Here is a 56822-nt window from a genome sequence, read left to right on the forward strand (position 1 = left end):
CGCAGCGGGTTGATCTCGGAGACCGCGCCGACGAACGTGGTCTTGCCCACGCCGAAGCCGCCCGCCACCACGATCTTCGCGGAGGTGGTGGAGCGGGTCGCCCCGCCGGCAGAACCTCCGTTAGAGCTTGCGAAGTCCACTGAGCACCCTTTCGAGCAGCGTTACGTCCGGCGTGCCGCCGGCCTCTCCATTGCCCGGCTGGTGGATGGCCACCATGCCGGCTTCGGCCAGGTCGGCGACGAGGATCCGCGCGACGCCGAGCGGCATCGACAGCAGTGCGGAGACCTCCGCGACCGACTTGACCTCGCGGCACAGCGTGCAGATGCGCTGGTGCTCGGGCAGCAGGGTGGACAGGTGCATCGGATCGGCCGTGGTGCTGACCAGCGCCTCGATGGCGAGCTGGTAGCGCGGTCGGGTCCGTCCGCCGGTCATCGCGTACGGGCGTACGAGCGGCTGGTCGCCTTCCGAGTACGACGAGTCGCCGTACGCATCGGGGTAGGCGGGGGGCGGGGTCATTGATCCTCCGGGCTGGACAGCAGTGGTCAGCGTGCCGTCTGACGGGGCGGCCGGTGGGGGGACGGGATGACGGCCTGGCGGTGGTACTGGAATCCGGGGAAACCCCGGTCCCCCGGCCGGAAGTACCGTCCGGCCGGGAGATGGGACGTCAGATGAGCAGGCTTCCCTGGAGCTCCGAGCGCAGTTCCGGGGTGAGGACACTGCCGGCACGGTCCACGAGGAGGGCCATCTCGTAGCCCACGAGGCCGATGTCGCACTCGGGGTGCGCGAGCACCGCGAGCGAGGACCCGTCGGAGACGGACATGAGGAAGAGGAATCCGCGGTCCATCTCGACCACGGTCTGGTTGACGGCGCCACCCTCGAAGATGCGGGAGGCTCCGGCGGTCAGCGACGTCAGACCGGAGGCCACGGCCGCCAGCTGATCGGCGCGGTCGCGCGGGAAGCCCTCGGACATCGCCAGAAGGAGGCCGTCGGCGGAGACCACCACCGTGTGGGACACCCCGGGGGTGTTGTCCACGAAGTTGGTGATCAACCAGTTCAGGTTCTGTGCCGCCTGGCTCATCGAACTCAACTAACGCTCCTGCTGGTAAGTGGGGTCGATGTGGTAACTGCCGGTCGCCGGGCCGTTGTTTCCGGCCTGACGACCCTGCTGGATACCGCGTCGGAGGTTCGTCAGACGGCCGCGGACGTCGTCCGGTGCACGCGAGACCTGCGGACCGGCCTGCGCGTCGGTCTGCTGCTGCGCCGTGCCGGCCACGAGGTTCGCCCGCGGGACCCGGCGGGGCAGCCCCGAGGTGGTGATGCCGCCCGCGGCGGGCTGGCGCACGCGCTCGGCCTGCCGCATCAGCTCGTCGTTCGGCGAGGACCGCCAGCTGACGGTCGGCGTGCTGCCGGTCGCCTGGGCGGAATCGGCAGCGAGCTCCTGGCCGCGCTGGGGCAGCGGCTGCTGGGCCCGCTGGCGCTGGGCCGGGGCGGCCTGCTGCTGCGGCTGCTGGGGTGCGGCCGGGGCCTGCCCGGGAGCCTGGGGGCCCTCCTGGTGGAACCAGTTCGACTCCAGGGTGTCGAAGATCGGGCTGCGGGCGTCACCGGGGCCGGCGGCCGGCGGCAGGGCCTCCGGCTGGTGGGCCTGCGGCAGCTGCGGAGCCTCGGCACGCGGGGCGGGAGCGTAACCGCCGGGCTGCTGGGCCTGCGGCTGCGGGGCGTAGCCGCCGACACCGGGGCCGCCGGGCCGCGGGGCCTGGTAGTCCGGGCGGGCGAACTGGTCCGTGGTGGAGGCGTCCGCCGGGCCGCGCAGCTCCGGCCGCTCGAACTGGCCCGTGGCGGACGGGCCCAGGGGGGTCCGTACGTCGGGACGCTCGAACTGGCCGGTGGTGCCGGCGCCGCCACCCGCCTGCGGGCGGGGGGCGTTGAAGTCGGGGCGCGGGAACTCGGCCGTGGCCCCGGGGCCCGAGAGCTCGTCGTGGCCGCGCGGGACCTCCTGGCCACCGTGCCGGGCAGCCGGCTCAGCGCCCCAGCTGGTGGTCTGCGGAGCCCCGGCAGGGGAGCCGCCCGTACCCGGGAGCTCCGGACGCGCGGCGCCGCCGCGCGGCGGCAGCTGCGGCCGCGGGCCGCGCTGGGCCGGCGCGCCGGGTGCCTGGGCCGGGGAGCCCGGTCCCGCGGGGGCGGCGGACTGCGGCGACTGCGGCCGCTCGAAGCCGTTGCCCTGCGGGAAGCCGCCGGGGCCCTGGGCGGAAGGAGCCGAAGGTGCCGAAGGAGCCTGGGGAGCGGCCCCCGGACGCTGCTGCGGGCCGCCGGCCGGACCACGGCCCGGCAGCGGAGCACCGCCGCCGAAGGCACCCTGGGCCTGACCGGTCGGCGCGGCCGGAGCACCCTGCGGGCGCCCGCCCGGGCCTGCCTGCGGCCGGCCGCCCGGGCCGCCGCCCTGGAGGGCGGCACGCTGGCCGCCGCCGGCGACCTGGCCGCGCTGCGGGGCCGCGCCGACGGGCTGGCGTGCACCGCCGCCGGGACCGGAGCCCTGCGGGGCGGAACCGCCCTGACCGCCGGGACCGGCGGAACCGGGACCGCCCTGGCCCGGCATCGGACCCGGCTTCTTGCCGCCCTGGGCGACGTCCACCGGGAGCATGACGAGGGCCGTGGTGCCACCCGAGTCGGAGGGGCGCAGCTGGATGCGGATGCCGTGTCGCAGGGACAGGCGGCCGACCACGAACAGGCCCATGCGGCGGGAGACGGAGACGTCCACGGTCGGCGGCGAGGCGAGCCGCTCGTTGATCGCGGCGAGGTCCTCGGGGGACAGGCCGATACCGGTGTCGTGGATCTCGACGAGCACCCGGCCGTCGGGCAGTGCGTGACCGGTGACCTTGACCTTGGTCTGCGGGGAGGAGAACGAGGTGGCGTTCTCCAGCAGCTCGGCGAGCAGGTGCACGAGGTCGTTGACGACGCGGCCGGCGACGTCGGTGCCGGGCACCGACGACAGTTCGATGCGCTCGTACTGCTCCACCTCGGACGCGGCGGCACGGAGGACGTCGACGAGCGGGACGGGGCGGGTCCACCGGCGGCCCGGCTCCTCGCCCGCGAGGACGAGGAGGTTTTCGCCGTTACGGCGCATACGGGTCGCGAGGTGGTCGAGCTTGAAGAGCGAGGAGAGCTGGTCCGGGTCGGCCTCGCGCGACTCCAGCTCGGAGATGAGCGAGAGCTGGCGCTGGATGAGGCCCTGGGAACGGCGCGAGAGGTTGGTGAACATCGCGTTGACGTTGCCCCGCAGCAGGGCCTGCTCGGCGGCGAGGCGGACGGCCTCGCGGTGCACGTCGTCGAAGGCCGCGGCCACCTGGCCGATCTCGTCGCGGGTGTGCAGGCCGACCGACTCCACGGACGTGTCCACGTCCTGCGGGTCCGCCTCGGACAGCTGCTTGACGAGCTCGGGGAGGCGGTCCTGGGCGACCCGGGTCGCGGTGTCCTGGAGGCGGCGCAGCGAGCGGATCATCGAGCGGGCCATGACGAAGGCGCCGACGAGGGAGACACCGAGGACGAGGAGGATGAGCGCACCGTTGATGATGGCGTCGCGCTGCGACTCGTTCTTTAGCTCGCGGGCCTTCTGCTCCATGTCTTCGAGCAGCGTGAGCTCGATGACCTTCATGGCCTGGATCTTGGTGTCGTCCGCGTCGTACCAGTCCAGCCAGGAGCGGTACTGCTGCTCCTTGGCGAACTGGCCCTGGGTGGACAGGACGCGACGGGTGTAGTGGTCGGCCTTGCCGATCTCCGCATTGCTGTCGCCGAGCGACGCGAGGAGCTCCTCGGGCTTGCCCTGGTAGACGAGCTCGAAGGTCTTCTTCGCCTGGCTCTCTCCGCGCAGCGCGGAGAGGGCGTAGAGGCGGTCGTTCTCGGTCAGCGAGCCCTGCTTCTCGTTGCTGTCGGGCAGCGAGGCGGAGATGACGGCGCGCTGGATCGAGGCGTACTCCTTGGCGGAGGAGAAGGCCGCCAGGGCGCGGGTACGCTTGATCATCTCCGGGTTGGAGGTGGCCTGCGCCATGTCCTGGGAGAGCGACAGCAGCGAGACGATCAGCGCGTTGTACTCGGTGACGGTCTGCTGGGCGCCGTTCTGGTACGCCTTCTTGCGGATTTCCTCGATGCCGGTGAGCTGGCGGCCGATCTGCAGGATGTTGTTGCGGATCGACTTGAGGGTCTCGTCCTTGTCCTCCGCGCCGTCGACCTTGTCGGTCGCGGCGGCGAAGGCCTTGGCGGCGGCGTCGGTCTGGTCGCGGACGCCCTGGACGAGGCTGTTCGCCCTGCCGTCCTTGGCCACCGACATCGGACCCGCCGACTTGTCCCGCTCCTCCTGGAGCATGGCGGCCAGGTTGGTGGCCTGCCGGGTCATGGTCGTCAGCAGCTGCATGTGCTCCAGCTGTGCGATGTCGTTGAGCGAGTCGTTGATGCGGAAGCCACCGAGCGTGGTGGCGGCGACGACCGGCAGGGTCAGCAGCGACACCAGTCGCGTGCTGATGCGCCAGTTCTGCATGTGCAGGCGGGAACCGGGCCCGGGAGGGGCCTTGGGTATCGCCGTGTCCTGGCCGGCCGGCTCCTCGCTCGGCGCCTTGCCCTTGAGGCTGCGGCGGCCCTTCGCCCTCACGGTGGCGGAGGAGTCGGCGCCTGCGCCTTCGACAGCCGGCCCGCGGTTCTGGGCGTGCTGGGGCGAGGAGCCACGGTCGGTCCCGCCGCGCGGTTCCTGCTCCGACGCAGCTTCCCCTCGGCCCTGGTGGGCCTGGGGAGAACCCTTGCCATCCCTCTTGAATCGTCCCTGCACTAGCGTCGCAACCTCTGGACCAGGCGTCCCGCCGGGCGACCGGCGGAACGGTGTCGAGTCGTGGGGCGCTTGCGGCCCCATGGTGGTCGTCGGTGACCGGCGCGTCTCCCTCTCCTTGCCGCCGCGCGCGGCGCTGTCTCGCGCCACCTGCGCGCCGGCTGTTCCCGCGGCGGTCCCGCGAATTCCAGCACAGTGGCGGATCTCCAACAAGGTGCGCGTGTCGGCCCGGAGCGGCGGCCACGAAGGGTGACGCGACGAATACGAGGCGTGCGACCGCTTTCAGGGCGAATCGGACTTACATCATTCAAATGCGCGGGGTGTCAAGGTGTCCCAGTCGAGATGATCAGGAGCGGAATGGCGCATTCAGTGGCGTAATGTCTGTTTCGGCGGCGGAAATTGACTGCCACTTATGTCCGGATTGCCTGGTCCCTGGTGAGCAAACTCACATAGCCGTGGCCATTACTTCCCGGTTCAGGGAGGGATTCGGATGTTTAGCCTTGCCCTTTAAAGGGTTGGCAACCGCCATCCGCCCCGCGAGCCGAGGACCCCGTACTCCGATGAAGACGACGATGATGTTCCGCAACATAGCCAACCCCCGCCGCACCACCCTCGCGCACCTGAAGGACGCCGAGGAGCTGCAGGCGACCGCGGCCCCGGAGCACTCCGTCGAGCTCCCCACCCAGACGGCCAACCCGCGCCGCACCGTCCTCATGGACGCGCCCGTCGCCCCCGCCGCGCAGTAGTCCCCGGCAAAAGGAGCGCGAAGCGCCGCTGCCTGCCGCGTTAGCCTGGAGTCCGCAGACTCCAGCCAGCGGAAATACAGAGGGGCAGACGCAACACGTGCGCATCGCCAGGTTTTCCATCGACGGCAATGTCGCGTTCGGCGCGGTCGAGGGCAGCACGGCCCCGGGCGCCGAGGGTGAGCTCGTCCTCGACATCATCAAGGGCATCCCGTTCGCGGACTTCGAGCTCTCGGGCACGAAGGTCCCGCTGAGCAAGGTCCGGCTGCTGCCGCCCGTGCTCCCGAACAAGGTCGTGGCCATCGGCCGCAACTACGCGGAGCACGCGGCGGAGCTCGGGAACGCCATCTTCGACGATCAAGGCCGGCCGGACGCGCCGATCACCTTCTTCAAGCCCTCCACCTCGGTGGTCGGCCCGGGCGACCCCATCACGTACCCGTCCTTCTCCCAGGACCTCCACCACGAGGCGGAGCTCGCCGTGGTCATCGGCCGCATGTGCCGCGAGGTCCCCAGGGAGCGCGTCAAGGACGTCATCCTCGGCTACACCTGCGCGAACGACGTAACCGCACGCGACGTGCAGCAGCGCGAGAAGCAGTGGGCCCGCGCCAAGGGCTTCGACAGCTCCTGCCCCCTCGGCCCGTGGATCGAGACCGACCTGGACCCGACCGACCTGACCATCCAGTGCACGGTCAACGGCGAACAGCGCCAGCTCGGCCGCACCAGTGACATGGTCCGCTCCATCGAGGACCTGGTCGTCCACATCACCGAGGCCATGACGCTGCTCCCGGGCGACGTCATCCTCACGGGGACCCCGGCCGGAGTCGGCCCCCTCAACGTCGGCGACGAGGTCGCCGTCACCATCGAAGGCATCGGCACTCTCACCAACAAGGTGATCAAGCGTGGTTAACGGACCCGTCCGCGTACGTTTCTGTCCCTCCCCGACCGGCAACCCCCACGTGGGTCTGGTCCGCACCGCCCTGTTCAACTGGGCGTTCGCCCGCCACCACGGCGGTACGTTCGTCTTCCGCATCGAGGACACCGACGCGGCCCGTGACTCCGAGGAGTCGTACGACCAGCTCCTCGACTCGCTGCGCTGGCTCGGCTTCACCTGGGACGAGGGCCCCGAGGTGGGCGGACCGCACGCGCCCTACCGCCAGTCGCAGCGCATGGAGATCTACGCGGACGTCGCGAAGAAGCTCAAGGACGGCGGCTACGCGTACGACTGCTACTGCACCACCGAGGAGCTCGACGCCCGCCGCGCCGCCGCCCGCGCGGCCGGCAAGCCCTCCGGCTACGACGGCCACTGCCGCGAGCTGACCACCGTGCAGCTGGAGGCCTACCAGGGCGAGCACCGTTCCTCGATCGTCCGCTTCCGGATGCCCGACGAGCCGATCACCTTCACCGACCTGGTCCGCGGCGAGCTGACCTTCACGCCGGAGAACGTGCCGGACTTCGGCATCCTGCGGGCCAACGGCGCCCCGCTCTACACGCTCGTCAACCCGGTCGACGACGCGCTGATGGAGATCACCCACGTGCTGCGCGGCGAGGACCTGCTGTCCTCCACCCCGCGCCAGATCGCGCTCTACAAGGCGCTGATCGAGCTGGGCATCGCCAAGGGCGTCCCGGAGTTCGGCCACCTGCCGTACGTCATGGGCGAGGGCAACAAGAAGCTCTCCAAGCGCGACCCGGAGTCCTCGCTCAACCTGTACCGCGAGCGCGGCTTCCTCCCCGAGGGCCTGCTGAACTACCTCTCCCTCCTCGGCTGGTCCTTCTCCAAGGACCAGGACATCTTCTCGATCGAGGAGATGGTGGCGAAGTTCGACATCCCGGACGTGAACGCGAACCCGGCGCGCTTCGACATCAAGAAGGCCGAGGCGATCAACGCCGACCACATCCGGCTGCTGGACCCGAAGGCCTTCGCCGACGCCTGCACCCCGTGGCTCCAGGCCCCGCACGCCAACTGGGAGCCGGCGGACTTCGACCCCGAGGCCTGGGCGGCCATCGCGCCGTACGCCCAGACCCGCGTGACCGTCCTGTCGGACATCACCGCCAACGTCGACTTCCTGTTCCGCAAGGAGCCGGTCGAGGACCAGGCGTCGTGGGACAAGGCGATGAAGGGTGAGCCCGCGGCGCTGCTGACGAGCGTGCGCGCCCACCTGGAGACGGCCGACTGGAGCGACCCGGAGTCCCTCAAGCAGGCCGTCCTGACCGCCGGCGAGGCCCACGGCCTCAAGCTGGGCAAGGCCCAGGCCCCGGTCCGCGTGGCCGTCACCGGCCGCACGGTCGGCCTGCCGCTCTTCGAGTCCCTCCAGATCCTGGGCCGGGAGCGGTCCCTGGCCCGCATCGACGCGGCGCTGGCGAAGCTGTCCGCGTAGGGCGACGCGCATCCCGCAGGGGGCGGCGGACCGGGGAGCCGGTCCGCCGCCCCCTGCGGCGTTCCCGGGGCTCGGGGCACGGGCGGCCGCCCGCGCCCCGAGTGACGAACTTCTCCGTCGCGCCCGCGCAGGGCGGGTCCGCGGCGTAGCCTCGGCGGTATGCCGATCCGTGCCGTCCTGTGGGACATCGACGACACCCTCTTCGACTACACCGGTGCGGACACCGCCGGACTGGCGCGGCATCTCGCCGCGGAGGGGCTCGACGGGAAGTACGGGACCGCGGCGGAGGCGCTCGCGCTGTGGCGGCAGCTCACCGACCGCCACTGGGCGCGCTTCGCGGCCGGGGAGGTCAGCTTCCCCGGGCAGCGCCGAGACCGGGTGCGGGACTTCCTCGGTGCGCCCGGCATGGGCGATTCCGAGGCCGAGGGCTGGTTCGACCGCTACGTGGAGCACTACAAGGCCGCCTGGGCGCTGTTTCCGGACGTGGTGCCCGTACTCGACGCCCTGGCCGGCCGGTACCGGCACGGGGTGGTCTCGAACTCCTCCAGCGCCAACCAGGACCCCAAGCTGCGCCGGCTCGGGCTGCGCGAGCGCTTCGAGGTGTTGGTGTGCGCCGTCGAGATCGGGGTCAGCAAGCCCGAGGCTGCGGCCTTCCTCGCGGGCTGCGAGGCGCTCGGGCTGGCTCCGGGCGACGTGGCGTACGTGGGGGACCAGCCGGAGATCGACGCGCGCGGCGCCCGCGACGCGGGACTGACGGCGGTGTGGCTCGACCGGGACGGCACGCGCGGCCCGGGGCCCGAGGGCGTGCACCGGATCGCCGGGCTCGCCCAGCTCCCGGACCTGCTGGCCGCAGATACCCGTTTTGGAGCACGGTCAGGCATCCGGTAATGTTCTTTCTGCGCCGCCGGAGCGGGCCGAAAGGCCGGACGGAGGCGCCACTCAAAAGAAAGTTCCGCAAAGAGCTTGACTTTTGGTGGGGTATAGTGTAATTGGCAACACGAGGGTTTCTGGTTCCCTTATTCTAGGTTCGAGTCCTGGTACCCCAGCGCAGTGCAGTGGTAACGCAGTGCTTTGCCCCCGTTGTGTAGCGGCCTAGCACGCCGCCCTCTCAAGGCGGTAGCGCCGGTTCGAATCCGGTCGGGGGTACAGATCCTTCCCGCAAGGTCTCCATTGGGTAGCTCCCGGACGTCTTGATGCAGGATCGCTAGGGCCCCCGTTGTGTAGCGGCCTAGCACGCCGCCCTCTCAAGGCGGTAGCGCCGGTTCGAATCCGGTCGGGGGTACTGTTGGTCTGGTATAGACCACATTGGGCTATGGTGTAATTGGCAACACGAAGGTTTCTGGTTCCTTTGTTCTAGGTTCGAGTCCTGGTAGCCCAGCGCAGTAACAAGCAAGCCCCCGTTGTGTAGCGGCCTAGCACGCCGCCCTCTCAAGGCGGTAGCGCCGGTTCGAATCCGGTCGGGGGTACGCACGGAAGAGGCCCTCCGCGTTCATCGCGGAGGGCCTCTTCGCTGTGTCCGGCACCACCCGCGACAGACGTAAGTACGGGCCCGGCGGCGCGTGTTCGGACGTGTGCGGCGTCGTACGCGCCCCCGGGCCCGGGGGAGTGGGTGAAGGGTCGCGGGCTCAGGCGGCCCGGCGCAGGGCCTCGGTCAGGCGGGCCGCCGCGTCGATGACGGCCTGGGCGTGCATCCGGCCGGGGTGGCGGGTCAGGCGCTCGATCGGCCCTGAGACCGACACGGCGGCCACCACGCGGTTCGACGGCCCGCGCACCGGCGCCGAGACGGAGGCCACGCCGGGCTCCCGCTCGCCGATCGACTGCGCCCAGCCGCGGCGCCGTACGCCCGACAGGGCCGTCGCCGTGAAGCGCGCGCCCTGGAGGCCGCGGTGCAGCCGCTCGGGCTCCTCCCAGGCCATCAGGATCTGCGCGGCAGAGCCGGCCTTCATCGGGAGCGTGGAGCCCACCGGGACGGTGTCCCGCAGGCCCGACAGCCGCTCCGCCGCAGCCACGCACATGCGCATGTCGCCCTGACGCCGGTAGAGCTGCGCGCTCTCGCCGGTCACGTCACGGAGGTGGGTGAGTACCGGTCCCGCCGTGGCCAGCAGGCGGTCCTCGCCGGCCGCGGCGGCGAGCTCCGCCAGCCGCGGTCCGAGGATGAACCGGCCCTGCATGTCCCTCGCCACCATCCGGTGGTGTTCCAGTGCCACGGCCAGGCGATGTGCCGTGGGTCGTGCGAGCCCTGTCGCCGCGACCAGCCCGGCGAGGGTGGCCGGACCGGACTCCAGTGCGCTCAGTACCAGAGCTGCCTTGTCGAGAACGCCGACGCCGCTAGAGTTGTCCATGAAACGATATTCACGTCTCACACTGTGAAACGCAAGTTCAATTTTTCCAAGAACCAGCGAGTCTGTATGTGCGGGTCCACGAATCACTGGGTCCGAGCCGTCGTCCGGCACGTGGGGTACGGACGATCCGGCGCACCAGATCTCTATGAAGCGCCGGCCGACGAGGCCGGCCGGAGGGAAAGCGATGGGTAGGACACTCGCGGAGAAGGTCTGGGACGACCATGTCGTCCGGCGCGCCGAGGGCGAGCCCGACCTCCTCTTCATTGATCTGCACCTGCTGCACGAGGTGACCAGCCCCCAGGCCTTCGAGGGCCTGCGGCAGGCCGGCCGCAAGGTCCGGCGGCTCGACCTCACCATCGCGACCGAGGACCACAACACCCCCACCCTCGACATCGACAAGCCGATCGCCGACCCGGTCTCCCGGGCCCAGCTGGAGACGCTGCGCAAGAACTGCGCGGAGTTCGGTGTACGCCTGCACTCGCTCGGCGACGTCGAGCAGGGCGTCGTCCACGTGGTGGGACCGCAGCTGGGCCTGACCCAGCCCGGCACCACCGTGGTCTGCGGCGACTCGCACACCTCGACGCACGGCGCCTTCGGCGCGCTGGCCTTCGGCATCGGCACCAGCCAGGTCGAGCACGTGCTGGCCACCCAGACGCTGCCGCTGGCCCGCCCCAAGACGATGGCGATCACGGTCACCGGCGAGCTGGCCGAGGGCGTCACCGCGAAGGACCTGATCCTGGCGATCATCGCCAAGATCGGCACCGGCGGCGGCCAGGGCTACATCCTGGAGTACCGGGGCGAGGCCGTCGAGAAGCTGTCGATGGAAGCCCGCATGACCATCTGCAACATGTCGATCGAGGCCGGTGCCCGCGCCGGCATGATCGCCCCCGACCAGACCACCTTCGACTACCTGGAGGGCCGCGACCACGCCCCCCAGGGCGAGGAGTGGGACGCGGCGGTCGCGTACTGGAAGACCCTGCGCACCGACGAGGACGCGGTCTTCGACGCCGAGGTCGTCATCGACGGCTCCGCTCTGTCGCCGTTCGTCACCTGGGGCACCAACCCGGGCCAGGGCGCGCCGCTGTCGGCCAGCGTCCCCGACCCGGCTTCGTACGAGGACGCTTCGGAGCGCCTGGCCGCCGAAAAGGCCCTGGAGTACATGGGGTTGACCGCCGGGCAGCCGCTGCGGGACATCAAGGTGGACACCGTCTTCGTAGGTTCCTGCACCAACGGGCGCATCGAGGACCTGCGCGCCGTCGCGGGCATCATCGAGGGCCGCAAAGTCGCCGACGGCGTACGGATGCTGGTCGTCCCCGGCTCCGTCCGGGTCGCCCTGCAGGCCGTCGAGGAGGGCCTGGACAAGGTCTTCAAGGAGGCCGGGGCCGAATGGCGGCACGCGGGCTGTTCGATGTGCCTGGGCATGAACCCCGACCAACTGGCCCCCGGTGAGCGCTCCGCGTCCACCTCCAACCGCAACTTCGAGGGCCGCCAGGGCAAGGGCGGGCGCACCCACCTGGTCTCCCCGCAGGTGGCCGCCGCGACCGCGGTACTGGGCCACCTGGCCTCGCCCGCCGACCTGTCCGACGCCATCGCCCCCGCCGGAGTCTGAATCATGGAAGCCTTCACCACGCACACCGGCCGGGCCGTCCCGCTGCGCCGCAGCAACGTCGACACCGACCAGATCATCCCGGCCCACTGGCTGAAGAAGATCACCCGTGACGGGTTCGAGGACGGGCTCTTCGAGGCCTGGCGCAAGGACCCCGAGTTCGTCACGAACCGCCCGGAGCGCGCCGGGGCGACCGTGCTCATCGCCGGCCCGGACTTCGGTACCGGATCCTCGCGCGAGCACGCCGTCTGGGCCCTGCAGAACTTCGGGTTCAAGACGGTCATCTCCTCCCGGTTCGCCGACATCTTCCGCGGCAACTCGCTGAAGAACGGTCTGCTGACGGTGGTCCTGCCGCAGGAGACCGTCGACCGGCTGTGGGAGCTGACCGAGGCCGACCCGACGGCCGAGGTGACGGTCGACCTCGTGGCCCGCCAGGTCCGCGCGGCAGGCATCGAGGCGGAGTTCGAACTCGACGACAACGCCCGCTGGCGTCTGCTGGAGGGCCTGGACGACATCTCGCTCACCCTTCAGAACGAAGCGGACATCGCCGCGTACGAAAGTGCCCGGCCCACCTACAAGCCGCGTACGATTCGGGCCTGATTCCGGCCTGATCAGCGCTTATTCACCTTTGGGTGATCACATCGCCCCCGCTGTGCCCTCCGCCTTCCGGCGGGGGGCACAGCTGTGTGTTGAGGCCCCGTGAGGCGACAACTCGCCCCAGATGGCACAATCTGTGCATGGAACGCGACAGTCAACTTGAGCTCTACGAACTCGTCGCGGACCGGTTGAAAGAAGCACATGCAAGGGTGCGCGCACTGCAAGTCCCGGAGGGCGTAAGGATGGCGCTGTCCCGGAAGCTGTTGGTCGCCACTGCCACGGCGAAGCATGATCTCGCCGACGCGGCAAGGCGCCTGGACAGGTTGATGAAGGACCTCGACGAGGGTCGATTCCCTGAAGGCGACTGATGCGAAGGAACTCCGTAACGGACTGCACCGTTGCGGCACTAGGGTGATTAGCCCGTTTCGTGTTTGATTTGCGGTATATATCCGCCTAACGTGCGAAATAAGCTTGAACACATTCGTTCTGGCGAAGTCTCCGAAGGGGAAGACGTGAACAAGGCGCAGCTCGTAGAAGCGATTGCCGACAAGCTGGGCGGCCGCCAGCAGGCCGCGGACGCTGTCGACGCGGTACTGGACGCCATGGTCCGCGCCGTGGTCGCGGGCGACCGGGTCTCGGTCACGGGCTTCGGCTCGTTCGAGAAGGTCGACCGCCCGGCCCGCTACGCCCGCAACCCGCAGACGGGTGAGCGCGTCCGGGTCAAGAAGACCTCGGTTCCCCGCTTCCGCGCGGGCCAGGGCTTCAAGGACCTGGTCGCCGGCACCAAGAAGCTGCCCAAGGGCGGCGAGGTGTCCGTGAAGAAGGCCCCCAAGGGCAGCCTGAGCGGCGGCGCTTCCGTGACGGTCAAGAAGGCCGCGGCCAAGAAGGCCACCACCGCCAAGAAGGCGGCGGCGAAAACCACGGCCGCCAAGAAGACCACCGCGAAGAAGACCACCCCCACCGCGAAGAAGACGGCGGCCAAGACGACCACCGCGAAGACCACCGCGGCCAAGAAGAGCACCCCCACGGCGAAGAAGGCCGCGGCCACCGCCAAGAAGACCACGGCCACGGCCAAGAAGACGGCTCCGGCGGCCAAGAAGGCCACCGCGAAGACCACGGCGCCCGCCAAGAAGACGACGGCGCGCAAGACCACCGCGAAGAAGACCGCGACCCGCAAGAAGTAGGGCCGCAGGTCACACACGCCGGGCCGGTTTCCCTTCCGGGGAAACCGGCCCGCGGTGCTGTTCCGGTGGAACCGTTCTTGCAGGTCAGAGGGGAAGACTCAGAAGGTCTGGAGGGTGACCAGGGTGATCCGCAGACCGGCCCCCTCGCCCTCCGTCTCGATCCGCACCCGCTGCCCCGGGCGCAGCAGCCGCAGGCCCCCCGCCTCGAACGCCGGGGCCTCGAAGGGCACCGGGGTGCCGTCGTCCAGCAGCACGCTGCCGCTGTGGGTCTGGGAGTCGTACGTGTACGCGGTCGCCTGCATACGGGCACTGTATCGGGCCGTGTGACGGCCCACGCCGAGGGCGAGGGCGGTCCGCAGGTCCGCCGCCGTGTCCACGTCCCGGCGCACGCTGTCCACGTCCGACAGGGCGATTTCGGCGGCCCCCGACGCCGAATGGCGGGCCCGCGACGGGCCGCCGAACGCGGGTGCCAATTCCGTGTGCGGGGCGGCGGAAAGCAAGGTCGTCCCGATTCCCGCCGCATCCGCCAGAAATGCCCGGGGAAATACCGAAGCGGCTTCGAGCACGCGTAGCAATTCCGGGGGCCGCAGGGCGGGGAGATCCGCGTTCATCGCCCCGACCGCTGCCCCGGGGCGCCCCGCGCGTATCGCCCGCGCCCCGTGGGCCAGCGCCGCGTTGAGCCCGGCGCCCGGGGCGTCCGGCACGATCCGGGCCCCCAGCCGGGCCAGTTCCGTCCCGGCCTCGGCGTCGTCCGTGACGACCACCACATCCGCGACGGCCGGGCAGGCCAGCGCACCGGCCACCGTGTCCTGCGCGAACGCCAGCGCGAGCCCCGGCCGGGCCGCGCCCACGGCCGCCGCGAGACGGCTCTTGGCCACCGCGAGCGGCTTCAGCGGGACCACCAGACTCCAGACGGCGTTCGTGACGGACCCCTTCCCCCGCTGCGTGCACTCGGCCATGCCCGGACCACGGCCAGGTCACGGCCCGGTCATGCATCGGCCCATTGTCACCTCTGCCCGGGCAACCCGGAGGTACGGCGGTGCGGGCGGGGCGTACGGTGTTCTCGACAGAGACCGGACCCGGCACCACACGTGTCCGGCCGACGAGGTGCCCAAGCCGCGCACCGGTCCTAGAGGAAGGTGTCCGAGTGTCCCGCCGCAGAATCGGCTTCTGGTACCGCCTGGCGGCGGTCATCGCAAAACCGCCGTTGACGGTGCTCTTCAAGCGGGACTGGCGGGGAATGGAGCACATTCCGGCCGACGGCGGCTTTATCACCGTCGTCAATCACAACTCGTATCTGGACCCGCTCTCCTACGCGCACTTCCAGTACAACACCGGCCGGGTGCCCCGATTGCTCGCGAAGGCCGCCCTCTTCAAGGTGCCTTTCGTCGGCTCGATCCTGCGCGGCTCCGGGCAGATCCCGGTCTACCGCGAGACCACCAACGCCCTGGACGCATTCCGGGCCGCCGTGGCCGCGATCGAGAGCGGCGAATGCGTCGCCTTTTATCCGGAGGGCACCCTCACCCGGGATCCGGACATGTGGCCGATGGCCGGCAAGACGGGCGCGGCCCGGGTCGCACTGATGACCCGGGCGCCCGTCATTCCGGTGGCCCAGTGGGGCGCGAACCTCGCGATGCCGCCCTACGCCAAGGAGAACAAGGTCCGCCTGTTCCCCCGCAAGACCCTCCAGGTGCTCGCCGGACCGCCCCTCGACCTCTCCGAGTTCTACGACCGGGAACCCACCCCGGACGTGCTCAAAGAGGTCACCGAGGTCATCATGGCCGCCATCACCGGGCTGCTGGAGGAACTGCGCGGCGAGAAGGCGCCCGAGCAGCCGTACGACCATCGCAAGGCCAGGGCGGAACAGCGGCGCAAAGCCGCGGGGGAGGACAAGAAGTGACACGTCCCGTGAAGGCGGCCGTCTTCGGAACCGGCTCCTGGGGCACGGCCTTCGGCATGGTGCTCGCCGACGCCGGCTGCGAGGTGACCCTGTGGGGCCGCCGCCAGGAGGTGGTCGACGCCATCAACACCGGCCGGTCCAACCCGGACTACTTCCCCGGGGTGGAACTGCCGGAGGCCATGCGCGCCACCACCGACCCGGCCGAGGCCGCCCGTGACGCCGACTTCGCGGTCCTCGCCATCCCCTCGCAGACGCTGCGCGGCAACCTGGCCGCATGGGCGCCGCTGCTGCCCCCCGACGCGGTGCTCGTGTCCCTGATGAAGGGCATCGAACTGGGCACCGCCAAGCGGATGAGCGAGGTCATCGAAGAGGTCGCCAAGGTCCCGGCCGAGCGCGTCGCCGTCGTCACCGGCCCCAACCTGGCCCGCGAGATCGCCGCCCGGCAGCCCGCGGCCGCCGTCGTCGCCTGCTCCGACGAGGCCGTCGCCCGGCGCCTCCAGGCCGCCTGCCACACGCCGTACTTCCGCCCGTACACCAGCACCGACGTGATCGGCTGCGAGCTCGGCGGCGCCGTCAAGAACGTCATCGGCCTCGCCGTCGGCATCGCCGACGGCATGGGCCTGGGCGACAACACCAAGGGCTCGCTGATCACCCGTGGCCTGGCCGAGGCGACCCGCCTGGGCGTGGCGATGGGAGCCGACCCGCTCACCTTCTCCGGGCTCGCCGGTCTGGGCGACCTCGTCGCCACCTGCTCCTCGCCGCTGTCCCGGAACCACACCTTCGGCACCAACCTCGGGCGCGGGATGACCCTGGAGGAGACCATCGCGGTCACCAGCCAGACCGCCGAGGGCGTCAAGTCCTGCCAGTCGGTGGCCGATCTGGCGCGCCGGCACGGAGTGGACATGCCGATCACCGACACGGTGGTCGAGATCGTCCACCACGGCAAGCCGCCGCTGGTCGCACTGAAGGAACTGATGGCGCGCAGCGCCAAACCGGAACGCCGCTGACTCCTTTCCGGACGTCTGAGCGGGTACTCTCGTGGCGATATGAGCAGCGAGAACCTCCCCCAGACCCCTGAGCAGCAGGGCCGCAAGCCCCGCGTGGCCGTCGTGTTCGGCGGCCGCAGCTCGGAACACGCCATCTCGGTCGTCACGGCGGGCGCGGTGCTGCGCTCGATCGACCGCTCCAAGTACGAGGTGCTGCCCATCGGCATCACCACCGACGGCCGGTGGGCGCTGACCGCCGACGCGCCCGAGCGGATGGCCATCGCCGACCGCCGGCTCCCGAGCGTCGAGGAGCTCTCGGAGTCCGAGGAGGGCGCCGTCGTGCTCTCCGTCGACCCGGCGAGCCGCGAGGTCGTCTACACCGAGCCGGGAGCCGTTCCCAAGGCCCTGGGCGAGGTCGACGTCGTCTTCCCCGTGCTGCACGGCCCGTACGGCGAGGACGGCACCCTGCAGGGGCTCCTGGAGCTCTCCGGCATCCCGTACGTCGGCTCGGGCGTCCTCGCCTCCGCCGTCGGCCAGGACAAGGAGTACATGAAGCGGGTCTTCACCTCCTTCGGGCTGCCCGTCGGGCCGTACCTGACCGTCCGCCCCCGCGAGTGGGAGGCCGACCGGGACGCCGCCGAGGCGAAGATCCTGGACTTCGCCGGCGAGCACGGCTGGCCGCTCTTCATCAAGCCCGCCCGGGCCGGCTCCTCCATCGGCATCACCAAGGTCGACGACGCCTCCGGCCTGGACGAGGCGATCCGCGAGGCCCAGCGCCACGACCCGAAGATCATCGTGGAGGCGCTGCTGCGCGGCCGCGAGATCGAGTGCGGGGTGCTGGAGTTCGAGGACGGCCCGCGCGCCAGCGCGCCCGCCGAGATCCCCCCGGTCTCCAGCCACGACTTCTACGACTTCGAGGCGAAGTACATCGACTCCGCCTCCGGGATCGTGCCCGCCCCGCTCACCCCGGAGCAGACCGCCGAGGTGCAGCGGCTCGCGATCGAGGCCTTCGAGGCCGCGTCCTGCGAGGGCCTGGTGCGTGCCGACTTCTTCCTCACCGAGGACGGCACCTTCGTCATCAACGAGATCAACACGATGCCGGGCTTCACGCCGATCTCCATGTACCCCCGCATGTGGCAGGAGTCGGGCGTCGCCTACCCGGAGCTGGTGGACCGCCTGATCCAGGCCGCCCTGCGCCGCTCCACCGGCCTGCGCTAGCCGCCGTACGGCGCACACCCGTACACGCCGACCGCCCGCCGGGATTCCCGGCGGGCGGTCGGCGCGACGCGGGCCGGGCGGGCCCGGCGCGAGGAGACCAGTACGAGGGGATCAGTACGAGGAGATCCCCTCCGGCACGGCCTTGGCCACGGCGGTGGACAGCCCGACCAGCATCCCCGCATCCGTGGCATGCTCCTCGTCGACCTGGACCTGCGTGTATGCCAGGCGCATGCCGGTGGTGAACCGGAAACCCCCGCCGGCGTCGTCGGGGAGCTCCTCCAGCAGCCAGGCCACGCCGTTCACGTGGACGCCTTCCTGCTTCGGATCGGCCATCTCCGCGGGCTTGGGGATGCCGCACCGCAGTACGATCGCCGAGCCGCCCCACGCGGCGGTCAGGTCGGACTCCGGGTCGGTGGGGGTCCGCGCCAGGCCGGCCACCTTCTCCGGGAGTTCCCTGTGCAGCGCTGCACAGAACCCCGCGACGTCGGCGGGCGGCGCGGGCGGCGGATCCACCCGGGCCCGCGCGCCGCCCGGGACACAGCCCGCAAGGGCCAGTACGGCGACCAGGGCGGGCAGAGCGGGCACACGGACGGGCCGGCGGTGGAGGGACATCACCGGCCAAGAGTAGACGGGGGCTACAGATGGACCACCGGGCAGGTCAGGGTGCGGGTGATCCCCTCCACCTGCTGGACCTTGGCGACGACCATGCGGCCGAGCTCGTCCACGGTCTCGGCCTGGGCGCGCACGATCACGTCGTAGGGGCCCGTCACGTCCTCCGCCTGGATCACCCCCGCGATCTGGCTGATGGACTCGGCGACGAACGACGCCTTGCCCACCTCGGTCTGGATGAGGATGTACGCCTGTACCACGGAACCTCCAGGGCGGCCACGAGGATCGATTCCCCTAACCTTCGGGTGGGCCCTGGAATTGCGGGCGGGCCCGGGGAAGAAGGGACGCCACGGTACCGCGTCGCCGAGCGCCGCGGGGAGACCCGCGAGCCCGGTGCCACGCACAGCGGGGCGTACGAAGAGCAGAAGTTGACGTATCTGTTGACGGTACCCAGAGCTGTGACGGCTCGCGACCGCAAGCGGACTGGGCAAGAAGGGGCACAGCGATGAAGGGCACTGTGGGCGAGCTGGGGGAGTTCGGGCTCATTCGGGAGCTCACCTCACGGCTCACCACCACCCCGGCGGTCCGGCTCGGACCCGGCGACGACGCCGCGGTGGTGTCGGCCCCCGACCGGCGGGTCGTGGCGAGCACGGACATCCTCCTGGAGGGCAGGCACTTCCGGCGAGACTGGTCCACGGCCTACGACGTCGGCCGCAAGGCCGCCGCGCAGAACCTCGCCGACATCGCCGCCATGGGCGCGGTGCCGACCGCGCTGCTGCTCGGCCTCGTCGTCCCGGCCGAGCTCCCGGTCACCTGGCCGACCGAGCTGATGGACGGTCTGCGCGACGAATGCCAGGTCGCCGGAGCGGCCGTGGTCGGCGGGGACGTGGTCCGCGGCGACACGATCACCGTCTCCATCACCGCCCTCGGCGACCTGCGCAACCACGAGCCCGTGCTGCGCTCCGGCGCCCAGCCCGGCGACGTCGTGGCCGTCACCGGCTGGCTGGGCTGGTCCGCCGCCGGATACGCCGTGCTCTCGCGCGGCTTCCGCTCCCCGCGGGCCTTCGTCGAGGCACACCGGCGCCCCGAACCGCCCTACCACGCGGGCCCCGCCGCCGCCGGACTCGGCGCCACGGCCATGACCGACGTCAGCGACGGACTCATCGCCGACCTCGGGCACATCGCGGAGGCCAGCAAGGTGCGGATCGACCTGCGCTCGGCGGCCGTGGACATCCCGACCCAGATGCACGACATCGGACAGGCCGTCGGCGTCGACCCCTTGCAGTGGGTGCTCACCGGCGGAGAGGATCACGCCATCGTGGCGACCTTCCCGCCCGACGTGAAACTGCCGGCCCGCTGGAAGGTCATCGGGGAGGTGCTGAACCGGTCCGCGCTGCCCCAGGTGACCGTGGACGGCGCGCCCTGGACGAGCACCGGTGGCTGGGACCACTTCGGCTCCGACCCGTCCACCGAGGAGACCTGCCGATGAGCGACGCGCCACCGCTGTGCCTGACCGTTGCCGGATCCGACTCCGGCGGTGGCGCCGGAATCCAGGCCGACCTCAAGACCATGCTGGCGCTCGGCGTGCACGGGATGAGCGTGGTGACCGCCGTGACCGCGCAGAACTCCCTGGGCGTCCACGGAGTCTGGGAGCTGCCCGCCGAGGCCGTGAGGGCCCAGTACCGGGCCGTGGCCGACGACATCGGCGTACAGGCCGTCAAGACCGGCATGCTGTCCTCCGCCGCGCTGGTGGAGACCGTCGCCGAGTTGCTGGCCGCCACCGCGGCCCCCGCCGTCGTGGACCCGGTCGGGGTCTCCAAGCACGGGGACGCGCTGCTCGCCGCCTCGGCCCTGGACGCCGTACGCAAGGAACTACTGCCGCGGGCCACCGTCGCCACCCCCAACCTCGACGAGGTCGCACAGCTCACGGGCCTGGTCGTGGAGACCGAGGACGACATGCGGCGGGCCGCCGACGCCGTCCTCGGGTACGGACCGGAGTGGGTGCTGGTCAAGGGCGGGCACCTGGCCGCCCACGGCGGTGGGGCCGCCGACCTGCTTACTGACGGAGACAGCCTGCTGTGGCTGCGGGCCCCGCGCCACGACAACCGGCACACCCACGGCAGTGGCTGCACCCTCGCCTCCGCGGTGGCGGCCGGCCTCGCGAAGGGGCAGGACGTGCCGCAGGCCGTGACGGAGGCCAAGGAGTACGTCACCGGCGCCATCGCGGCCGGCTTCGCGCTCGGCGGCGGCATCGGCCCGGTCGACCACGCCTGGCAGTGGAACCGGTGAGCTGACAGCACAGGACCACCGCATCACGGGATGCGGTGGTCGGCCCGCCCGTCGCTCCGGGCAAGGCAAAAGGCCGGTCCACGAGGTGGACCGGCCTTCTTGGCAACCGGAAAGGGCTGCGCTACGACGACGGGAGGCGTCAGCGCGAGACCTTGCCGGCCTTGATGCACGAGGTGCAGGCGTTGAGGCGCTTCGGCGTCCCACTGACCACGGCACGGACGCGCTGGATGTTCGGGTTCCAGCGACGGGACGTACGGCGGTGCGAGTGCGAGATGTTGTTGCCGAAGCCCGGCCCCTTGCCGCAAACGTCGCAGTTGGCAGCCACAGGTCACTCCAAAGACTTCAGGTGCACTTACAGTGAAATCCGGCGCACCGGATCAGAGATCTGAAGTGGTTTGCCGGGGGAATGGCCCGACTTTCATCGGGCAACCGGAGCAGCATACAACGACTGCTCCGGTCCAAGAAAACTACCATGGCCGCCGCCGGGCCCGCCCGCGGTCCCGGCGACCGGCCCGCCCTTGGTTACCCTGCGGTGAACCCTGGCCCGCACAAGGAGGAACGCCCGGTGCCGCATGAGCCGCAGCCGCAGCCCGCCGACGAGCTCGACGCCGAAGCGGTGCGCACCTGGAGCTCCCTGGCCGTGGCCGCCCTGGGCCGGGCACGCGAGGACATCGACGCCATCAACGTCTACCCCGTCGCGGACGCGGACACCGGCACCAACCTCCACCTCACCGCCGAATCGGCGCACCGTGCGCTCGCGCAGGCCTTCACCGGCGTTCCTGTGACCGGGGACGGGGCCGCGCCCCCGCCGCCCTCCCTCGCCCAGGCGGTACGGGCGTACGCGCACGGCGCCCTGATAGGCGCCCGGGGGAACTCCGGGACGATCCTGGCCCAGCTGCTGCGCGGGGTGGCCGACGTCCTGGGCGACGAGCCCGGGGGCCGCGGGCCGGCCAGGCTGCTCGCCGAGGCGCTGACCCGGGCCGCCGAGGAGGCCTACGAGGCGGTCGCGCACCCCGTCGAGGGCACCATGCTCACCGTCGCCGCCGCGGCGGCCCGGGCCGGTGCAGCCGCCGAGGCCGCCGCCGGGAGCCCCGCCGACGTGGCCCGGGCCGCCTACGACGGAGCCCGCACGGCCCTCGCCGACACCCCCTTGCAGCTGGCCGAGCTGGGCCGGGCCGGGGTGGTCGACGCCGGCGGCAGCGGGCTGGTCGCCGTCCTGGGGGCCCTGTGGCAGGCGCTGTCCGGCGAGGCACCCGCGCCCGAGGCGATCCGCGGCCGGGCCGTACCCGTACCGCAGACCCCGCAGCCCTGCGACGCGGAGGAGCACGGCGGGCCCGCGTACGAGGTGATCTACCTGCTGGAGGCGGCCGAACCGGCCGTGGCCGAGCTGCGGGCCCGCCTCGACGGACTCGGGGACTCCCTCGTGGTGGTCGGCGGCGACGGGCTGTGGAACGTGCACGTGCACGTCGACGACCCCGGCGCGGCCGTGGAGGCGGGCGTGGCCGCCGGGCGGCCCTACCGGATCCGCATCACCCACTTCGGCGACGAGCGGCGCCGGGCGCGCGGCGAGCGCGCCCAGCGGGCCGTGGTCGCCGTGGTCCCGGGCGAGGGACTGGCCGGGCTGTGCGAGGAGGCCGGCGCCACCACCGTGCTCGCCCGCGCAGGAGAGGCGCCCGAAGCGGCCGCACTGGCCGACGCCGTCCGGCGCGCCCACGCCCGCGAGGTGGTGCTGCTGCCCGGAGGCGCCGAGCAGCGCGCGGCCGCGGCCGCCGCGGCCGAACAGGCCCGCGCCGACGGGGTGCGCGTGGCCGTGATCCCCACCCGGTCCGCGGTCCAGGCCCTGGCCGCCCTCGCCGTCCACGACCCGGACGCCAGCTTCGACGAGGACGTCGTCGCCATGACCGCGGCGGCCGGCGCCACCCGCTACGGGGAACTCGCCGTCGCCGAACGGCAGTCCTTCACCTCCGCCGGCATCTGCCAGGCCGGGGACGTGCTCGGGCTCATCGACGGCGACGTCGCCGTCATCGGCTCCGCCCTGACCGAGACCGCCGAGGCGGTCCTGGACCGCATGCTGGGCTCCGGCGGCGAACTGGTCACCCTGGTCCTCGGCCCCGAGGTGCCCGACACCCTCGCCGCCCGCCTGGAGGCCCACGTCCAGCACGGGCACCTGGCGGTGGACACCGTCACCTACCGGGGCGGGCGGTACTCGGCGCCCCTGCTCATCGGAGTCGAATAGCGGAGTTGTCGGCGCCATGGTGTGCAATGAACCCGTGCCCGCGCTCGACGAAGACCTCAAGAAGACGCTCGGCCCCGCCACCGCCAAGGTGCTGGCCGAGCAGCTCGGCCTGCACACGGTCCTGGACCTGCTCCACCACTATCCGCGGCGGTACGCCGAGCGCGGGGAGCTGACCTCGCTGACCGAGCTCGCCGACCAGATCGACGAGCACGTGACGGTCGTGGCCCAGGTCGCCGACGCCCGGATCCTGACCTTCAACGGCGGCCGCGGAAAACGCCTGGAGGTGACCATCACCGACGGCAGCGGCCGGCTCCAACTGGTCTTCTTCGGAGCGGGCGTCCACAAGCCGCACAAGGAGCTGCTGCCCGGCACCCGCGCGATGTTCGCCGGCAAGGTCTCCCTGTTCAACCGCAAGCTCCAGCTGGCCCACCCGGCGTACGAGCCGCTGGGCGCGGAGGCCGGGGAGTCCGACGCGGCGGCCGCCTTCGCCAACCAGCTGATCCCCATCTACCCGGCGTGCAAGCAGCTGGAGTCCTGGAAGATCTCCAAGGCCGTGGACGCGGTCCTGCCCCGCGCCCGGGAGGCCGTGGACCCGCTGCCGGACGCGCTGCGCGCGCACCGCGGGCTGATCCCGCTCACCGAGGCCCTGCTGAAGATCCACCGGCCCGCCGCCAAGGCCGACGTCGAGGACGCCCGCCAGCGGCTGAAGTGGGACGAGGCCTTCGTCCTCCAGACCGCCCTGGCCCGCCGCCGGCACGCCGACTCCCTGCTCCCCGCGGTCCCGCGCCGGCCCGCCCCGGGCGGCCTGCTCGACGCCTTCGACGCCAAGCTGCCCTTCACCCTCACCGAGGGACAGCAGACCGTCTCGAAGGAGATCTTCGACGACCTCGCCACCGAACACCCCATGCACCGCCTCCTCCAGGGCGAGGTCGGCAGCGGGAAGACCATGGTCGCGCTGCGCGCCATGCTCGCCGTCGTGGACAGCGGCGGACAGGCCGCGATGCTCGCCCCCACCGAGGTCCTCGCCCAGCAGCACCATCGCTCCATCACCGAGATGATGGGCGACCTGGCCGAAGGCGGCATGCTCGGCGGCTCCGACCAGGGCACCAAGGTGGTGCTGCTCACCGGCTCCATGGGGACGGCCGCCCGCCGCCAGGCCCTGCTCGACCTGGTCACCGGCGAGGCGGGCCTCGTGATCGGCACGCACGCGCTCATCGAGGACAAGGTGCAGTTCCACGACCTCGGCCTGGTCGTCGTCGACGAACAGCACCGCTTCGGCGTGGAGCAGCGCGACGCGCTGCGCTCGAAGGGCAAGCAGCCGCCGCACCTGCTGGTGATGACGGCGACCCCGATCCCGCGCACCGTCGCGATGACCGTCTTCGGCGACCTGGAGACCTCCGTCCTCGACCAGCTGCCCGCCGGGCGCTCCCCGATCGCCACCCACGTGGTGCCGGCCAAGGACAAGCCGCACTTCCTGGCCCGCGCCTGGGAGCGGGTCCGCGAGGAGGTGGAGAACGGCCACCAGGCGTACGTGGTGTGCCCGCGCATCGGCGACGGGGACGACGAGCCGAAGAAGAAGCCCTCCGCCGAGGACGAGGCGGAGAAGCGCCCGCCGCTGGCCGTCCTCGACATCGCGGAGCAGCTGGCCCGCGGCCCGCTCGCCGGACTGGCGGTCGAGGTGCTGCACGGCCGGATGGACCCGGCCGACAAGGACGAGGTGATGCGGCGCTTCGCCGCCGGCGAGGTGGAGGTCCTGGTCGCCACCACCGTCATCGAGGTCGGGGTGAACGTCCCCAACTCCACGGTCATGGTCATCATGGACGCCGACCGGTTCGGCGTCTCCCAGCTCCACCAGCTGCGCGGCCGCGTCGGCCGCGGCTCCGCGCCCGGCCTGTGCCTGCTGGTCAGCGAGATGCACGAGGCCAGTCCCGCCCGGGCCCGGCTGGCCGCCGTCGCCGCCACCCTCGACGGCTTCGAACTCTCCCGGATCGACCTGGAGCAGCGCCGCGAGGGCGATGTGCTCGGACAGGCCCAGTCGGGCGTCCGGTCCTCGCTGCGCATGCTCGCCGTCATCGAGGACGAGGAGATCATCGCCCAGGCCCGCGAGGAGGCCACCCGCGTGGTCGCCGCCGATCCGGAGCTGGAGCGGCTGCCGGGCCTGAAGGCCGCGCTCGACGCCCTGCTCGACACCGAACGCGAGCAGTACCTGGAGAAGGGCTGAGCGGTACGGCCCGCGGTCGTACGACCTATCGTGGAACCCGCAGTACCCGTCAGTACCCCGTGACCGAAGGACCCCAGATGACCCGCGTGATCGCCGGCAGCGCCGGCGGGCGACGGCTGACCGTGCCCCCGGGCACCGGTACCCGGCCGACCTCGGACCGGATGCGCGAAGGCCTCTTCTCCACCTGGGAGTCCCTGCACGGCGTCGAGGGGGCACGGGTGCTCGACCTGTACGCCGGATCCGGCGCCGTCGGCCTGGAGGCCCTCTCCCGCGGCGCCGCCCACGCCCTGCTCGTCGAGACCGACCCCAAGGCCGCGAAGGCCATCCGGGACAACATCAGGGCGCTGGGCCTGCCCGGCGCCGAATTCCGGGCCGGCAAGGCCGAGCAGGTCGTGGCGGCAGCGGCCGGGGACCCGTATGACGTGGTCTTCCTGGACCCGCCCTACGCCGTCGGCCACGACGATCTTGGCGAGATCCTGCTCACACTCCGGTCCAATGGCTGGCTCACCGGCGATGCGCTCGTCACCGTGGAGCGCGGTACGAGGAGCGGTGCGTTCCCGTGGCCCGAGGGGTTCGAGCCGCTCCGCTCCAGGAAATACGGCGAAGGCACCCTTTGGTACGGTCGCGCCGCCTTCACCGGCGAAGATTCATGAAGACCGCACCGGAGAGCGAGGGACCCAAGTTGCGCCGCGCCGTCTGTCCCGGGTCATTCGACCCCATCACCAACGGACACCTCGACATCATCGGCCGGGCCTCCAGGCTCTACGACGTCGTGCACGTCGCCGTGATGATCAACCAGTCCAAGCAGGGGCTGTTCACCGTCGAGGAGCGGATCGAGCTGATCCGCGAGGCGACCGCCGGCTACGGCAACGTCGAGGTCGAGTCGTTCCACGGACTGCTCGTCGACTTCTGCAAGCAGCGCGAGATCCCCGCCATCGTCAAGGGGCTGCGCGCCGTCAGCGACTTCGACTACGAGCTGCAGATGGCCCAGATGAACATGGGCCTGTCGGGCGTCGAAACGCTGTTCGTGCCGACCAACCCCACGTACAGCTTCCTGTCCTCCTCCCTCGTCAAGGAGGTCGCCGCCTGGGGCGGCGACGTCGCCCACCTGCTGCCGCCGCACGTGCACGCGGCACTGACCGAGCGGCTGGCGAACCGCTGACCCGCTGACGGGGCGTCAGTCGGTGTCGGGCGCCCTGCCGGTGGCCTTACAGTCGTCCCGTCCGTCTCAGGAACCGCCCGAGGCCGAGAGAGTGCGAGCCCCCATGGACGTGCAGAAGAAGCTCGACGAGATCGTCGCGGCCGTCGGCAGCGCCCGGTCCATGCCCATGTCGGCCTCCTGCGTGATCAACCGCGCGGAGCTGCTGGCCCAGCTTGAGGAAGTGCGCCAGGCCCTGCCCGGCTCGCTCGCGCAGGCGCAGGAGCTCATCGGCGGCCGGGAGCAGATGGTCGAGGAGGCCCGCCGGGAGGCGGAGCGGATCCTCGAGTCCGCGCACGCCCAGCGCGGCTCGCTGATCTCCGACACCGAGATCGCGCGCCGGTCCCAGGACGAGGCGGACCGGATCCTGGCGGACGCCCGCCGGGAGGCCGAGGAGATCCGGGCCGAGGCCGACGACTACGTCGACAGCAAGCTCGCGAACTTCGAGGTCGTCCTCACCAAGACCATCGGCTCGGTCGACCGCGGCCGCGAGAAGCTGCTGGGCCGCGGTCCCGGCCTGGACGAGCAGGGCCATCCGGACGCGGAGGCGCCCGAGCGCAGCCACGACCCCGAGACGCAGCGCCGGCAGGCGGACGCGTACGTCGACAGCAAGCTGGCGACCTTCGAGGCGGTGCTCTCCAAGACGCTGGAGGCGGTCGGCCGGGGCCGGCAGAAGCTGCTGGGCCGGGTCCCCACGGACGACCTCGGCGCCCACATGGCGGCCCAGGACGCGGCGGGCGCCCCGCAGTCCCGCTCGGCCAGCGACGCGGACTTCCTGGCAGGCCTGGCGGAGCCGGAGGGCCCGGTGGCCCCGGTGATCCCGGCGCAGGCCCAGCCGGAGCCCGCGTACGACGCGTACGGCTACCCGCAGCAGCAGGCCGGGCAGCAGGACGCGTACGGCTACCAGGACCCCTACGCCTACCAGCAGCAGGCCCAGCAGCCGGACCCCTACGCGATGGGCTACGAGCAGCAGGCCCAGCACCCCGACCCCTACGCGGCCTACCCGCCCCAGCAGCCGGTCCAGCCGCAGCAGCCCGCGCTCGACGAGACCAGCTTCTTCGACACGAGCATGATCAACCTGGAGCAGCTGCGCCAGTACGAGCAGGGGCGCTAGGGCCGGATTGGGCTCTGAGCGAAGGGCCGGGTATCCTGGCCCTTCGGTCGCGCGTATGCACCGCGATCCATGCTGCCCTCAAGCGGCGGAATCTTTGATCTTCAGCGAACTGTGAAAGCAGGAACGGCCCTGAACACCCGCCTCGACCACCGCAACCCCCTCGTGTTCGACACGCACGAGCTGGGTCGGCGTCCTGGTGCCATGCAGCGGCTGTCCCGCGAGATCCCCGCTCCGGCGGACCTCGGTCTCGCAGGGGTCATCGGAGTGCCGGAAGGCGCCCCCCTGAAGCTCGAACTCCGCCTTGAGTCGGTCATGGAAGGGGTGCTTGTCACAGGCACCGTCCGTGCCGCGGCCGAAGGGGAGTGCGTAAGGTGTCTGGAGGCCGTGGAGCGCAAGCTCGACGCGGACTTCCAGGAGATGTTCTCGTACCCTGACGCCGACGACCGGAGCCGCGCTCACGCGGAGCCGGCCGACGACGCCGAGGACGACGAGGACAGGCTCTTCCTTGAGGACGGCTTGTTCGACCTCGAACCCGTGCTGCGCGACGCGGTGGTGCTCGCACTGCCGCTGCAGCCGGTGTGCCGGGAGGACTGTCTCGGACTGTGCCCCGAATGCGGGATCAGCCTGAACGACGACCCGGACCACCACCACGACGCCGTCGACATCCGTTGGGCGGCATTGCAGGAACTCGTCGTGACCGATCAGGACGACGAGAAGGACAACATGAGCGGCACTGCATCTGACGACGTTCAGAGCGCCGCCGAGAAGCAGGAGAAGTAGCCGTGGCTGTTCCGAAGCGGAAGATGTCGCGCAGCAACACGCGCCACCGCCGGTCGCAGTGGAAGGCTGCGGTCCCCACCCTGGTTTCGTGTGAGCGTTGCCAGGAGCCGAAGCTCCAGCACATCGCGTGCCCGAGCTGCGGCACCTACAACAAGCGCCAGGTCCTCGAGGTCTGAGCGGCTGGTGAGAGGCGCAATGTCTGAGCTGTCCAACGCTGAGAAGCAGGCAGACAGTAACAACGCGGCCTCGTCCCACACGCTTCTGGAAGGGCGGCTCGGGTATCGACTTGAGTCCGCCCTTCTGGTGCGTGCGCTGACCCACCGCTCGTACGCGTACGAGAACGGCGGTCTGCCCACCAACGAGCGCCTGGAGTTCCTCGGGGACTCCGTGCTCGGCCTGGTGGTCACGGACACGCTGTACACCACCCACCCCGACCTGCCGGAAGGCCAGCTGGCCAAACTGCGGGCCGCGGTGGTCAACTCGCGTGCACTGGCGGAGGTCGGACGCGGCCTCGACCTCGGCTCGTTCATCCGGCTCGGCCGGGGCGAAGAGGGCACGGGCGGCCGGGACAAGGCCTCCATCCTCGCCGACACCCTTGAAGCGGTGATCGGCGCGGTCTACCTCGACAAGGGTCTCGAAGCGGCCTCGGAGCTGGTCCACCGGCTCTTCGACCCGCTCATCGAGAAGTCCTCGAACCTCGGGGCGGGCCTGGACTGGAAGACCAGCCTCCAGGAACTCACCGCGGCCGAGGGGCTCGGCGTGCCGGAGTACCTGGTCACCGAGACCGGTCCGGACCACGAGAAGACCTTCACTGCTGCCGCCCGCGTCGGTGGTGTCTCGTACGGCACCGGCACCGGCCGCAGCAAGAAGGAAGCGGAACAGCAGGCGGCGGAATCCGCGTGGCGCGGGATCCGTGCCGCGGCGGACGAGCGGATCGCGGCGGAAGCCGCGGCCACGGCCGCCGCACAGGCTCCGGTGCCGGCTGCGGCCGGCGCCGAGGTCGCGGCCGAGGACGGCGGGGCGCCGACACCCACCGACCCGACGCCGAGCGTCTGACCCTTCCTTCGGGATGTACGCCCGCCCCTGCCGCGCAGGGGCGGGCGCTCCCGTTTTCCCGGCCCCGGCGGGCCGGCCGGTAGGCTCGGCGGTGCCAGATGGACACACCGCCGTGGAGGAGACCGCCGTGCCCGAGCTGCCCGAAGTAGAGGTCGTGCGGCGGGGCCTGGAGCGCTGGGTGGCCGGCCGGACGGTGGACGCCGTCGAGGTGCTGCACCCGCGGGCCGTACGGCGGCATCCGGCCGGAGGCGCCGACTTCGCCGCGCGCCTGGGGGGCCAGACCATCGGCATACCGCGGCGCCGGGGGAAGTACCTCTGGCTGCCCCTGGAGGGGCGGGACCTCTCCGTCCTCGGGCACCTCGGCATGAGCGGGCAGCTCCTCGTCCAGCCCGAGGAGGCGCCCGACGAGAAGCACCTGCGGATCCGGGTGCGGTTCCAGGACGACACCGGCACCGAGCTGCGCTTCGTGGACCAGCGCACCTTCGGCGGGCTGTCGCTCCACGAGAGCGTGGCCGGCAGCTCCGAGAACCTGCCCGACGTCATCGCGCACATCGCCCGGGACCCCCTGGACCCGCTCTTCGACGAAGCCGCCTACCACCTGGCCCTGCGCGCCAAGCGGACCACCGTCAAGCGGGCCCTGCTCGACCAGTCGCTGATCAGCGGGGTCGGCAACATCTACGCCGACGAGGCGCTGTGGCGGGCCCGGCTGCACTACGAGCGCCCCACCGCCACGCTCACGCGCCCCCGGAGCGCGGAACTCCTCGGCCATGTCCGGGACGTCATGAAGGCCGCCCTCGATGTCGGCGGCACCAGCTTCGACAGCCTTTACGTCAACGTGAACGGCGAGTCCGGCTACTTCGACCGTTCGCTCGACGCCTACGGGCGGGAGGACGAACCCTGCCGGCGCTGCGGTACGCCGATGCGGCGGCGGCCGTGGATGAACCGGTCCAGCTACTTCTGCCCGCGCTGTCAGCGGCCCCCGCGCCTGGCGTCGTAGGACGCGCGGGAGTCGAGCACCTGCGGCATGCTCCCCTCCAGGAAGTGGATGAGCGCCAGCAGTCGGTCGGCGACCTCGATGCCGAGGGGGGTCAGCTCGTAGTCCACGCGCGGCGGGTTCGTCGGCTGTGCCTCGCGGTTCACGATGCCGTCGCGCTCCAGGGCCTGCAGCGTCTGGGAGAGCATCTTCTCGCTGACCCCGTCGACCTTGCGGCGCAGCTCGTTGAAGCGGCACGAGCCCTCGCGCAGGGCGCCCACGGTGAGGCTGCCCCACCGTCCGGTGACGTGCTCCAGCGTCTCCCGGGACGGGCACGCGCGCGCGAAGGCGTCGAAGGGCATCGCGGCGGGCGGCACGGCGGTCTCCGGCAGGTCTGTCTGCATGCCCGCCAGCTTAGCTCCGGACGGCGCTGACCGACAGCTTGCGCTTTCGATTGGATAGCGCACACACACACGGGCGGGTCGGGACGGCCGGCTAGAAGCCGAAGTCCTGGGTCCACCAGGGGCCGCCGTCCGCGAAGTACGCGCCGACGCCCAGGGTGCGGAACTCGCAGTTGAGGATGTTCGCCCGGTGGCCGGGGCTGTTCATCCACGCGTTCATCACGGCGGCCGCGTCACCCTGTCCCCGGGCTATGTTCTCGCCGCCGAGACCGGAGAGCCCTGCCTTGGTGGCGCGGTCCCACGGGGTGTTGCCGTCGGGGTCGGTGTGGTCGAAGAAGCCCCGGGTGGCCATGTCCTTGCTGAAGGCGCCGGCCAGCGCCGCGAGCGGCGGGTTCGCCCGGACCGGACCGCAGCCGGCCTGGGCCCGCTCCTGGTTGACCAGGGCCAGTACGGCGGCCTCCTCGGCGGAGTGGCCGTCCCCGGCGGGCGGGGCGGGCGGGGCCGGGGGCTTGGGAGCCGGCGGCTTGGGGGCCACGGGCTGGGGGGCCGGCGGCTTGGGGACCGCGAGCTTGGGTGCGGCCGGCTTCGGGGGGACCGGGACGGCCGCGGGCTTCTCGGGCGCCTTGGCGGCGGCGGAGGGCGTCGCGGAGGCGGACGCGGACGGGCTGGGCGAGGCCGAAGGCGAGGGAGAGGCCGACGGAGAGGGGGACGCCGACGGGGAGGGGCTCGCCCCGCCGGGGGCGGCGGAGGCGCGGCCGGACAGGTTGGCGAGGCCGCCCTGCTGCTCCACCGCGGAGACGGGGGTGGGCGAGGCCTTGGCCTGCGTACGGTCGTCCGAGCCGCCGCTGCCGACCCCTACGTAGGGGAAGGAGCCGCCGACCGGCACCATGCCGGTGGTGACGGCGGCCGTGCCGAGGACGACGGCCACCGAGATGCCGATCAGGCCGTTGCGGGCAGCGATGCGGCCCTTGCCGGCGCGGCGCGGCTCGGCGGGGAGTCGGTGGCGTCCCATCGGCGCGTACCTTCCTGGCGGGTGAAGATCATCCTTTACTCGCCCAAATGGGTGAGTTCATTGGTGCGCGACTGTACGCCATGGGACAAGGGGGGCGATGCGGGCGGAAGGTGGCAGCCCGGTTAGCGTTCGCGCATGAACGAAGATGTCCGCCTGACCGCCTGGGTGCGCGGCCGTGTACAGCGCGTGGGCTTCCGCTGGTTCACCAGGGCCAATGCCATGGAGATCGGAGGGCTCGCCGGTTTCGCGCTCAACCTCGACGACGGGCGAGTGCAGGTGGTGGCCGAAGGTCAACGTGAGAATTGCCACCGGCTGCTCGACTGGCTGCGCTCCGCCGACACGCCCGGGCGGGTCGACGGAGTGACAGAGATCTGGGGCACACCGCGCGGTGGCTACGACGGCTTCGAGATCCGCTGAGCGATCCGCTGATCATGTACTGATCACATCGCCGGACCCCCTCCACACGGTCGGATCTGCGCGTTCGCCGTCGACACGTTGCCGCGGGATGCGATCCGTGGAAGGCTCGAAGAAGCGGACGATCTCCATGTCCCTTGCGAGCGCCGGGCTGCCCGCCGATACGGGGCGTGATCGTGTTGACCGTCAAACTTTTTGGTGAGACGCTGGAAGCCCCGCGCACCTGAGCTGTTTGGCAGTGTTGGCAGTAGGCGTGTTAACAAGAGAACGCGCGCAGTGACTGACAGTTGCTGCCGGACATCCGCGGGTGCGATTCCCTCACGACCCACACCGCTTCGGTCGGTCACTCAGTGTGGAGGACCATCCATCATGGCAAAGGCGCTTCTCGGTTACGTCGGCGGCTCCGACCCGCGACTCCTCGCCGAGATGCGACGGCTTCAGCAGCGCGTCCAGGACCTTGAGTCCGAGCTCGTACGGATTCAGTCCGAAAACGACGCGCTGAACGCGGCCGCCGCTCAGCACGGAGACTCGCTGCTGGACCGCATCGACATCGACGTACCCCAGGCGGAGCCTGCGCTCACCTGATCCGCTCACTCGTTGCTCGATTCCAGCCCCGCAGGATCTGCAAGGGACGCTTCGGCGTCCCTTCTCTCTTTCCGCACCACACTCCGTGTGACGTCAGTTGTGCCCTGCACCTTCATGGGTGAAACCGGAGGTGAAAGGTAGAGTCCGGCGGCGTGCACCTCAAGTCCCTGACCCTGCGAGGCTTCAAGTCCTTCGCCTCCGCCACGACCCTGCGCTTCGAGCCCGGCATCACGTGTGTGGTGGGGCCGAACGGCTCGGGAAAGTCCAATGTGGTGGACGCCCTGTCCTGGGTCATGGGCGAACAGGGGGCCAAGTCCCTGCGCGGCGGCAAGATGGAAGACGTCATCTTCGCGGGCACCACCGGCCGCCCGCCGCTCGGGCGGGCCGAGGTCTCCCTGACCATCGACAACTCCGACGGCGCCCTGCCGATCGAGTACGCCGAGGTCACCATCACGCGGATCATGTTCCGCGGGGGCAGCAGCGAGTACCAGATCAACGGTGACACGTGCCGTCTGCTCGACATCCAGGAGCTGCTGTCCGACTCCGGCATCGGCCGCGAGATGCACGTCATCGTCGGGCAGGGCCAGCTGGACTCCGTCCTGCACGCCGACCCGATGGGCCGCCGCGCCTTCATCGAGGAGGCGGCGGGGGTGCTGAAGCACCGCAAGCGCAAGGAGAAGGCGCTGCGGAAGCTGGACGCGATGCAGGCCAACCTCTCCCGCGTCCAGGACCTGGGTGACGAGCTCCGCCGCCAGCTCAAACCGCTGGGACGACAGGCGGCGGTCGCCCGGCGGGCGGCCGTGATCCAGGCCGACCTGCGCGACGCGCGGCTGCGGCTGCTGGCCGACGACCTGGTCACGCTGCGGGGCGCGCTGGACGCGGAGATCGCGGACGAGGCGGCGCTGAAGGAGCGCAAGGAGGCCGCCGAGGCCCAGCTCGCGGACGCGCTGCGGCGCGAGGCCGAACTGGAGGAGGCCGTGCGGCAGCTGACGCCGCGCCTGCAGCGTGCGCAGCAGACCTGGTACGAGCTGTCGCAGCTCGCCGAGCGGGTACGGGGGACCGCGTCCCTGGCCGACGCACGGGTCAAGTCGGCCTCGGCTCCGGGGGAGGAGGAGCGGCGGGGCCGCGACCCGGAGGACCTGGAACGCGAGGCCGCGCGGATCCGTGAGCAGGAGGCGGAGCTGACGGCGGCGCTGGAGGCGGCCTCGCGCGCGCTGGAGGACACCGTCGAGCACCGGGCGGAGCTGGAGCGGTCCCTCGCCGAGGAGGAACGGCGGCTGCGGGACGCGGCGCGGGCCATCGCAGACCGGCGTGAGGGCCTGGCCCGCCTGACCGGACGGCTGGGCGCGGCCCGGTCCCGTGCGGGCGCGGCCCAGGCCGAGATCGACCGGCTGGTGGCGGCGCGCGACGAGGCGGAGTCCCGGGCGGCCGCCGCGCAGGCCGAGTACGAGGCGCTGGCCGACGAGGTCGGCGGCCTGGAGGACGCCTCGGCGGACGAGGCGTACGAGACGGCGCGGGCCGGGCTGGCCGAGGCGGAGGCCGCCCTGAGCGGGGCCCGGGACGCCCTGGCCGCGGCCGAACGCTCGCGGGCGGCGGTCTCGGCCCGGCGGGACGCACTGGCGCTCGGGCTCCGCAGGAAGGACGGCACGGGGGCGCTCCTGACGGCGCGGGAGCGGTTGACGGGCCTGCTGGGACCCGCGGCGGAGCGGTTGTCGGTGGCCCCGGGGTACGAGGCGGCGGTGGCCGCGGCCCTCGGCTCCGCGGCGGACGCGCTGGCGGTGGCCTCGCCGGGGGCGGCCGCCGAGGCCATGCGCCACCTGCGCGACACGGACGCCGGCAAGGCCGCCTTCCTCATCGCCGTGGCCCCACTGCCGATCGGCCCGCCGCATCCCCGGCCCTCGGACCCGACTCCCGTCTCCCCGCCGTCGGCGCCCGGCGCCCGGGACGCGGCCGACCTCGCTACCCGGGACCTGGCCGACCCCGCTACCCGGGACGGCGCCGAGCCCGCCGCCCGGGACGCGGCCGAGCCCGCCGCCCACCACCCGGCCGACCTCGCGGCTCGGGCCGCGGCCGACCTCGCCGCCCGTAATGCTGCCGAGCCCGCCGCCCACCACCCGGCCGACCCCCCTTCCCGGGACGGCGCCGAGCTCGCGGCCCGGGGCGTGGCCGAGCCCGCCGCCCTGGCCGCGGCCGACCTCGCCGCCCCGCGGGCGGTCGACACGTCGGCCGGTCCGGCGTTGCCGGGGCGGGAGACCGGCCCGGCGGTCGGCGCGTCGGGCTCCGGGCAGGCCTCCGTGTCCGCGGCGGGTCCGCCGGGCGGGGCGGATGCCGGTGGACCGGCCGAGTCCGGGTCCCGCGTAGGGAGTGCTGCGTGCTCGGTGGCGCCCGGCCTGCTCGGCGGCGTACGCGAGCCCGTGGAGGGCACGGGCGAGCCGTTGGTGCCGGGGCAGGGCGCGGGCCGTACGGCCGACGCGCCGGGCTCCGGCCAGGGCGCCACGCACGGAACGGGCCCCGCGGGCGACCGGGGGCTGCCCCGGCAGGGTGTCGCCGTCGCAGCCGTGGTGCGGGGGGACGGCGGGCTGGAGGCGGCCGTGGCGCGGCTGCTGCGCGACCACGTCGTCGTCCAGGGGCTGGCCGAGGCCGAGGCGCTGGTCGGTGAGCGGCCCGACCTCGTCGCCGTGACCCTCGACGGAGACGTGCTCGGCGCGCACCATGCACAGGGCGGTTCCGCCGGGGCGCCCAGCCTGATCGAGGTTCAGGCCGCCGTCGACGAGGCCACCGCCGAACTGGCCCGGCTCGACGACGAGTGCAGGGACCTCGCCGAGGCCCGGGAGGCGGCCACGGCGCTGCGCCGGGAACTCGCCGCGCAGGTCGAGGAGACCGGCGAGCGGCGGCGCGCCGCCGAGCAGGCCCGGGCGGGGGTGGCCCAGCAGCTCGGACGGCTCGCCGGGCAGGCGAAGGGCGCGGCGGGCGAGGCCGAGCGCAGCGCCGCCGCCGCGGCCAAGGCCCAGGACGCCCTGGAGCAGGCGCTGGCGGAGGTGGAGGAGTGCGCCGAGCGGCTCGCCATCGCCGAGGAGATGCCGGTGGAGGACGAGCCCGACACGGCGGTGCGCGACCGCCTCGCCGCCGACGGGGCCAACGCACGGCAGACCGAGATGGAGGCCCGGCTCCAGCTCAGGACCCATGAGGAGCGGGTCAAGGGCCTGGCCGGCCGGGCCGACGCACTCGACCGGGCGGCCAGGGCGGAACGCGAGGCCCGCACCCGCGCCGAGCGCCGCCGCGCACGGCTGCGCCACGAGGTCCAGGTGGCCCGGGCCGTCGGCGACGGGGCCCGCCAGCTCCTCGCGCACCTGGAGGTGTCGCTGCTCCGGGCCGAACAGGAGCGCGCGGCCGCAGAGCACGCCAAGGGCCTGCGCGAGCGGGAGCTCGGCGAGGCCCGCACCCGCGGGCGCGACCTGAAGGCCGAGCTCGACAAGCTCACCGACTCCGTGCACCGCGGCGAGGTCCTCGGCGCCGAGAAGCGGCTGCGCATCGAGCAGGTGGAGGGCCGGGCCCTGGAGGAGTTCGGGATCGAGGCGGCCGCCCTGACCGCCGAGTACGGGCCCGACCAGCCGGTGCCGCCGAGCCCGCCCGCCGACGGGGAGGAGCTGCCGGAGGACCCCGAGCACCCGCGCAACCGGCCGGGCCCCTTCGTACGGGCCCAGCAGGAGAAGCGGCTCAAGGCGGCGGAGCGCGCCTACCAGCAGCTCGGCAAGGTGAACCCGCTCGCCCTGGAGGAGTTCGCCGCCCTGGAGGAGCGGCACCGGTTCCTGAGCGAGCAGCTGGAGGACCTGCGCAAGACCCGCGCCGATCTGCTCCAGGTGGTGAAGGAGGTCGACGAGCGCGTCGAGCAGGTCTTCACCGAGGCGTACCGGGACACCGCCCGCGAGTTCGAGGGCGTGTTCTCGCGGCTGTTCCCCGGCGGCGAGGGCCGGCTGGTCCTTACCGACCCCGACCACATGCTCACCACCGGCGTGGACGTGGAGGCCCGGCCGCCCGGCAAGAAGGTCAAGCGGCTCTCGCTGCTCTCCGGAGGCGAGCGGTCGTTGACCGCCGTCGCGCTGCTGGTGTCCATCTTCAAGGCCCGGCCCAGCCCGTTCTACGTGATGGACGAGGTCGAGGCGGCGCTCGACGACACCAACCTCCAGCGGCTGATCCGGATCATGGAGGAGCTCCAGGAGAGCTCCCAGCTGATCGTCATCACGCACCAGAAGCGGACGATGGAGGTCGCGGACGCGCTCTACGGAGTCTCCATGCAGGGCGACGGCGTCTCGAAGGTCATCAGCCAGCGACTGCGCTAAGGCCCATTGTTCATGTAGTGAACGCACTTATCCATCCCGCTGCACCTCGCGTGTACCTCCGGGCCTATTGACTTCAGAAAGTGAAGTCATAAGCTTCGCTGTGCCGTGTCCGACGTTCACGTGGTGGCGAACAGTTTGCTGTGCGCCACTAGAGGAACACGAGCACCGACGAGATCCCCACACCGCCCGCCGTCGCCGCCGGGCCCAGGAGCGCACCTTGACCAGCACAGCGAACGCACCCGCGCCAGGCGGTGGGAGCGCGGCCCGGCCCGACCACCTCGGCCACGTCGTCTTCATCACCGCGGCCGCTGCCATGGGCGGCTTCCTCTTCGGCTACGACAGCTCCGTCATCAACGGCGCCGTCGAGGCGATCCGCGACCGCTTCGACGTCGGCTCCGGAACCCTTGCCCAGGTGATCGCCGCCGCTCTGATCGGCTGCGCCGTCGGCGCGGCCACCGCCGGCCGCATCGCCGACCGGATCGGCCGCATTCGCTGCATGCAGATCGCGTCCGTCCTCTTCACCGCCAGCGCCCTCGGCTCCGCGCTGCCGTTCGCCCTGTGGGACCTGGCCATGTGGCGGGTCATCGGCGGCTTCGGCATCGGCATGGCCTCCGTGATCGGTCCCGCCTACATCGCCGAGGTCTCTCCGCCCGCCTACCGCGGCCGGCTGGCCTCCTTCCAGCAGGCGGCGATCGTCATCGGCATCGCCGTGTCCCAGCTGGTCAACTGGGGAATCCTCAACCTCGCCGACGGCGACCAGCGCGGCGACATCGGCGGCCTGGAAGCCTGGCAGTGGATGCTCGGCGTCATGGTCGTCCCCGCCGCGCTCTACGGTCTGCTGTCCTTCGCCATCCCGGAGTCCCCGCGCTTCCTCGTCTCGGTCGGCCGCATGGAGAAGGCCAAGACGGTGCTGCGTGAGGTCGAGGGCCAGGGCATCGACGCCGACGCCCGGGTCCGCGAGATCGACCGCGCCATCCACTCCGAGGTGAAGTCGACCTTCAAGGACCTGCTCGGCGGCCGCTTCGGCTTCCTGCCGATCGTCTGGATCGGCATCGGCCTGTCCCTCTTCCAGCAGCTCGTCGGCATCAACGTGATCTTCTACTACAGCTCCTCGCTGTGGCAGTCGGTCGGCATCGACCCGAGCTCCTCGTTCCTGTACTCCTTCGAGACCTCGGTCGTGAACATCATCGGTACGGTGATCGCGATGGTCTTCGTGGACCGGATCGGCCGCAAACCCCTCGCACTGATCGGCTCCGCCGGCATGGCGGTCTCGCTCGGCCTGGCCGCCTGGGCCTTCTCGTACAAGTCCGGCGTCGGCGACGACATCGCCCTGCCCCACGCGCAGGGCATCGTGGCCCTGGTCGCCGCCAACTTCTTCGTGCTCTTCTTCGCCCTGTCCTGGGGGGTGGTGGTCTGGGTGCTGCTCGGCGAGATGTTCCCCGGCCGCATCCGCGCCGCGGCCCTCGGCGTGGCCGCCGCCGCCCAGTGGGTCGCCAACTGGGTGATCACGGTCAGCTTCCCCACCCTGTCGGACTGGAACCTGTCGGGCGCGTACGTCATCTACACGGTCTTCGCCGTGCTCTCGATCCCCTTCATCCTCAAGTGGGTGCCGGAGACGAAGGGCAAGGCGTTGGAGGAGATGGGGTAACCATCCCCGCCACCACCCCTCTCCTCTCGCAGCAGGTGCTGCCCCGCTCAGTCCTTGAGCCGGGGCAGCACCTGTTCGCACAACAGGTGCAGGCTGCGCCAGCCCTCGTCCAGCGGCATCCCGCCGCACAGCGGGTGCAGGACCAGGTTCCCCGCCTCGCCCGCGGTCCGGGCGAAGGCGACCGCCTCGTCCGGGGTCAGGACCCGGTACACGCCCTCCGCGCGCAGTTCCGGCACCGAGCGGGCGGCCGACCGCACCGCGCTGCGGATCTCCTTCGACTGCCAGGACGCGTAGGTCGCCGCCTCGTGCAGGAAGCAGGCCCCGTGCTCCGCCCACACCCGGTCCGGGTCCTCGGCGATGTGCAGTAGCGGGGTCTCGGCCGCGGGCATCATGCAGAAGCCCTCCGTCCCGTACTCCGCCAGCTTCGCGGTGTAGTACGCCTCCAGCTCCGGCAGGTGCGCGCTGGGGAAGAACGGCAGCCCGAGCCGGGCCGCCCGCCGGGCCGCCGCCTCGGAACTGCCGCCGACCAGGAGCAGCGGGTGCGGCTGGGTGAACGGCGTCGGGGTGACCCGCACCGTGCGGCCGCGGAAGATGAAGGGCTCGCCGGTCCACGCCTTCAGCAAGGTCTCCAGCAGCTCGTCCTGGAGCCGGCCGCGCCGCGACCACGCGACGCCGTGCTGCTCGTACTCCTGCGGCCGGTAGCCGATGCCCGCGACCGTGACGAGGCGGCCCCCGCTGAGCAGGTCGAGGACCGCGATGTCCTCGGCGGCCCTCAGAGGGTCGTACAGCGGGCCGATGACAGCCGAGACGGTGACGGCGATCCGCCGGGTCGCGCCGAAGACCGCGCCCGCGAAGGCGAAGGGCGAGGGCAGCCAGTTGTTGCCGGCGCCGTGGTGCTCCTCGGTCTGGACGGTGTCGATGCCCCGGTCGTCCGCGTACCGCGCCATCTCCAGCGCCGCCTTGTAGCGGGCGGAGAGGGAGGCGGGTGTGCCGTTCGGGTCGACGAGATTGAACCGGGCCACGGTGACGGGCATGCGGAAGTCCCCCTTCGCGAGGCCGCCGGACGAGGGCGGGCGAAGGGGGACGTTAGCTGACGCAGCGTCAGTTGGACAGGTTTCCGGCGGGCTCGGGCTCGCGCTCGGGCTCGCGCTCGCGCTCTGCGGCGCCGGCGGCCGGCGCCGCGGACTCCGTGCGCGGCAGAACGGCGTACAGCAGACCTGCGGTCAGGATGCCGGCCGCCCAGCCCAGCCCGTTGCGCCCCACCCAGGTGCCGGCGAGCGGCCCGCCGAACCAGTCGACCTCGGTGAACAGCAGGCCCACCGCCAGCGCCAGGCCCCAGGCGGTCATCGCCTGCCAGGCGAACCCGCCCCGGTACCAGTACGCACTGGACGGGGTGGTGTCCAGCAGCGCGGCGGCGTCGTACCGGGTCCGGCGGAGCATGTCCACGCCGAAGACGCCGATCCACGCCGAGAAGGCCACCGCCAGCAGGGTCAGGAAGGAGATGAACGACCCGAAGAAGCTGGTGGCCACCACCATCAGCAGGAAGCCGAACACCAGACTGATCACGGCGTTGACGCTGACGGCCCAGGCGCGCGGGACCCGGATGCCGAGGGTCTGCGCGGTGAAGCCGGCCGAGTACATGGACATCGAGTTGATCAACAGCATCCCGACGAGCGCGATGAGCAGGTACGGCACCGCGATCCAGATGGGCAGCAGGTTGCCGATGAAGGAGACCGGATCCTGCGCGCTCGCCAGGTCCGGGGTGCCCACGGCCATGACCGCGCCCATCAGCACCATCGGGATGACGACCACGGCCGCGCCGCCGATCGTCGCGCCGACCATCCCTCTGGACGAGGCCGTCCGCGGCAGGTAGCGGGTGAAGTCCGGGCCGGAGGGGACCCAGCTGATCCCGCCCGCGGCGATGGTCCCGATCCCCGCGACCGTCATCGCCGTCGAGCCGGCCGGCTTCGCGAAGACGGCGGACCAGTCGCTCTCCACGACCAGGTAGCCGAGGACGAGCACGCTGAAGGCACCGAAGAGGTACGTCGACCAGGTCGAGCAGACGCGCAGCGCGCCGATGCCGAGCCCGGAGACCAGGAAGGTGCAGCCCACGAAGAGCAGCAGGGTGACCACGACGAGAAGCGTGTTCTTCTTCACTCCGAACAGCAGGCCCAGCACCGTGAGCACGGCGAAGGCGCCGCTGACCGCGTTGATGGTCTCCCAGCCCCACCGGGCGACCCAGATCAGCGCTCCCGGGAACAGGTTGCCGCGCTGCCCGAACACCGCCCGGGAGAGCGCCATGCCGGGGGCTCCGCCGCGCTTGCCGGCGATCGAGATCAGGCCGACGAGCCCGTACGAGACGACGGGCGAGGCGATAGCGACGACCAGCACCTGCCAGATGTTGAGCCCGTTGAAGATGACCAGGCCGGCGCCCATCGTCAGGAGCAGCACGCTGATGTTGGCGGCGACCCAGGTGGGTACGAGCTCGCGGACCCGCCCACCGCGCTCGGAGTCCGGAACGGGTTCGAGGCCGCGGGTCTCCAGCGCTCCGTCGGCGGGCTCGGCGGGCTCGGCGGGCATGCACTACTCCATGGGCAGAAGGGGCCAAACGGGGGAGTCGCCCATCATCACCGCTTCCGCGCGAAAACCACAAACCGCGACTTACGGGCCGGTGGGAAACGCCGGGGACCCGGCTCCGGAGCGCCCGTGTCCGATACTGGTGGGGTTATGGACATCCTCATCCTTGTCGTAGTCATCGCCCTGGTCGCGGTCGGCGCGATCAGCGGGCTCGTGGTCAGCAGCCGCAAGAAGAAGCAGCTGCCGCCTCCGGCACCGCCCAGCACGCCGACCATCACTGCCCCGCCCGCCGAACCGCAGGTGGGGGAGGACGCCGCACCGACGGCGGAAGAGCCCCGTCGCACGATCGAGGAGGTCGAGCTCCCCGACGCGGAGACGGCCGTCCAGTCGCCGGTCGCCGTGGAGGACCCGGTCGTCGCGGCCCCGCCCGCGCCCGAGATCGAGGTTCCCGAGCCCACCGCCGGCCGCCTCGTACGGCTCCGGGCGCGCCTCGCGCGCTCGCAGAACTCGCTCGGCAAGGGCCTGCTCACGCTGCTCTCGCGCGAACACCTCGACGAGGACACCTGGGAGGAGATCGAGGAGACGCTCCTCATCGCCGACGTCGGTGTCGTGCCCACGCAGGAGCTGGTGGACCGGCTGCGCGAGCGGGTCAGGGTGCTCGGCACCCGCACCCCGGCCGACCTGCGCGCGCTGCTGAAGGAGGAGCTGCTGACGCTGGTCGGCACCGACTTCGACCGTGCGGTGAAGACCGAGAGCGGCACCGACACCCCGGGCGTCGTGATGGTGGTCGGCGTCAACGGCACCGGCAAGACCACCACCACCGGCAAGCTGGCCCGCGTGCTCGTTGCCGACGGCCGCAGCGTGGTGCTCGGCGCGGCCGACACCTTCCGCGCCGCCGCCGCCGACCAGCTCCAGACCTGGGGCGAGCGGGTGGGTGCGCGGACCGTGCGCGGTCCCGAGGGCGGGGACCCGGCCTCTGTCGCCTACGACGCGGTCAAGGAGGGCATCGCCGAGGGCGCCGACGTGGTGCTCATCGACACCGCCGGTCGCCTGCACACCAAGACCGGCCTCATGGACGAGCTCGGCAAGGTCAAGCGCGTCGTGGAGAAGCACGGCCCGCTGGACGAGGTCCTGCTGGTCCTGGACGCCACCACCGGGCAGAACGGCCTGACCCAGGCCCGCGTCTTCGCGGAGGTCGTGGACATCACCGGCATCGTGCTGACCAAGCTCGACGGCACCGCCAAGGGCGGCATCGTCGTCGCCGTGCAGCGCGAGCTGGGCGTCCCCGTCAAGCTCGTCGGCCTGGGGGAGGGCCCGGACGACCTGGCCCCCTTCGAGCCGGAGGCCTTCGTCGACGCCCTGATCGGCGACTGACCCCGGCCCCTGCCCCGTACGCATGCCAGTGCCCCCCGTCTCCGGCCGGAGACGGGGGGCACTGGCATGCGTACGGGGATCAGCGGCGCAGGCGGTGGCAGATGTAGGCGAGGGTGCCGAGCAGGAGCCGGGCCTGCGGCAGGCCGCCCGCACAATCGAGCGCGGGCGGGCGCAGCCAGCTCACCGGACCCAGCCCGGCGTGGTCGGACGGGGGCGCGGTCAGGAAGGAGCCGAGGCCCTGCGCGTGGAGGTCCAGGTCGGCGTCGTCCCAGCCCATCCGGTACAGCAGCTGCGGCAGCTCGGCCGCCGCGCCCGGGGCCACGAAGAACTGGGCCCGGCCGTCCGGGGTGGCGGTGACGGGGCCCAGCGGCAGGCCCATCCGCTCCAGCCGGACCAGCGCCCGGCGCCCGGCCTCCTGGGACACCTCGATGAGGTCGAAGCTGCGGCCCACCGGCAGCAGGACGGCCGCGCCCGGGTACTCGCCCCAGGTCTGCGTGACCTCGTCGAGGGTGGCGCCCGCCGGGACGGTGGGCGCCAGGGGCAGCGGGTGCGCCCCGGGCGCGCCGCACTGCGCCCGGCCGCAGGAGCAGTCGCGGGCGGGAGCCGCGGCCCGGGCGCCCGGGACCACGTCCCAGCCCCACAGGCCGGTGTACTCCGCCACCGCCGTGCACTCCGACGTCCGGCCGCGGCGCCGGGAGCCGGATCGGAACTCCTTGGTGCTGCGGCTGCCGCCGATCGTGAAGCCCATGCCCATGCCCCCTCCAACGGGTTGGACGCGCCGGTGGTTACGACGGGGGCGGGACCGGTCGTCCCGCACGGATCCGGGTGAACCGGCACGGCGCACTCCTCGCCGCGCGCGCCCGGAGCGCACTCCTGTCCAACCGGTCGTTCCGCCTCCCTGTCAAGTGAATCGCGCCCCGGCGGTGGCGAGTTCATTCAAAGGGGTGGCGAATGGTGGCGTTTCTGGATTCGGGCTCCCCGCAGGGGTGATCGTAGGATTACTTTCGGTGCACGAACCCGGAAGGCAGGCCCGTTCGTGGGTATGCCGGAGGCAAGGTGTGAAGGACTCGTGAAGGTCCGTGGCGGCGGCCGCCGCCCCCGCCAGGGTTTCGTGTGAAGAGGCCTGAGCGGATGGGGGCGTTCCAGTGAGCGGCAGCAGCGCAAGCGGAACGAACGCGGAACCGGAGATCCCGGGCGCTGCCGCCCGCAACGAACAACTGACCTCCTGGTTCGTCCGCAGCGGCTGGTCCAAGGGCGAGCTCGCCCGCCAGGTCAACCGGCGGGCCCGCCAGATGGGCGCCCACCACATCAGCACGGACACCTCCCGGGTCCGCCGCTGGCTCGACGGCGAGCAGCCCCGCGAGCCGGTCCCGAGGATCCTCTCCGAGCTCTTCTCCGAGCGCTTCGGCTCCGTCGTCGCCATCGAACAGCTCGGGCTGCGCACCGCCCACCAGACCCCGTCCGTCTCCGGCGTCGACCTGCCCTGGGCCGGCCCGCAGACCATCGAGCTGCTCGGCGAGTTCTCCCGCAGCGACCTGATGCTGGCCCGCCGCGGCTTCCTCGGGACCTCCCTCGCCCTCTCCGCCGGCCCCGCCCTCATCGAGCCCATGCAGCGCTGGCTCGTCCCGGTCCCGGCCGCCGATCCGGCACCGCGCGAGGCGGGGGCGGCCGGCGCCCTCGGGGGACACCGGCCGCCCCGGCTGTCCGAACCGGAACTCGGCCTCCTGGAGGCCACCACCGTCATGTTCCGCCAGTGGGACGCCCAGTGCGGGGGCGGACTGCGCCGCAAGGCCGTCGTCGGCCAGCTCCACGAGGTGACCGACCTGCTCCAGGAGAGCCACCCGGCGCCCGTCATGAAACGGCTCTTCAAGGTGGCCGCGGAGCTCGCCGAACTGGCCGGCTGGATGAGCTACGACATCGGCCTGCACCCCACCGCGCAGAAGTACTTCGTCCTCGCCCTGCACGCCGCGAAGGAGGGCGGGGACAAGCCGCTCGGCTCGTACATCCTCTCCAGCATGAGCCGCCAGATGATCCACCTGGGCCGCCCCGAGGACGCCTTGGAGCTCATCCACCTCGCGCAGTACGGCAGCCGCGACTGCGCGGGCCCGCGCACCCAGGCCATGCTGTATGCGATGGAGGCCCGCGCGTACGCCAACATGGGCCAGCCCAGCCGCTGCAACCGGGCCGTCCGCATGGCCGAGGACACCTTCGGGGACGTCGGATTCGGCGGCGAGCCCGAACCGGACTGGATCCGCTTCTTCTCCGAGGCCGAACTGAACGGCGAGAACTCCCACTCGTTCCGCGACCTGGCCTACGTGGCCGGCCGCAGCCCCATGTACGCCTCACTCGCGGAACCCGTGATGGAGCGGGCCGTCGCCCTCTTCGAGAAGGACCAGGAGCACCAACGCTCCTACGCCCTCAACCTCATCGGCATGGCCACCGTCCACCTGCTCCAGCGTGAGCCCGAGCAGGCCGCCGTCCTCGTCGACAAGGCCCTCGACGTGGCGGGAAAGGTGCGGTCCGAACGGGTGAACACCCGGCTGCGCAAGACCGTCGACACCGCCGCGCGCGAGTACGGCGACGTCGCCGAGATCGTCCGGCTGACCGACCACCTCGCCTCCCGGCTCCCGGAAGCCGCGGAGGCCGTCTGACGGCCCTCGCGGCCGCCCCCGGTCCCGGCCGCGGCAGCCACCCCGTGTAGCCCGATCAGGCTCCCCCAGCCAGGTCACCCGGGTGCTGCCGCGGCCGGTCATCTTTTGTGCCCGGACCGGCGCCGCGTGGGCCGGCGCCGGTCCGGGCAGGCGGCTGCTCGCCGCGTTGGTTCCTCGATCGCTGGCTGCGGTCGTCCGTCGCAGTTCATCACCCCGTAACAGCCCGGACGCCTTCGTCATCGGCGCGAAACACCGAGCGGCGCCGCCGGAAACCGGCCTGCGCGAATCTCAGGGTCAATAACCGGCCAGCCCCCAGGCCCGGCCCGGGCCCCACCCCTCAGGCCTACGCCCTGCGCCGCTCAGGTTTTCACGATCGCCCGCACGCGAACGTACCGACGACGAGGAGACGCCGATGGCATCAGCCATCACGACCCTCGCGGCAGACGCCCCGACGCTCTCTGCCGCGAACACCGGGTTCATGCTCATCTGCTCCGCCCTGGTCATGCTGATGACCCCGGGCCTCGCCTTCTTCTACGGAGGCATGGTCCGCGTCAAGAGCAGCCTCAACATGCTGATGATGAGCTTCATCAGCCTCGGGATCGTCACGATCCTCTGGGTCCTCTTCGGATTCAGCCTCGCCTTCGGCACCGACTCCGGCTCGCTGATCGGCTGGTCCTCCGACTACGTCGGCCTCAGCGGCATCGGCATCACCGAGCTGTGGGACGGCTACACCATCCCGGTCTACGTCTTCGCCGTCTTCCAGCTGATGTTCGCCGTGATCACCCCCGCCCTGATCAGCGGCGCCCTCGCCGACCGCGTGAAGTTCAGCGCCTGGGCCCTGTTCACCGCCCTGTGGGTCACCGTCGTCTACTTCCCCGTCGCGCACTGGGTGTGGGGCGCCGGCGGCTGGCTGTTCGAGCTCGGCGTCATCGACTTCGCGGGCGGCACCGCCGTCCACATCAACGCCGGCGCCGCCGCCCTCGGCGTGATCCTCGTCATCGGCAAGCGCGTCGGCTTCAAGCGGGACCCGATGCGCCCCCACAGCCTCCCCCTCGTCATGCTCGGCGCCGGCCTGCTGTGGTTCGGCTGGTTCGGCTTCAACGCCGGGTCCTGGCTCGGCAACGACGACGGCGTCGGCGCGGTCATGTTCGTCAACACCCAGGTGGCCACCGCCGCCGCCATGCTCGCCTGGCTCGGCTACGAGAAGCTGCGCCACGGCTCCTTCACCACCCTCGGCGCGGCCTCCGGCGCCGTCGCGGGCCTCGTCGCCATCACACCCTCCGGCGGCTCCTGCTCCCCCCTCGGCGCGATCGGCATCGGCGCCGTCGCCGGCCTGCTGTGCGCCATGGCCGTCGGCCTCAAGTACAAGTTCGGCTACGACGACTCCCTCGACGTCGTCGGCGTCCACCTCGTCGGCGGCATCGCCGGCTCCCTCCTCGTCGGCCTCTTCGCCACCGGCGGGGTCCAGTCCGAAGCCAAGGGCCTCTTCTACGGCGGCGGCCTGGAGCAGCTCGGCAAGCAGGCCATCGGAGTCTTCTCCGTCCTCGCCTACTCTCTCGTCGCGTCGGCGCTGCTCGCCTTCCTCCTCGACAAGACCATCGGAATGCGGGTCAGCGAGGACGACGAGATCTCCGGCATCGACCAGGTCGAGCACGCCGAGACCGCCTACGACTTCAGCGGAGCCGGAGGCGGCGCCTCCTCCCGGAGCACCGCACCCGTCCCCGTTGCCGCCGCGAGCAAGAAGGTAGACGCATGAAGCTGATCACCGCGATCGTGAAGCCCCACCGGCTGGACGAGATCAAGGACTCCCTCCAGCGGTTCGGGGTCCAGGGGCTCACGGTCTCCGAGGCCAGCGGGTACGGCCGCCAGCGCGGCCACACCGAGGTCTACCGCGGCGCCGAGTACACCGTGGACCTCGTCCCCAAGATCCGCATCGAGGTCGTCGTCGAGGACGACGACGCCGAGTCGGTCATGGAGATCCTGGTCAAGAGCGCCCGTACCGGGAAGATCGGCGACGGCAAGGTGTGGAGCGTCCCCGTGGACGCACTCATCAGGGTCCGTACCGGCGAACGCGGCGCTGAAGCGCTCTGAGGGACGGGAGCTGCCGGGTGACGAGCGTCGAAGGCACCACCACGGGTGATTCCCCCGACCGGTCCGACCCGGGACCCAGCGCCTACGCCGCGGCCCGGCTGCGACTCCTCCAGGAGGAGTCGCAGTCCGGGCCTTCGCGGCGTTCCGCGCTGGCCGGACTGACCGACGACTGGCTGAACGCACTGTTCGCGACCGCCGTACGGGAGACCGGCGTCCGGGGCGCCACCCTCGTCGCCGTCGGCGGCTACGGGCGCGCCGAACTCTCCCCGCGCAGCGATCTCGACCTGCTGCTGCTCCACGACGGCAAGGCCGAGCCGCGCGCCCTGAGCGCGCTCGCCGACCGGCTCTGGTACCCCGTGTGGGACCTCGGCGTCGCCCTCGACCACTCGGTCCGGACCCCGGCCGAGGCCCGCAAAACCGCCGGCGAGGACCTCAAGGTGCACCTCGGGCTGCTGGACGCCCGCCCGGTCGCGGGCGATGCCGGCATGCTGGCGGCCCTGCGCACCTCGGTACTGGCCGACTGGCGCAACCAGGCCGCCAAACGGCTCCCGCAGCTGCACGCCCTGTGCCGGGAGCGGGCCGAGCGGGCCGGAGAGCTGCGCTTCCTGCTCGAACCCGACCTCAAGGAGGCCCGCGGCGGGCTCCGCGACGCCACGGCGCTGCGGGCCGTCGCCGCGTCCTGGCTGGCCGACGCTCCGCGGGAGGGCCTGGCCGAGGCCCGCCGGCGGCTGCTGGACGCCCGCGACGCCCTCCAGCTGGTGACCGGCCGCGCCACCGACCGGCTCGCCCTCCAGGAACAGGACCAGGTCGCGGCGCAGCTGGGGCTGCTCGACGCCGACGCCCTGCTGCGCGAGGTCTACGACGCCGCGCGGATCGTCTCGTACGCCGGTGACGTCACCTGGCGGGAGGTCGGGCGGGTCCTGCGGGCGCGCGCGGCCCGGCCGAGACTGCGCGGGCTGCTGGGGACGCGCGGGGCCGCCGCGGCCGAGCGGGCACCGCTGGCCGAGGGGGTCGTGGAGTCCGACGGCGAGGCCGTACTGGCGCTGGCGGCCCGGCCGGACCGGGACCCGGTCCTGCCGCTGCGTTTCGGGGCCGCGGCCGCCCAGGCGGGCTTGCCGGTGTCGCTGCACGCCGTACGCAGGCTCGCGGCGCAGGCCAGACCGCTGCCGGTGCCGTGGCCCGCGGAGGCGCGGGAGCAACTGCTCACCCTGCTCGGCGCGGGGGAGCCGACCGTGGCCGTGTGGGAGGCCCTGGAGGCGGAGGGGATCATCACCCGGCTGCTGCCCGACTGGGAGCGGGTGCGGTGCCGCCCGCAGCGCAATCCCGTGCACACCTGGACCGTGGACCGGCACCTCGTGGAGACGGCGGTGCGGGCCTCGGCCCTGACCCGCCGGGTGGGCCGCCCGGACCTGCTGCTGATGGCCGCGCTGCTGCACGACATCGGCAAGGGCTGGCCCGGCGACCACTCGGTGGCGGGCGAGACGATCGCCCGCGACGTGGCGGTGCGGGTGGGCTTCGACGCGGAGGACGCCGCCGTGCTGGGCGTGCTCGTACGCCACCACCTGCTGCTGATCGACACCGCGACGCGGCGCGACCTCGACGACCCGGCGACCGTCCAGGCGGTCGCGGAGGCCGTCGGGTCGACCGGCACGCTGGAGATCCTGCACGCCCTGACGGAGGCCGACGCCCTGGCCACCGGGCCGGCGGCGTGGAGCGCGTGGCGGGGCTCGCTGGTCGCGGACCTGGTGGCCAGGGTGGCCGCCGTCCTGCGCGGGGCGACGCCGGCGGTGCGCGAGCTGGACATCCCCAGCACCGAACAGGAGCGCCTCGCCGTGGAGGCCCTGCGCACCCGCGAGCCGGTGCTGGCGCTGCACGCCCGGCAGGAGGCGGACGCGGTGGGCGTCGAACTCGTCGTCGCCGTTCCCGACCAGTCGGGGGTGCTCCCGGCGGTGGCGGGTGTTCTCGCCCTGCATCGGCTCACCGTGCGGGCGGCGGACCTGCGCTCGCTGGAGCTGCCCGACCAGCTGGGCGAGGTCCTGGTGCTCAGATGGCGGGTGGCGGCGGAGTACGGGGCGCTGCCGGAGGGGGCCCGGCTGCGGACGGACCTGGTCCGGGCGCTGGACGGCTCGCTCGACGTGGCGGCGAAGCTGGCCGACCGGGAGGCGGCGTACCCGCGGCGGCGGGGCGTGGTCCCGCCGCCGCCGCGGGTGACGGTGGTGCCGGACGTCTCTTCCCTGGCCACCGTGGTGGAGGTCCGGGCGCCGGACGCGGTGGGGCTGCTGCACCGGATCGGGCGTGCGCTGGAGTCCTGCGGGGTGCGGGTGCGCAGTGCGCACGTGTCCACGCTTGGGGCCAATGCGGTGGATTCGCTGTACGTGGTCGACGGGGACGGCAAACCGCTCACGGCGGTGGCGGCCGCGGGCCTCTCCCGCTCCCTGGAGGCGGCCCTGGCCTGAGGCGGGGCGGGGGCCGGGGTCGCCGCCCGGGTCGGCGGCTGGGCCGGCCCCTGGGCGGGGCGGTGGCCGGGGGCGGTGGCTGCGGTGGGGGGCCGGGGGCGCGGGCGGGGTGGGGTGTCGTCCGGGGCTCATGATTTATGGCGCCCTGTCCGGACCACCGAGGTGCTCCGGACAGGGCGCCAACAAATCACGCTCTACGCCCCGGCCAACACCCCACCCCGCCCCCACCCCCGGCCTGCCTTGCGCCCCCCGCCTGCCTCGCGCCCCGGCCGTTCTCGTCCCGCCGGCCGGTCCCGCCGGCCGATTCCGGTCCCGCCCGGTTGTTCTGGCCTCCCCGGTCGTTCCCGCCCGCCGGCCCCAGCCTCGCCGGTGTATGAGGTGCGGGTGTGGGGGACGGCTCTGCGCGGTGCCAGGGGGGTGGGGTGGCTTCGGAGAGGGGATGCAGGGGTCAGCACCGCGATCGGGCCGATACCCTGGGGGGCGACCACCACGCCCCCGACCCGAGGAATCGCGACCACCGTGTTCGATACGCTTTCCGACCGCCTCAGCGCGACCTTCAAGTCCCTGCGGGGCAAAGGCCGCCTCTCCGAGCAGGACATCGACGCTGCGGCGCGGGAAATCCGTATCGCCCTCCTTGAGGCCGACGTCGCACTCCCCGTCGTCCGCTCCTTCATCGCGAACGTCAAGGAGCGCGCCCGCGGCGAAGAGGTCTCCCGCGCGCTGAACCCGGGCCAGCAGGTCCTGAAGATCGTCAACGACGAGCTCGTCTCGATCCTCGGCGGCGAGACCCGGCGCCTGCGCTTCGCCAAGACCGCGCCCACCGTGATCATGCTCGCCGGTCTCCAGGGTGCCGGTAAGACCACCCTCGCCGGAAAGCTCGGCCTGTGGCTCAAGGGCCAGGGCCACGCCCCGCTCCTCGTGGCGTGTGACCTCCAGCGCCCGAACGCCGTCAACCAGCTCTCCGTGGTCGCGGAGCGGGCCGGTGTGGCCGTGTACGCCCCGCAGCCGGGCAACGGCGTCGGCGACCCGGTCCAGGTGGCCAAGGACTCCGTCGAGTACGCCCGCACCAAGCAGTTCGACATCGTCATCGTCGACACCGCCGGCCGCCTCGGCATCGACCAGGAGCTGATGCAGCAGGCCGCGGACATCCGCGACGCCGTCAGCCCCGACGAGATCCTCTTCGTCGTCGACGCCATGATCGGCCAGGACGCGGTCAACACCGCCGAGGCCTTCCGCGACGGCGTCGGGTTCGACGGCGTCGTGCTCTCCAAGCTCGACGGCGACGCCCGTGGTGGTGCCGCGCTCTCCATCGCGCACGTCACCGGCAAGCAGATCATGTTCGCCTCGAACGGCGAGAAGCTCGACGACTTCGACGCCTTCCACCCCGACCGCATGGCGGGCCGGATCCTCGACATGGGTGACATGCTCACCCTGATCGAGCAGGCCGAGAAGACCTTCAGCCAGGCCGAGGCCGAGAAGATGGCGGCCAAGCTGGCGAAGGGCCCGAAGGAGTTCACGCTCGACGACTTCCTGGCCCAGATGGAGCAGGTCCGCAAGATGGGCTCCATCTCCAAGCTGCTCGGCATGCTCCCCGGCATGGGGCAGATCAAGGACCAGATCAACAACATCGACGAGCGCGACGTGGACCGCACCGCCGCGATCATCAAGTCGATGACCCCGGCCGAGCGCCAGGACCCGCACATCATCAACGGCTCGCGCCGCGCCCGTATCGCCAAGGGCTCCGGCGTCGAGGTCAGCGCCGTCAAGAACCTCGTCGAGCGCTTCTTCGAGGCCCGCAAGATGATGTCCCGCATGGCCCAGGGCGGCGGGATGCCCGGGATGCCGGGCATTCCGGGCATGGGCGGCGGCCCCGGCCGGCAGAAGAAGCAGGTCAAGCAGGCCAAGGGCAAGCGCAAGAGCGGCAACCCGATGAAGCGCAGGGAAGAGGAGGCGGCAGCCGCCGCCCGCCGCGAGCAGGGCGCGCAGCCCGCTTCTCCCGCCGCCGGCAGCCCGTTCGGCCTCCCGGCCGCCGGGCAGCCCGGACAGGACTTCGACCTGCCCGACGAGTTCAAGAAGTTCATGAAGTAGGCGCAGGCATGCGCGCGCGAAGGGCCCCGGCCGGGGGAAGCGGCCGGGGCCCTTCGCGTGGGCTCTGCGGGCGCAGCTGGGCGTTATATCCCTTATGGTCGGCCGGGAGGACGGCAGTGACGGCAGCAAGGAGGCCCCGTGCCCAGCCCCACCCCCGCACCGCCCCGCGACCGGGCCGACACGCCGTGGCGCTCCGAGGGCGCACCGCCCCCGAAGAAGAAGATGCCCGGCGGCTGGCGGGGGCTGGTCCTCACCGCCCTGATCGTCTTCCTGCTGACCAACCTCGTGCTGTCGTTCTTCAACGACGGCGACGAGCCGACCATCTCGTACACCGAGTTCAGCAAGCAGGTCGCGAGCGGCAACGTCTCGAAGATCTACTCCAAGGGCGATGCCATCCAGGGCGAGCTGAAGGCCACCCGGCCCGTCCCCGACGGCGCAAAGGGCGACTACAAGAAGTTCGTCACGCAGCGGCCCGCCTTCGCCGGCGACGACCTGTGGGCCAACCTCACCAAGCAGAACGTCAACGTCACCGCCTCCCCGGTGGTCGTCCAGCGCAGTTTCCTGGCCAACCTCCTGATCTCCCTCGCCCCGATGCTGCTCCTGGTCCTCCTGTGGGTGCTCATCGCCCGCCGCATGGGCTCGGCGATGGGAGGCGGACTCGGCGGCCTCGGACGCAAGGGGCCGCCGAAACCGGTGGAGCTGGAGGCGGGCACCCCGCGGACCACGTTCGACGACGTCGCGGGCATCGACGAGGTCGAGGGGGAGCTGAACGACGTCGTCGACTTCCTCAAGAACCCGCAGGAGTACCGGCGGATGGGTGCCCGGATGCCCGGCGGAGTGCTGCTTGCCGGCCTGCCCGGCACCGGGAAGACCCTGCTCGCCCGCGCGGTCGCCGGTGAGGCCGGAGTGCCGTTCTTCTCGGCCTCCGCCTCCGAGTTCATCGAGATGATCGTCGGCGTCGGCGCCTCGCGGGTGCGCGAGCTCTTCGCCGAGGCGCGCAAGGTCGCCCCCTCGATCATCTTCATCGACGAGATCGACACCATCGGCCGGGTCCGCGGGGGCGGGGCGGGCCTCGGCGGCCATGACGAACGCGAGCAGACCCTCAACCAGATCCTGACCGAGATGGACGGCTTCTCCGGCTCGGAGGGCGTGGTCGTCCTCGCCGCCACCAACCGCGCGGACGTCCTGGACCCGGCGCTGACCCGGCCCGGCCGTTTCGACCGCACGGTGATGGTCTCCCCGCCCGACAAGAGCGGCCGCGAGGCCATCCTGCGGATCCACACCCGCGAGATCCCGCTCGCCGCGGGCGTGGACCTGGCCCAGGTGGCCCGTACGACCCCCGGCATGACGGGAGCCGAACTCGCCAACCTCGCCAACGAGGCCGCCCTGCTGGCGGTCAAGCGCAAGCAGCAGACGGTCACCCAGGCCGACCTGTCCGACGCCCTGGAGAAGGTGCAACTGGGCGCGGAGCGGCCCCTCGTGATGCCGCAGGAGGAGCGCCGGCGCACCGCTTACCACGAGAGCGGCCACGCCCTGTTGGGCATGCTCCAGCCCGGCGCCGACCCGGTACGCAAGATCACGATCGTGCCCCGCGGCCGGGCCCTCGGCGTCACGCTGTCCACGCCCGAGGCCGACCGGTACGCGTACACCGAGGAGTACCTGCGCGGACGCATCATCGGCGCGCTGGGCGGCATGGCGGCCGAGCACGTGGTGTACGACGTGATCACCACGGGCTCGGAGAACGACCTCGAACAGGTCACGGGTCTCGTCCGCGGCATGGTGGGCCGGTGGGGCATGAGCGAGCGGATCGGCCGCCTCACGGCCATCCCGTCCGACACGCAGAGCCCGTACGGCCTGTCCGCCGCCCCCGCCACCCTCGACGCGGTGGACCACGAGATGCGGCGGATCGTGGACGAATGCTACGTGGAGGCCTGCCGGCTGCTGCGCGAGCACCGGCCGAAACTCGACGCCCTGGCCGAGGCCCTGCTGGCGAACGAGACCCTGGACGAGCCGGCCGCCTACGCCGCCGCGGGGATCGTCCGTACCGCGAAGTGACCCGCCGGGGCCCGCGGGAGGCGGGCCCCGGCCACCCGGGCTACGGCCGGCGGGCGATCACGTAGCGGAAGATGTTCGGCAGCCAGACGGCGCCGTCCGGTCGCTCGTACGGGTGAAGGGCCTCGGTCAGCTCCTTCTCGACCTGCGCCGGATCCGAGGCGGTCTCGTACAGGCCCGTGGACAGCAGCCCCCGCACCGCACTGTCCACATCCGCGTACCCGAACGGGCAGAACACCCGTCCCGAACCGTCGGGCAGGAGCCCCGCGTCCGCCGCCATCGCGTCCAGGTCGCCCGGTGCCGGCCCGCCGCCCAGGATCACCGGCACCGTGCACCTCTCGGCCGGACCCCAGTCGGCGAGCACCACCGCCCCGCCCCGTCGGACCGAGGGCAGGGCCGCGGCCAGGGCCTGCGCGGACGGGGAGAAGGCCAGCAGCACGTCGTGGGGCCGCGGGCCGGCCGGGGCGGCGGCCGGCGGCTCCGCCGCGACGTCCAGCAGCCGCTCGCGCGCCAGGGCCCGCCGCGCCGGGTCCGCCTCCACACCCGCGGCCGCGGCTCCCCGCCCGGCGGCCAGCAGCAGGGCCAGTCCGGCCCCGCAGTCCAGCCCGAGCAGCCGGTCGCCCGGCCCGACCTCCAGCCGGTCGTAGACCGCCTCGTACAGCGGTACCAGCATCCGTTCCTGGATCTCCGCCCAGTCCCGGGCGACGAGCGTCGCCGTCGGCGTCGGTGTCATCGAAAGAGCGCTCCTGATTCCTTGTCGCCCCCTTGCCCCCGTTGCCAGAGAACTCCCCATTCGCCCCCGCGTCCAGAGGAGTGCGCCACCCGATTCACGCTCGACGCGCCCGGCGCCGTACCATTCGCGCCATGGCAAAGGCTCCCGTTCTCACCCCCCAGGCGGAGGATTTCCCCCGCTGGTACCAGGATCTGATCAACAAGGCCGAGCTGGCCGACAACGGCCCGGTGCGCGGCACCATGGTCATCCGGCCGTACGGCTACGGCCTGTGGGAGCGGATGCAGCAGGAGATGGACGCGCGCATCAAGGACGCGGGCGCCCAGAACGCGTACTTCCCGCTGTTCATCCCGCAGTCGTACCTGACGAGGGAAGCGGAGCACGTCGAGGGCTTCGCCCCCGAGCTCGCGGTCGTCACGCACGGCGGGGGCAAGGAGCTCGAAGAGCCGGTCGTGGTCCGCCCGACCTCCGAGACGATCATCAACGACTACTTCTCCAAGTGGGTGCAGAGCTACCGCGACCTGCCGCTGCTGATCAACCAGTGGGCCAACGTGGTCCGCTGGGAGATGCGCCCGCGCGTGTTCCTGCGCACGAGCGAGTTCCTGTGGCAGGAGGGCCACACGGCCCACGCCACCTACGAGGACGCCCGCGACTACGCCGCCCGGATCCACCGCGACGTCTACGGCGACTTCATGACGAACGTGCTCGGCATCGACGTCGTGCTCGGCCGCAAGACCGCGAAGGAGCGCTTCGCCGGCGCCATCAACACCCTGACGCTTGAGGGCATGATGGGCGACGGCAAGGCCCTCCAGATGGGCACGAGCCACGAGCTCGGCACCAACTTCGCCAAGGCCTTCCAGACGCAGTACCTGTCGAAGGAGGGCAAGCAGGAGCTCGTCTGGCAGACCTCCTGGGGCGTCTCCACCCGCATGGTCGGCGGTCTGATCATGTCCCACGGCGACGACAACGGCCTTCGGGTCCCGCCGCGCCTCGCGCACGTCCAGGTCGTCGTCATGGCGATCAAGGGCGACGAGGCCGTCGCGAAGGTCCGCGAGCTGGGCGACCAGCTGAAGGCGGCCGGCCTCCGGGTCCAGGTCGACGACCGCGTCGACACCCCCTTCGGCCGCCGCGCCGTGGACTGGGAGCTCAAGGGCGTACCGGTCCGCATCGAGATCGGCCCCCGCGACCTGGAGGCCGGCACCGCGATGCTGGCCCGCCGGATCCCGGGCGGCAAGGAGGCCGTCCAGATCGCCTCCCTCGTGGACCTGCTGCCCAAGGTGCTCGACGAGGACCAGGCGCAGCTGCTGCGCGAGTCCCGTGAGCGCCGGGAGGCCCGCACCTCCGACGTCCGCACCATCGAGGAGGCCGCCGAGGCCGCCGTCGCCGGTGGCTGGGCGCGGATCCCGTGGGCCGACCTCGGCCCCGAGGGCGAGGCCAAGCTCGGCGAGCAGGCCGTCTCCGTGCGCTGCCTCATCGCCGAGGACGGGTCGGTTCCGGAGGCGGACGACGCCCCGGGCACCCTCGCGATCGTCGCGCGCTCGTACTGATCGCCAGGTCGCCGACCGCTGACGACTGATGCGCCCCGGCGCGCGGCGCGAGCCGCGCGCCGGGGCCGTCGTCTTTCTGGACCTCGTTACGTACCGACTCCTCCTGGGATCGGCGCACCCGTCCTCGTCAGGACGCATGAGACTGAACTGACTGGTACGTGCAAAAAATTTGGAATGGCCCGGAATCGGAACACCAGGGCCCCTCGGCTCGTTGTCACGACGTGAGCACGACACCACCTGTTCTCGCCGCAGAGCTGGCGCAGGCGTGGGCCGATATTCAGCGGTACCACCCCGAGCTGCCTGACCTTGCCGCGCCCGAGTCCCTGATCGGAGAGTCCTCGTCCGCATGCGGCGGCGCACTCTCCTTCGAGCGACTGCTGCACGAGGCAGTCCACGGCATCGCCGCCGCCCGCGGAGTGCGCGACACCTCCCGAGCCGGCCGCTACCACAACCGCAGATTCCTCGCGATCGCCGAGGAGATGGGGCTGGACCATTCGGACGAGCCGCATGCGAGCAGCGGCTTCTCTCTGGTCTCGCTCACTCCCGAGGCGAAGCGGCGCTACCGCCCCACCATGGAGCGGCTCCAGCGCGCGCTGAAGGCGCACACCGCCGCCACGTC

48 protein-coding genes, 5 tRNA genes and 2 pseudogenes (1 of these 55 running past the window's edge) are annotated in these 56822 nt (G+C 72.0%); 40 read left to right on the forward strand and 15 right to left on the reverse strand.

Annotated features, from left to right (window positions below):
- From AC0666_RS29110 to AC0666_RS29125, 4 genes and pseudogenes are all read right to left on the reverse strand, one after another.
- A pseudogene (locus tag AC0666_RS29110) lies at positions 1 to 140 on the reverse strand (ATP-binding protein); the annotation flags it as partial.
- Positions 121 to 516 (reverse strand): DUF742 domain-containing protein, encoded by a 396-nt coding sequence (locus AC0666_RS29115; protein ID WP_356847674.1) that lies wholly within the window; start codon positions 514 to 516, stop codon positions 121 to 123. The pseudogene AC0666_RS29110 and the gene AC0666_RS29115, both read right to left, overlap by 20 nt.
- Before the next feature lie 148 nt (positions 517 to 664).
- The gene (locus AC0666_RS29120; RefSeq protein WP_308407201.1) at positions 665 to 1078 is read right to left on the reverse strand and encodes a roadblock/LC7 domain-containing protein; all 414 of its coding nucleotides are present in this window, start codon (positions 1076 to 1078) and stop codon (positions 665 to 667) included.
- A 9-nt stretch (positions 1079 to 1087) separates the two neighbouring features.
- Complete coding sequence (locus AC0666_RS29125) at positions 1088 to 4813, reverse strand: sensor histidine kinase (RefSeq protein ID WP_478708656.1); 3726 nt, start codon at positions 4811 to 4813, stop codon at positions 1088 to 1090.
- Between the two features lie 557 nt (positions 4814 to 5370).
- Between AC0666_RS29125 and AC0666_RS29130 the strand changes: the two genes are divergently transcribed.
- The 9 genes from AC0666_RS29130 (at position 5371) to AC0666_RS29170 (ending at position 9394) form a co-directional block, all read left to right on the forward strand.
- Positions 5371 to 5556, forward strand: a complete 186-nt coding sequence (locus AC0666_RS29130) for a hypothetical protein (RefSeq protein WP_361723301.1) — start codon at positions 5371 to 5373, stop codon at positions 5554 to 5556.
- Positions 5557 to 5653: 97 nt separating this feature from the next.
- On the forward strand, positions 5654 to 6460 hold the full coding sequence (locus AC0666_RS29135) for a fumarylacetoacetate hydrolase family protein (protein ID WP_468581242.1): 807 nt from the start codon (positions 5654 to 5656) through the stop codon (positions 6458 to 6460).
- Positions 6453 to 7928 (forward strand): glutamate--tRNA ligase, encoded by a 1476-nt coding sequence (gene gltX / locus AC0666_RS29140; protein WP_468581240.1) that lies wholly within the window; start codon positions 6453 to 6455, stop codon positions 7926 to 7928. Before AC0666_RS29135 ends, gltX begins: the two co-directional genes overlap by 8 nt.
- Positions 7929 to 8087: 159 nt before the next feature.
- The gene (locus AC0666_RS29145) at positions 8088 to 8816 is read left to right on the forward strand and encodes an HAD family hydrolase (protein WP_468581239.1); all 729 of its coding nucleotides are present in this window, start codon (positions 8088 to 8090) and stop codon (positions 8814 to 8816) included.
- Positions 8817 to 8902: 86 nt separating this feature from the next.
- Positions 8903 to 8974 (forward strand) — tRNA-Gln (locus AC0666_RS29150).
- Between the two features lie 27 nt (positions 8975 to 9001).
- Positions 9002 to 9074 (forward strand) — tRNA-Glu (locus AC0666_RS29155).
- Between the two features lie 63 nt (positions 9075 to 9137).
- Positions 9138 to 9210 (forward strand) — tRNA-Glu (locus AC0666_RS29160).
- 24 nt (positions 9211 to 9234) lie between these two features.
- A tRNA-Gln gene (locus AC0666_RS29165) sits at positions 9235 to 9306 on the forward strand.
- Positions 9307 to 9321: 15 nt separating this feature from the next.
- Positions 9322 to 9394: transfer RNA gene (locus AC0666_RS29170), tRNA-Glu, on the forward strand.
- A 159-nt stretch (positions 9395 to 9553) separates the two neighbouring features.
- Here AC0666_RS29170 and ndgR read toward each other — a convergent pair.
- On the reverse strand, positions 9554 to 10270 hold the full coding sequence (gene ndgR / locus AC0666_RS29175) for an IclR family transcriptional regulator NdgR (RefSeq protein ID WP_478708657.1): 717 nt from the start codon (positions 10268 to 10270) through the stop codon (positions 9554 to 9556).
- 184 nt (positions 10271 to 10454) lie between these two features.
- On the opposite strand from ndgR, the gene leuC reads away from it, so the two are divergent.
- The 4 genes from leuC to AC0666_RS29195 all read left to right on the forward strand — a co-directional run bounded on the left by leuC (position 10455) and on the right by AC0666_RS29195 (position 13657).
- On the forward strand, positions 10455 to 11879 hold the full coding sequence (gene leuC, locus AC0666_RS29180; RefSeq protein ID WP_468581238.1) for a 3-isopropylmalate dehydratase large subunit: 1425 nt from the start codon (positions 10455 to 10457) through the stop codon (positions 11877 to 11879).
- A 3-nt stretch (positions 11880 to 11882) separates the two neighbouring features.
- Positions 11883 to 12476 (forward strand): 3-isopropylmalate dehydratase small subunit, encoded by a 594-nt coding sequence (leuD, locus tag AC0666_RS29185; RefSeq protein ID WP_478708658.1) that lies wholly within the window; start codon positions 11883 to 11885, stop codon positions 12474 to 12476.
- Positions 12477 to 12613: 137 nt separating this feature from the next.
- The gene (locus AC0666_RS29190) at positions 12614 to 12841 is read left to right on the forward strand and encodes an SCO5555 family protein (protein ID WP_361723322.1); all 228 of its coding nucleotides are present in this window, start codon (positions 12614 to 12616) and stop codon (positions 12839 to 12841) included.
- A gap of 144 nt (positions 12842 to 12985) precedes the next feature.
- Positions 12986 to 13657 (forward strand): HU family DNA-binding protein, encoded by a 672-nt coding sequence (locus tag AC0666_RS29195; protein ID WP_468581235.1) that lies wholly within the window; start codon positions 12986 to 12988, stop codon positions 13655 to 13657.
- 305 nt (positions 13658 to 13962) lie between these two features.
- Here the strand turns inward: AC0666_RS29195 and cofC are convergent.
- Positions 13963 to 14616 (reverse strand): annotated as a pseudogene (gene cofC, locus AC0666_RS29200) (2-phospho-L-lactate guanylyltransferase); the annotation flags it as partial.
- A gap of 188 nt (positions 14617 to 14804) precedes the next feature.
- Between cofC and AC0666_RS29205 the strand changes: the two are divergent.
- From AC0666_RS29205 to AC0666_RS29215, 3 genes are read left to right on the forward strand one after another with little or no spacing between them, the layout of a single operon-like run.
- Positions 14805 to 15557 (forward strand): lysophospholipid acyltransferase family protein, encoded by a 753-nt coding sequence (locus tag AC0666_RS29205; protein WP_361723328.1) that lies wholly within the window; start codon positions 14805 to 14807, stop codon positions 15555 to 15557.
- Positions 15554 to 16564, forward strand: coding sequence for an NAD(P)H-dependent glycerol-3-phosphate dehydrogenase (locus tag AC0666_RS29210; protein ID WP_361723331.1), 1011 nt, complete (start codon positions 15554 to 15556; stop codon positions 16562 to 16564). Before AC0666_RS29205 ends, AC0666_RS29210 begins: the two co-directional genes overlap by 4 nt.
- Positions 16565 to 16603: 39 nt before the next feature.
- Positions 16604 to 17761, forward strand: a complete 1158-nt coding sequence (locus tag AC0666_RS29215) for a D-alanine--D-alanine ligase family protein (RefSeq protein WP_468963417.1) — start codon at positions 16604 to 16606, stop codon at positions 17759 to 17761.
- Between the two features lie 111 nt (positions 17762 to 17872).
- Here AC0666_RS29215 and AC0666_RS29220 read toward each other — a convergent pair whose 3' ends face one another.
- Positions 17873 to 18373, reverse strand: a complete 501-nt coding sequence (locus tag AC0666_RS29220) for a DUF3515 domain-containing protein (protein WP_361723337.1) — start codon at positions 18371 to 18373, stop codon at positions 17873 to 17875.
- A 23-nt stretch (positions 18374 to 18396) separates the two neighbouring features.
- On the reverse strand, positions 18397 to 18630 hold the full coding sequence (locus tag AC0666_RS29225) for an Lrp/AsnC ligand binding domain-containing protein (RefSeq protein ID WP_356847694.1): 234 nt from the start codon (positions 18628 to 18630) through the stop codon (positions 18397 to 18399).
- A gap of 245 nt (positions 18631 to 18875) precedes the next feature.
- Here AC0666_RS29225 and AC0666_RS29230 point away from each other — a divergent pair, with 245 nt between their 5' ends.
- Positions 18876 to 19859 (forward strand): thiamine-phosphate kinase, encoded by a 984-nt coding sequence (locus tag AC0666_RS29230; protein ID WP_356847696.1) that lies wholly within the window; start codon positions 18876 to 18878, stop codon positions 19857 to 19859.
- Complete coding sequence (gene thiD, locus AC0666_RS29235) at positions 19856 to 20659, forward strand: bifunctional hydroxymethylpyrimidine kinase/phosphomethylpyrimidine kinase (RefSeq protein ID WP_478708659.1); 804 nt, start codon at positions 19856 to 19858, stop codon at positions 20657 to 20659. The genes AC0666_RS29230 and thiD overlap by 4 nt, the downstream gene beginning before the upstream one ends.
- 139 nt (positions 20660 to 20798) lie before the next feature.
- Here the strand turns inward: thiD and rpmB are convergent, their stop codons facing one another.
- Positions 20799 to 20984 (reverse strand): 50S ribosomal protein L28, encoded by a 186-nt coding sequence (gene rpmB / locus AC0666_RS29240; RefSeq protein ID WP_064070327.1) that lies wholly within the window; start codon positions 20982 to 20984, stop codon positions 20799 to 20801.
- Between the two features lie 147 nt (positions 20985 to 21131).
- Here rpmB and AC0666_RS29245 point away from each other — a divergent pair, with 147 nt between their 5' ends.
- The 9 genes from AC0666_RS29245 (at position 21132) to mutM (ending at position 30261) form a co-directional block, all read left to right on the forward strand.
- On the forward strand, positions 21132 to 22895 hold the full coding sequence (locus AC0666_RS29245) for a DAK2 domain-containing protein (protein WP_478708660.1): 1764 nt from the start codon (positions 21132 to 21134) through the stop codon (positions 22893 to 22895).
- A 16-nt stretch (positions 22896 to 22911) separates the two neighbouring features.
- Complete coding sequence (recG, locus tag AC0666_RS29250) at positions 22912 to 25116, forward strand: ATP-dependent DNA helicase RecG (protein WP_468963420.1); 2205 nt, start codon at positions 22912 to 22914, stop codon at positions 25114 to 25116.
- A gap of 59 nt (positions 25117 to 25175) precedes the next feature.
- Complete coding sequence (gene rsmD / locus AC0666_RS29255) at positions 25176 to 25769, forward strand: 16S rRNA (guanine(966)-N(2))-methyltransferase RsmD (protein ID WP_468963421.1); 594 nt, start codon at positions 25176 to 25178, stop codon at positions 25767 to 25769.
- Between the two features lie 29 nt (positions 25770 to 25798).
- Positions 25799 to 26278, forward strand: coding sequence for a pantetheine-phosphate adenylyltransferase (gene coaD, locus AC0666_RS29260; protein WP_356847846.1), 480 nt, complete (start codon positions 25799 to 25801; stop codon positions 26276 to 26278).
- 103 nt (positions 26279 to 26381) lie between these two features.
- On the forward strand, positions 26382 to 27428 hold the full coding sequence (locus tag AC0666_RS29265) for a DivIVA domain-containing protein (RefSeq protein WP_478708661.1): 1047 nt from the start codon (positions 26382 to 26384) through the stop codon (positions 27426 to 27428).
- A gap of 69 nt (positions 27429 to 27497) precedes the next feature.
- The gene (locus tag AC0666_RS29270; RefSeq protein ID WP_478708662.1) at positions 27498 to 28208 is read left to right on the forward strand and encodes a YceD family protein; all 711 of its coding nucleotides are present in this window, start codon (positions 27498 to 27500) and stop codon (positions 28206 to 28208) included.
- A gap of 2 nt (positions 28209 to 28210) precedes the next feature.
- Positions 28211 to 28384, forward strand: coding sequence for a 50S ribosomal protein L32 (rpmF, locus tag AC0666_RS29275; RefSeq protein WP_003965982.1), 174 nt, complete (start codon positions 28211 to 28213; stop codon positions 28382 to 28384).
- A gap of 19 nt (positions 28385 to 28403) precedes the next feature.
- Positions 28404 to 29264, forward strand: a complete 861-nt coding sequence (gene rnc / locus AC0666_RS29280; protein ID WP_468963422.1) for a ribonuclease III — start codon at positions 28404 to 28406, stop codon at positions 29262 to 29264.
- A 127-nt stretch (positions 29265 to 29391) separates the two neighbouring features.
- Entirely contained in the window at positions 29392 to 30261 is an 870-nt protein-coding gene (gene mutM / locus AC0666_RS29285) for a bifunctional DNA-formamidopyrimidine glycosylase/DNA-(apurinic or apyrimidinic site) lyase (protein WP_468963531.1), read from the forward strand.
- Here mutM and AC0666_RS29290 read toward each other — a convergent pair.
- Both AC0666_RS29290 and AC0666_RS29295 read right to left on the reverse strand, forming a co-directional pair.
- On the reverse strand, positions 30234 to 30641 hold the full coding sequence (locus AC0666_RS29290; protein ID WP_478708663.1) for a winged helix-turn-helix transcriptional regulator: 408 nt from the start codon (positions 30639 to 30641) through the stop codon (positions 30234 to 30236). The genes mutM and AC0666_RS29290 overlap by 28 nt on opposite strands.
- Positions 30642 to 30732: 91 nt before the next feature.
- Complete coding sequence (locus tag AC0666_RS29295) at positions 30733 to 31650, reverse strand: CAP domain-containing protein (RefSeq protein ID WP_468963423.1); 918 nt, start codon at positions 31648 to 31650, stop codon at positions 30733 to 30735.
- A gap of 135 nt (positions 31651 to 31785) precedes the next feature.
- Here AC0666_RS29295 and AC0666_RS29300 point away from each other — a divergent pair, with 135 nt between their 5' ends.
- The 4 genes from AC0666_RS29300 to AC0666_RS29315 all read left to right on the forward strand — a co-directional run bounded on the left by AC0666_RS29300 (position 31786) and on the right by AC0666_RS29315 (position 38637).
- On the forward strand, positions 31786 to 32067 hold the full coding sequence (locus AC0666_RS29300) for an acylphosphatase (RefSeq protein WP_468581220.1): 282 nt from the start codon (positions 31786 to 31788) through the stop codon (positions 32065 to 32067).
- A gap of 366 nt (positions 32068 to 32433) precedes the next feature.
- Entirely contained in the window at positions 32434 to 32649 is a 216-nt protein-coding gene (locus AC0666_RS29305; RefSeq protein WP_030162422.1) for a hypothetical protein, read from the forward strand.
- 152 nt (positions 32650 to 32801) lie between these two features.
- Positions 32802 to 36989 carry an AAA family ATPase gene (locus AC0666_RS29310; RefSeq protein ID WP_478708664.1) on the forward strand — a complete coding sequence of 1396 codons (4188 nt, stop codon included), beginning with the start codon at positions 32802 to 32804 and terminating at the stop codon, positions 36987 to 36989.
- Between the two features lie 217 nt (positions 36990 to 37206).
- Complete coding sequence (locus AC0666_RS29315; RefSeq protein WP_468963425.1) at positions 37207 to 38637, forward strand: sugar porter family MFS transporter; 1431 nt, start codon at positions 37207 to 37209, stop codon at positions 38635 to 38637.
- Positions 38638 to 38684: 47 nt separating this feature from the next.
- Here AC0666_RS29315 and AC0666_RS29320 read toward each other — a convergent pair whose 3' ends face one another.
- On the reverse strand, positions 38685 to 39671 hold the full coding sequence (locus AC0666_RS29320; protein ID WP_468963426.1) for an LLM class flavin-dependent oxidoreductase: 987 nt from the start codon (positions 39669 to 39671) through the stop codon (positions 38685 to 38687).
- A gap of 67 nt (positions 39672 to 39738) precedes the next feature.
- Positions 39739 to 41217, reverse strand: a complete 1479-nt coding sequence (locus tag AC0666_RS29325; protein ID WP_478708665.1) for a cytosine permease — start codon at positions 41215 to 41217, stop codon at positions 39739 to 39741.
- 147 nt (positions 41218 to 41364) lie between these two features.
- Between AC0666_RS29325 and ftsY the strand changes: the two genes are divergently transcribed.
- A complete protein-coding gene (gene ftsY, locus AC0666_RS29330) occupies positions 41365 to 42588 on the forward strand; it encodes a signal recognition particle-docking protein FtsY (RefSeq protein ID WP_468963428.1) in 1224 nt (407 codons plus the stop codon).
- Between the two features lie 79 nt (positions 42589 to 42667).
- Here ftsY and AC0666_RS29335 read toward each other — a convergent pair whose 3' ends face one another.
- The gene (locus tag AC0666_RS29335) at positions 42668 to 43336 is read right to left on the reverse strand and encodes a bifunctional DNA primase/polymerase (protein WP_468963429.1); all 669 of its coding nucleotides are present in this window, start codon (positions 43334 to 43336) and stop codon (positions 42668 to 42670) included.
- A gap of 397 nt (positions 43337 to 43733) precedes the next feature.
- Here AC0666_RS29335 and nsdA point away from each other — a divergent pair, with 397 nt between their 5' ends.
- The 6 genes from nsdA (at position 43734) to ftsH (ending at position 53929) form a co-directional block, all read left to right on the forward strand.
- Positions 43734 to 45239, forward strand: coding sequence for a transcriptional repressor NsdA (gene nsdA / locus AC0666_RS29340; RefSeq protein ID WP_468963430.1), 1506 nt, complete (start codon positions 43734 to 43736; stop codon positions 45237 to 45239).
- A 412-nt stretch (positions 45240 to 45651) separates the two neighbouring features.
- Complete coding sequence (locus AC0666_RS29345; RefSeq protein ID WP_478708666.1) at positions 45652 to 46995, forward strand: ammonium transporter; 1344 nt, start codon at positions 45652 to 45654, stop codon at positions 46993 to 46995.
- Positions 46992 to 47330, forward strand: a complete 339-nt coding sequence (locus AC0666_RS29350) for a P-II family nitrogen regulator (RefSeq protein ID WP_361724689.1) — start codon at positions 46992 to 46994, stop codon at positions 47328 to 47330. The genes AC0666_RS29345 and AC0666_RS29350 overlap by 4 nt, the downstream gene beginning before the upstream one ends.
- Before the next feature lie 17 nt (positions 47331 to 47347).
- Positions 47348 to 49786: a [protein-PII] uridylyltransferase gene (locus tag AC0666_RS29355; RefSeq protein WP_468963432.1), complete on the forward strand. Its 2439-nt coding sequence runs from the start codon at positions 47348 to 47350 to the stop codon at positions 49784 to 49786.
- Positions 49787 to 50305: 519 nt separating this feature from the next.
- A complete protein-coding gene (gene ffh / locus AC0666_RS29360) occupies positions 50306 to 51874 on the forward strand; it encodes a signal recognition particle protein (protein ID WP_468581210.1) in 1569 nt (522 codons plus the stop codon).
- Positions 51875 to 52096: 222 nt separating this feature from the next.
- Complete coding sequence (ftsH, locus tag AC0666_RS29365) at positions 52097 to 53929, forward strand: ATP-dependent zinc metalloprotease FtsH (protein WP_478708678.1); 1833 nt, start codon at positions 52097 to 52099, stop codon at positions 53927 to 53929.
- Positions 53930 to 53969: 40 nt separating this feature from the next.
- Here ftsH and AC0666_RS29370 read toward each other — a convergent pair whose 3' ends face one another.
- On the reverse strand, positions 53970 to 54659 hold the full coding sequence (locus AC0666_RS29370; RefSeq protein WP_468963433.1) for a methyltransferase type 11: 690 nt from the start codon (positions 54657 to 54659) through the stop codon (positions 53970 to 53972).
- A 131-nt stretch (positions 54660 to 54790) separates the two neighbouring features.
- Here AC0666_RS29370 and proS point away from each other — a divergent pair, with 131 nt between their 5' ends.
- Both proS and AC0666_RS29380 read left to right on the forward strand, forming a co-directional pair.
- Positions 54791 to 56203, forward strand: coding sequence for a proline--tRNA ligase (proS, locus tag AC0666_RS29375; RefSeq protein ID WP_468581206.1), 1413 nt, complete (start codon positions 54791 to 54793; stop codon positions 56201 to 56203).
- Between the two features lie 221 nt (positions 56204 to 56424).
- On the forward strand, positions 56425 to 56822 hold the 5' portion of the coding sequence (locus tag AC0666_RS29380; RefSeq protein ID WP_468581205.1) for a hypothetical protein. The gene runs 202 nt beyond the window's last position; 398 of the gene's 600 nt are visible here — the first part of the coding sequence; its start codon is at positions 56425 to 56427; its stop codon lies off the right edge, out of view.

Source organism: Streptomyces sp. NPDC043680 (assembly GCF_056436685.1).

Excerpts from the sequence above, each read along its gene's own strand:
- ftsY (WP_468963428.1), top strand. The coding sequence starts at position 41,365 with ATGGACATCCTCATCCTTGTCGTAGTCATCGCCCTGGTCGCGGTCGGC.
- AC0666_RS29220 (WP_361723337.1), bottom strand. The coding sequence starts at position 18,373 with ATGTCCCTCCACCGCCGGCCCGTCCGTGTGCCCGCTCTGCCCGCCCTG.
- AC0666_RS29245 (WP_478708660.1), top strand. The coding sequence starts at position 21,132 with ATGGCCGCCGCCGGGCCCGCCCGCGGTCCCGGCGACCGGCCCGCCCTT.
- leuC (WP_468581238.1), top strand. The coding sequence starts at position 10,455 with ATGGGTAGGACACTCGCGGAGAAGGTCTGGGACGACCATGTCGTCCGG.
- AC0666_RS29370 (WP_468963433.1), bottom strand. The coding sequence starts at position 54,659 with ATGACACCGACGCCGACGGCGACGCTCGTCGCCCGGGACTGGGCGGAG.
- AC0666_RS29215 (WP_468963417.1), top strand. The coding sequence starts at position 16,604 with ATGAGCAGCGAGAACCTCCCCCAGACCCCTGAGCAGCAGGGCCGCAAG.
- AC0666_RS29295 (WP_468963423.1), bottom strand. The coding sequence starts at position 31,650 with ATGGGACGCCACCGACTCCCCGCCGAGCCGCGCCGCGCCGGCAAGGGC.
- rnc (WP_468963422.1), top strand. The coding sequence starts at position 28,404 with ATGTCTGAGCTGTCCAACGCTGAGAAGCAGGCAGACAGTAACAACGCG.
- AC0666_RS29190 (WP_361723322.1), top strand. The coding sequence starts at position 12,614 with ATGGAACGCGACAGTCAACTTGAGCTCTACGAACTCGTCGCGGACCGG.
- ftsH (WP_478708678.1), top strand. The coding sequence starts at position 52,097 with ATGCCCGGCGGCTGGCGGGGGCTGGTCCTCACCGCCCTGATCGTCTTC.
- AC0666_RS29145 (WP_468581239.1), top strand. The coding sequence starts at position 8,088 with ATGCCGATCCGTGCCGTCCTGTGGGACATCGACGACACCCTCTTCGAC.
- thiD (WP_478708659.1), top strand. The coding sequence starts at position 19,856 with ATGAGCGACGCGCCACCGCTGTGCCTGACCGTTGCCGGATCCGACTCC.
- AC0666_RS29335 (WP_468963429.1), bottom strand. The coding sequence starts at position 43,336 with ATGGGCTTCACGATCGGCGGCAGCCGCAGCACCAAGGAGTTCCGATCC.
- AC0666_RS29270 (WP_478708662.1), top strand. The coding sequence starts at position 27,498 with ATGCTGCCCTCAAGCGGCGGAATCTTTGATCTTCAGCGAACTGTGAAA.
- AC0666_RS29305 (WP_030162422.1), top strand. The coding sequence starts at position 32,434 with ATGGCAAAGGCGCTTCTCGGTTACGTCGGCGGCTCCGACCCGCGACTC.
- AC0666_RS29290 (WP_478708663.1), bottom strand. The coding sequence starts at position 30,641 with ATGCAGACAGACCTGCCGGAGACCGCCGTGCCGCCCGCCGCGATGCCC.
- AC0666_RS29265 (WP_478708661.1), top strand. The coding sequence starts at position 26,382 with ATGGACGTGCAGAAGAAGCTCGACGAGATCGTCGCGGCCGTCGGCAGC.
- AC0666_RS29230 (WP_356847696.1), top strand. The coding sequence starts at position 18,876 with ATGAAGGGCACTGTGGGCGAGCTGGGGGAGTTCGGGCTCATTCGGGAG.
- AC0666_RS29345 (WP_478708666.1), top strand. The coding sequence starts at position 45,652 with ATGGCATCAGCCATCACGACCCTCGCGGCAGACGCCCCGACGCTCTCT.
- AC0666_RS29325 (WP_478708665.1), bottom strand. The coding sequence starts at position 41,217 with ATGCCCGCCGAGCCCGCCGAGCCCGCCGACGGAGCGCTGGAGACCCGC.
- recG (WP_468963420.1), top strand. The coding sequence starts at position 22,912 with ATGGTGTGCAATGAACCCGTGCCCGCGCTCGACGAAGACCTCAAGAAG.
- AC0666_RS29115 (WP_356847674.1), bottom strand. The coding sequence starts at position 516 with ATGACCCCGCCCCCCGCCTACCCCGATGCGTACGGCGACTCGTCGTAC.
- AC0666_RS29120 (WP_308407201.1), bottom strand. The coding sequence starts at position 1,078 with ATGAGCCAGGCGGCACAGAACCTGAACTGGTTGATCACCAACTTCGTG.
- ndgR (WP_478708657.1), bottom strand. The coding sequence starts at position 10,270 with ATGGACAACTCTAGCGGCGTCGGCGTTCTCGACAAGGCAGCTCTGGTA.
- AC0666_RS29300 (WP_468581220.1), top strand. The coding sequence starts at position 31,786 with ATGAACGAAGATGTCCGCCTGACCGCCTGGGTGCGCGGCCGTGTACAG.
- AC0666_RS29130 (WP_361723301.1), top strand. The coding sequence starts at position 5,371 with ATGAAGACGACGATGATGTTCCGCAACATAGCCAACCCCCGCCGCACC.
- AC0666_RS29320 (WP_468963426.1), bottom strand. The coding sequence starts at position 39,671 with ATGCCCGTCACCGTGGCCCGGTTCAATCTCGTCGACCCGAACGGCACA.
- AC0666_RS29350 (WP_361724689.1), top strand. The coding sequence starts at position 46,992 with ATGAAGCTGATCACCGCGATCGTGAAGCCCCACCGGCTGGACGAGATC.
- proS (WP_468581206.1), top strand. The coding sequence starts at position 54,791 with ATGGCAAAGGCTCCCGTTCTCACCCCCCAGGCGGAGGATTTCCCCCGC.
- leuD (WP_478708658.1), top strand. The coding sequence starts at position 11,883 with ATGGAAGCCTTCACCACGCACACCGGCCGGGCCGTCCCGCTGCGCCGC.